Raw genomic sequence first — 55,642 nt, 5'->3', positions numbered from 1 at the left:
TCGTGGTCAAAACCGCATGAAAGATGCGCTTTGGCGCTTGCATATGTCAGTTCGATTTCCGTACGCATATCGACGCCACTCTTGGCACGTGTCCAGCGTCCGCTGATGGCATCGGGCAGGCCCAGGAAGCTCAGCGTGAGCGAAACCGGATAAACGCCAAGATCGAATGCGGCACCGCCGCCTAATGCCGGATTGAAAAAGCGGCTTTCCGGGTTCTCCTCGCGGAAATAGGAAAGATCGGCTTCAATACGCTTTACTGTTCCAATTCTTCCGGCCTTGATGTGCTCGCGCGCGGCATGAACTGCCGGGAGAAAGCGGCTCCACATAGCTTCCATGGCAAACACATTATGCGCTTGGCTTGCGGTTGCGATCTGGTTTGCACCATCAGCATCAAGCGTCAGCGGCTTTTCAGTCAGGCAGGCTTTGCCAGCGGCGATTGCCTGTAATGTCTGCGGGACATGCACGGCATTGGGCGTGGCAATGTAAACGGCATCGATATCAGCACTAATTAGAAATGCTGATGGATCGTCAAACGCCTTGTCTGCATCGACGCGGTTCTTAAAGCTTTCAGCACTATCGAGCGAACGAGAGCAAACCGCAGTCACGCGCATGTCAGCACTTGCCTGAATATCGGCTGCAAAGGCCCCGGCAATCGTGCCTGTTCCCCAGATGCCCCAGCGAAAATTTTTGCCGTCGCGCTGCGTGTTCGTCATGGTTTTACCGCCAACCCCTTCGCGATACCCTTGTCATTTGTCTGTTGTATATCGCATGATATGCGGGATTACGACCGGCTTTGCCTGCCGTTTCCCTCTTCATGTGATCAAGGTAAAAATATGAGTGGAATTGTTGTAGCCGTTGCACGTGACGCCGAGCATCGTTTCTCGAAACAGCTGGTTTCTGAGATCAGCATCATTGCAGGCCAGGGCGTTGAAGGCGACGCGCATAAAGGTGTGACGGTCAAGCATCGTTCGCGCGTGAAGGCTGATCCGACTCAGCCAAACCTGCGTCAGGTTCATCTTATTCCAGCAGAACTCTTCGATGAGCTGACTGCGAAAGGGTTCGACATTGCGCCAGCGCAACTGGGTGAAAACATCACCACGCGCGGGATCGATCTGCTCGCACTTCCAAAGTCGGCGCTTCTCAAAATCGGCAGTGATGTAGTTCTCGAAATCACGGGCCTGCGCAATCCATGTTCGCAGATTGAAAACTTCGAAAAAGGCCTTCTCGGCGCTGTTCTCGATAAAACCGACGACGGTGAACTGGTGCGTAAAGCGGGTATCATGTCGATCGTTATTGCGGGTGGCAATGTGCAGGCTGGTGACAATATCGAGGTCGAGCTGCCGCCACTGCCGCATGAGAAACTGGAGCGCGTCTGAGCATTTAAATCGGTTAGTTTTTTAGAAAAAGGCCTATCAAATTTGCGTCATATGCCCTAGATCATCCAACAATAGGATACAGACTGGCTTTGCTGGCGCTACATAGTGCGACAGCGACAGCTACGACAGTCCAGTCTGTCGGCTCTCTAATTCTGTATGACAAGCCAGTTGGCTGTGTTTCAAAAGGGCAAAAAATGGAAAAAGCAGATATCGGAATGGTCGGTCTCGGCGTCATGGGTTCGAACCTTGCGCTGAACATCGCCGAGAAGGGCTACACGGTAGCCGTCTATGACCGCGACGAGCCCGTCCTGAAAGCATTCATCGAAAAAGCTGGCGCGTTGCGTGACAAGATCATTCCTTGCGCCACCTTTGAAGAGCTGGCTGACAATATCCGCAAGCCACGTCCAATCATCTTCCTCATCAAGGCAGGCGCACCAGTTGACGCCGAAACCACCCGCCTCAAGGCTTTTCTTGAGAAGGGTGACATCATGATCGATGCTGGCAACTCTGACTATCGTGACACGGTTCGTCGTTTGAAGGCGCTGGGTCCAAACGATCCGACCTTCGTCGGCATGGGTGTATCGGGCGGTGCGGAAGGTGCGCGTCATGGTCCTTCGATGATGGTTGGCGGCACAGAGGAAGCCTATGAGCGCATCGCGCCAATCCTTCTGGCTGCGGCTGCAAAATATAAGGGCGAACCTTGCTGTGCGCTCGTTGGTCCGGATGGCGCAGGCCATTTCGTGAAGACCATTCACAACGGTATCGAGTATGCCGACATGCAGATGATTGCCGAAATTTACGGCATTCTGCGTGATGGCCTTGGCCTTTCGGCTCCGGCGATCGGTGATGTGTTTGAGAAGTGGAATGCGGGCCCGCTCAATTCCTACCTCATTGAAATCACAGCGAAAGTCTTGAAGGCAACCGATCCTGAAACCGGCAAGGCGATGGTCGATGTGATCCTCGATGAAGCTGGACAGAAGGGTACGGGTCGTTGGTCGGCTATCGAAGCGCAGATGCTCGGCGTTCCGGCAACTGGTATCGAAGCCGCAGTTGACGCGCGCTCTTTGTCGTCGCTCAAGACCGAGCGTCAGGCTGCTGAAAAGGTTTACAATCCGGCTTCGCGCGCGCTCGATATTGCCGATCAGGCACAGTTCCTTGCCGATCTTGAACAGGGTCTTCTGGCTGGCAAAATTGCAGCCTATGCTCAGGGCTTTGCCGTCATGTCGGCAGCGTCGAAAGAATATGGCTGGAACATTCCGCTCGCAACGACAGCACGTATCTGGCGCGAAGGCTGCATCATTCGTTCGCTGTTCCTTGACGACATTGCACAGGCCTTTGAAGGTCAGGAAATCGAAAACCTGCTGCTGGTTCCTGCTTTCGTTGAACGTATGGGCAAGGCGTCAAAGGGGCTTCGCAAGATCGTGGCGCAGGCAGCTCTTGCCGGTCTACCTCTTCCTGCGCTTGGTTCGGCATTGAGTTATTTCGACAGCTTCACGCAGTCGCGGGGCACTGCCAATGTTATTCAGGGTCAGCGCGATTTCTTCGGTTCGCACGGCTTCAAACGCATCGATAAGGAAGGTGACTTCCACGGACCTTGGGGTGATTAAGCGCTGAAAAGCTTTGGCTCTGATTGATGGAAAATCACATCAGCGCCATAATTTTGACACGCCATGAACACGAGTTTCATAAAAAAGCCGCCCGGTTGGGCGGCTTTCTTATTACTTTTTATCGACTAATCAGCCAGAACGAGCAGATCATGCGATGCAAAATGCACCGTCACTTTGTCGCCGCGCTGCGGCGGTGGCTGTGTTGGATCGTTGAACGTGTCGAATGACAGCTGGTTCTTGCCAAGTGCTACGCGCGTACGAATAACCGAGCCAAGGAAATGCACATCTTCGATGGTTGCATCGAGCGAGGTATCGTGGCTCTTGCGTGCTTCGAGGCTGACAGCTTCCGGGCGCAGAGCCAGCGTGATCTGCTTGCCCTTAGCATGATGACCGAGTTCGTCGTTAACTTTGATTGTGCGACCATCAAGATCGATGCTGTTTTGTCCCGGTTCGTTGACGGATGCTTCGAGCATGTTGAGTGTGCCGACGAAGGACGCAACAAAGCGCGAGGCAGGACGGTTATAGATATCAAACGGAGTGCCGATCTGATCCGCCCGACCTTCATGCATGACGACAATGCGGTCGGAGATCGACAGTGCTTCTTCCTGATCATGTGTCACGAAGACAGTCGTGATGCCCAGCTTCTGCTGGATCGCACGGATTTCCTGACGCAGTGAAATACGGATTTTCGCGTCGAGCGCTGAAAGCGGCTCATCAAGCAGAAGCACTTGCGGCTTGGTTGCGAGCGCACGCGCCAGTGCCACACGCTGCTGCTGACCACCAGACATCTGATAGGGATAGCGGTCCGCAAGATGCTCAAGCCGGATGAGGCTCAGCATTTCCTGAACTGTGGCATCGATTTCAGCTTTTGACTTGCCAGAAACACGAAGACCGAAGGCGACGTTCTGTGCAACAGTCATATTCGGGAAGAGCGCATAGGCCTGAAAAACCATGCCGATATTGCGCTGATTGGGCTTGAGGTCGACAACATCCTTGCCGTCGATTTCAATCGCACCGCTATCCGTTGTTTCAAAGCCTGCGATCATACGCAGAACGGTTGTCTTGCCACAGCCCGAAGGCCCGAGAAAGGAAACGAACTCACCTTTTTCGACGGCAAGATTGAAATCGTGGACGACGGTATTGGCGCCGAAGCTCTTTTTCAGGTGCTTGAGATTAAGAAAAGCCATGAATGTTACCCGGCGGTTGTCTTGAATTTGTTGAGGCGAGATACGAGCTGCAGCATGATGATGCTGACCCACGTAATGCCAAACGAAATGATCGCCAGCGCGGACGGCTCATAAGCGCGATTGGCGCCCACAAGCTGCAGATACGGGCCGAAAGCTGGACGATTGAGCAGCGATGCAAGCGTGAATTCGCCAATGACAATGGCAAAGGTAATGAACGCACCGCTCATAACACCCGACATGACATTCGGGAAAATCACCTTGAACATGATCCGTCCCCAGCCAGCGCCAAGGCTCTGTGCTGCTTCGGTGAGTGTGCGGACATCAATCGTGCGCATGGCAGTATCAACAGCGCGATACATGTAAGGCAGCGACAAGGTCATATAGCCGAACATAAGCAACAGATCAGTTGCACGCGTCGACGAGGTGAACGGCAACCATGATGATGAATTATAGATGCGCAAGTAACCGAACACGATGACGATGGCCGGAATCACAAGCGGCATCAAGGTGATGAACTCAATCACTGGCCGTAAGTGCGGCAGACGCAAACGCACCCAATAGGCTGTCGGTACCACCAGCAGCACACCGAATATGATCGTCAGAACGCCGAGCAGAATCGAATAACCAAAGGTTGCCTGGAAATTCGGATCGCTGAAAACAACCCGATACGCATCAAATGAATACTCGCCGCGACGCATGCGCAGAGAAAACTCGAAGGTGCCAATCAGTGGGACCAGGAAGTAGATCGCGCCGATAAGGAAAGCGATCCACGCACCGATCTTCTGAGCGTTGAATGCCTTTTTCATCGCTGCCACCTTTCGGCGCGCATACGCAGCCAGATGTAAAGGAGGTTGGAAAGCCCGGTTATAACGATCATGCCGAGCGCCAGCGCGTACCCAAGGTTCTGGTTATGCAGAACGTCGCCTCGAATCTGCGCATAGAGCAGGATCGGAACGATGTTGAGCGAAGAACCGGTCAGTGCATAGGCGGTCGCAATCGCACCGAAGGCATTGGCGAACAGAAGCAAGGTTGTGCCGAGAAGGCTCGGCCAGAGGATCGGGAATGCAACCATGCGCCAATATTGTAGATTGGTGGCACCCAGGATCGAAGATGCCTCGCGCCATTCCTTTTTAAGACCGTCGAGTGCTGGTGTCAGAATCAGCACCATCAACGGGATCTGGAAGAACAGATAGGTGATTGTCAGGCCGAAGAAGCTTAGGAGATTAAAGCCTGTCGAATAAAGATTGAAGCCGAACCATTCGCGCAGCAGGATAGTCACAAAGCCGGTGCGTCCGAGCGTGGCCAGAAAGGCAAAGGCCAGCGGAACGCCAGCGAAATTGGATGCAACGCCTGAGAAGGTCAGTACGGTCGGACGTAGCCAGCGCGGCAGATTGCCCAGCACTACGGCCCAAGCCAGAAAGAAGCCAATCAGCGCACCGCCAAGGGCGGAGGCGAGGCTTACTTTGATCGAAATCCAATAGGCACTCATAATCTGAGGCTGGAAAAGATCACGGACATTCTGCAGCGTGAAATTGCCATTTGGGTCCTGAAAGGCGCCGATGATCAGATACATCGTCGGCCATAACAGGAAGAGAATGGCAAACAGAAAGAAAGGCGCGACGCCAATCCACGATAGTGGCAATTGACGCTTACGCACCCCGCTGATTGGTGCGGTTGTTTCGGCTGATGAACTCATGCGTTCTTTCTTTAGAGCATAATCCCGAAAGCATACAGGTTTTCGGATGTGACTACGCGTGAAATTAAAAGACGAAGTATCTCTGTCGGCTAAGATTCTATCAGAGCACCGTGAACCCTAACGGGCATATGAAGGTTGCTCTAACAGCTTAAATTCGCTGCATAATGCCTGACTGTTCAGGAAACACTGCGACGACCATTTCTGGTCGTCGCAGGCATAAACAGGGCGAGATGAAATCGCTTACTGAACGTTGGCGCCGACGACGCTATCCCAGTTCTTGGTGATTTCTTCCTGAGCGGCTTCAATCTGTTCCAAGGTTGGGAAGATAGCCTTTTCATAGGAATCTGCCGGTGGCAGCTTGTCGAGCAGATCCTGTGGGATCTTGCCAGCCTTAGCCATCGCGTTGAAGCGGATCGGATGGCAGTAGCCCTTCAGATAGCCGAGCTGGCCTTCATCCGAATAGATGTGCTCCATCCAGAGCTTTGCAGCGTTTGGATGCGGTGCGTATGCGCTGATCGCCTGAACGTAAACGCCGGCAATGACGCCGCTCTTCGGAATCACGGTTTCGATTTCCGGGTTGCCCTTGAGCGTATCGCGGTCTGCGAGAGCGTTATAATCCCAACGGATAACGATTGGGGTCGAGCCCTGTGCGAGCGAAGCAGCCTTGCCGATAACAGGAACGAAGTTACCGTTGGCATTGAGTTCCTTGTAGAATTCAAGGCCCTTCTTGCCAGCTTCTACACCGGGCTCCGCGCCGCGTGCGATACCTGCAGCGTGAACGCCGAGAATGGCCTGCGCGGAAACGCGTGGATCACCGGCGAGTGCAACCGAATTGGCATAATCGCTCTTGAGCAGATCTTCCCAATCCTGTGGGACGTCCTTGACGATGTCCTTGTTCACTTCGAAAGCGAGAACGCCGTAATAATCGCCATACCAGTAGCCTTCAGCATCCTTGGCGCTATCTGGAATTTCGTCCCAGGTTGCAACCTTGTATGGCTGGATCAGGCCGTCTTTCTTGGCGGTGGTGCCGAAGGCAAAGCCGACGTCGATCACGTCAGGAGCCTGTGGGCCCTTATTGTCCTTGTTGGCCTTGATGGCTTCGATTTCGTCGCCCGAACCCGCATCTGGATTCAGTTCGTTGACCTTGAGGCCATACTTGTCTTTGAAGCTCTTGATGATTTCGCCATAACCGCACCAATCATGCGGAAGAGCGATGGTGGTCAGTTCGCCCTCGGCCTTCGCCGCAGCGATCAGTTCGGCCGATGGTTCAGCAGCTGCAATAGAAACCCCGCCAACGGCGATTGCTGTCGATAGCGACAGCAGGCGCGCAGTAAATGCAAGCATTGTTTGACTCCCCTGTTAAAGTCGGGCGAACGCTCCCGGTCGATTCCAGTGTTCGCGCACTCCCGATAGCCGCCCTAGATGACGGTTGGATGACAGTTTGCTTATTGTCACAAATTGTCAACGACAGAAAGTGAAACACGTTTTCAGGGACTTAGCAATTGATCCATAAGGGTTAACTGCATTTTTATGACAATAAATATGACAAAGGTTTCGTCACTGTCACAATTTAAAAAGACGCTTTTCCCAAAACGACAGGAGTTTGCCTGCGCGCGGCAAAGTGCACGCAGGAACAATTTAAACGAAAATTTATGAAATACTGACGAAGCAGATTCGGTTTCGTTTGAAACCGAATCTTGTTGCTTGCTTGCTCTATTCTAGTGCCCGCCGCCACCGCCTCCGGCTGCTTGTTTTGGTTTGCGCAACAGCACGGCACAGACTGCGAGTGTACAGAACATCATCGTCAGGATGAAGAACACATCGATGAATGACATCAATGTTGATTGTTGGCGCACCATGCCTGACATTTTGGCAATGGCGACAGTTGCGCCATCCATCCCAGCCGCATTGTACTTGGCAGTCAGGTTGGCGAGCATCTGTTCGGCTTCGGCATTGCCCCAGCGAACATGTTCGGCCAGCCGTTCATAATGCATATCGTTGCGGCGCATCAGGATCGTGTTGATGACAGCCAGACCGACAGCGCCGCCGAGATTTCGCGTGAGATTGAACAGGCCGGAGGCATTCTTCATGAGAGAAGGGGGCAACGTGCCAAGCGCAAGGTTGTTGATAGGGACCATGCAAAGCATGAGCGAACAGCCACGCAAAATCTGTGGAATCAGCAGCTCGTAGAAGTCCCAGTCCGCTGTAAGCCCGGTGACCATCCACGTCCCAGCCGCAAAGCCCAGGAAGCCGATCATCATCATCAAGCGCGGGTCCATGCGCGTGGACAGGAAACCGGCAAGGGGGGCCGTGAAGAACATGGCAAGGCCGCTGACGAACAACGCTTCACCGATCATCAGGGCGTCGTAGCCACGTATTTGGCTGAGATAAAGCGGATAAAGATAAGTAAGGCCATAGAGGCCGACACCCATTACGAATGAGAACAGCGAGCCAAAGGCAAAGTTGACGTTTTTAAAGGCTCTTAAATCTACAATGGGTTCTTCGGCTGTGAAGGCTCTGAAGAAGAAGAGAATACCGCCTACAACCATTACGCCGCTCAGAATGAAAATCGCTTCATCCTGCAGCCAGTCATTGCGAGGGCCTTCTTCCAGAACATACTCCATCGAGCCGAGAAACGCTGCCATACCTGCGAGGCCCCACCAGTCGAATTTGCTCAGGAGTGAGCTGTCGCCTTCGTCGAAATCGATGAGGTTCCATGCAGCGATTGTTACCAGAATGCCCGGGCCGACATTGACCAGAAACAGCCAGTGCCAGGAAAAAGCGTGGCTGAGATAACCGCCGATTGTCGGTCCGATTGTTGGCGCAAGTGTTGCGACAAGGCCAATCATCGGCGAAACGATGGAGCGCTTGGAGGGCGGGAAGATCGTGAAGGCGGCTGCAAACACGCTTGGGATCATACCGCCGCCGATGAAACCCTGAATGGCGCGATAGACGATCATCTGATCAATATTAGTCGCGGTCGCGCAGAGCATGGAGGCAAGCGTAAAACCAGCAGCGGATACCGTGAACAGAACGCGGGTTGAGACAAGGCGTCCGAGGAAGCCTGACAGCGGGATCATGATGACTTCCGCAATCAGATAGGATGTCTGAACCCAGGAGATTTCGTCAGAGCTGGCGCTGAGGCCTGCCTGAATTTCAGACAGCGATGCGGACACAATCTGAATATCCAGAATGGCCATGAACATGCCGAACACCATCGCAAGAAAGGCAATCGCTTTCTTGGGATCGATGCGATCATCTGCAGGAGCCATGGGCCCCATTGTGGTGTTTGCAGCCATGACGGCGCACTCCGAAAGGGAAGAGGAAGGCGGCGCGAAAGCTGTCGGCCGCGCCGCCGCATGTTCTAGTGATCAGCGTTCACGCTTTTGGAATGCGCTCCCAAAAGCTTTGTCGCGCGTGTCAGTTGGCCTTGTCTTCAGGTGCGGTGCGTGTGTCCACGTCAACCGTTACGCTGAGACCGGCGCGGATCTTGCCAGAATCGAGCGCGTCCTGAGGGATCGTGATACGAACCGGAACACGCTGAACGATCTTCGTGAAGTTGCCGGTGGCATTTTCAGGCGGCAACAGCGAGAACACGGCACCCGATGCAGGGGCTACGGATGCGACCTTGCCTTCAAAGTAAGGGCCGTCGATGGCATCGACATAGATACGTGCTGTTTCGCCAGTTTTGATGTGGCCGAGCTGCGTTTCCTTGAAGTTGGCATCAATATAGAGTGCATTCACAGGAACGAGCGCTGCGATCTTCTGTCCGGGCGAAACGAGGTCGCCCTTCTTGCCGGAAAGATTACCAACAACACCATCGAAAGGTGCGCGCAGTGTCGTAAAGCTGAGATCGCGGGCAGCCTTGTCGCGGGCGAGCTCCAGCGAACGAATGGTGCTTTCCTGCTCTTTATACTGTGCGTTCAGCACTTCGATATTGGCATTGGCCGAAGCGATCTGCGCATTCGAACCAGCAAGCTTTGCCTTCGCCTGATCGAGCGACGACTGCGCGTTGTCGAGTTCGGACTGCGCGGAGAAGCGCGTATCATGGAGCTTTTGAATGCGGACCATAGTGCTTTCGGCATTCTTCAGAACAGCCTGCGAGGCCTGTTCGTCTGCCTGCGCCTGCTGCAACGTCGCCTTTGAGGCATCGATCTGCGCGTTGATACGTGCAAGGGTCTGCTTCTGGGTGTCGAGCTTGGCTTCCGCATCGTCGAGCGCAATCTGGTAATCTCCGGCATCAAGCTGGAAGATCACATCACCAGCTTTGATATGCTGGTTGGCCACGACTGGGATGCTTTCAATATAGCCGGTGACTTTTGGTGCGATAGACGCAATGTCACCCTGCACGTAAGCGTCGTCCGTTGAAACCATGAAACGGCCAACAGTCCACCAGTTGTAACCGTACCAAAGTCCACCAGCGACGGCAGCAATGAGAACGACCGGCAGCACAACGCGCTTACCAATGCCCTTTTTCTTGCCGCCTTTTGCGGTATCAGGTGTGGCGCCAGGAGCAGCAGTATCCGGGGCTGTTTGCGGTGCTGGCCGTTCGCCCATGGGTTCTGCATTCACTCTGGACTGTTCTCCCTGAGCCGTAGGGGTCGGGAATGGACGGATATCAGCCGTATCAACAGACTTATGGGCGGACATTTGGAAACTTTCTGTATAACCGCTTCAACGAACCGCTTGGTTCGATGTTGACTTAGAGCAATAAGTTGACCATATCAAGTGACATCGAACCGTTTGGTTCGAGAAAATTATGAGTTTTGTACAATGAATCGTGAACACCGCATAGAACAGAGCGCTGCAGCTGCCTTGGATAGCGATGAGGTCGGCGCCTTTGCGGTCGAACCCGATGTGGAAGGCGGACGTACGCGCCTCGCTGCAGGTCAAGATCCAATAAAGCGCCAGCAGATTCTTGAGGGTGCGCAAAATGTATTTCTGCGGATGGGATTTGACGCTGCGAGCATGAACGACATCACGCGGGAAGCGGGTGTCTCCAAGGGAACGATTTACGTTTACTTCAATAGCAAAGAAGATCTGTTCGTCGCCTTGTGCGAACATTATCGAATGACGACTTTCAGCAAGATGGTCGCTAAAATCGACAAAGGCTTCTCGACCCGCGAAGAGCTTGCTGACTTTGGCGTTACTCTGGTTACGCTTATCACTTCGACGACCGCAATTCGTGCGCAGCGCATCATTCTGGGTGTCAGTGAACGCAAGCCTGAATTGTCGGCGCGCTTTTATGAACGTGGTCCTAAGCGCAGCCACTTAATCATGGCAGATTATCTTTCCAAAATGATCCAGTCAGGCGAACTGGAGCCGTTTGATCCGCTGGAAAAAGCTTATCAGCTTTCGGATCTTTTTCTCTCCGGCCTCTATCGGCCCCGCCTTTTTGGCGTATTGAGTGAGCCACCCTCACAGCAGACAATTGTTAAAAATGTCGAGTCTGCTCTCGACTTTTTCTTCAGGGCTTATGGCAAACGAAGCCCGGATGTTTCAAAATAGTACATCCGCCCTTTGAGTGAAGGATTAAACACACATTATCCTGTCGGTAACGTAGTTTTCATTTGCGGGAGCCATATTTAGGCACCGTTCTTGTGTGTAATACATAGCAATCAATTTATTGCGGGTTGCAACACGACCCATTTTTTATGTGACTTATAAGTGATTGAAGGCCCGAAGGAGTCGATTCGCCACTGGTATTTTGGTGGCACCAGATGAAGCCCTTTTTTCCTTTATTACCAAGGATATTATGCAATGACTCTCGACTTGATTCATTTTCCGAATTTTAAGAAGACCTTCTTTGGCACCTCGTTCCAGGGCGACACACTTGCGCTTCTAACGCGTATCCGTGACGAGATTGGGTGCAAGTATATTATGCACACATATCGCGGGCGCATGGGAGATTGTACAAAGGCAAATTCTTCCGATCTTACTGTGGTGATGACTTTTCCTTCGAGCTGGGCGACCCGATATTCAGCGAAGAATTACTTCATAATTGATCCTGTCTTTCAGGATGACGCTCCCTATTATCGAAATGATTCCAGCGGAATCGTTCGCGATCTCAAGGAAGATGCTGCAGCATGCCCCGATATCGCCGACATGCTGCAGGATGCTGAGAAACATGGGCTGGGAAATACATTTATAGCGGTCTCGGCACGCAATCCGAAGGGGGCTGTTGGCTGCACACTTTTCTGCTTTGAGCTTGGCGACCAAGCTACGCCGGAAGAATTTCTTCTTAAGATGCGCCCGCGTCTGTTGAGCGTTTCTGGTATTATTCATAACACGCTGTGCGGTTGTGATAATACGAAATCAGCAGCATCTCTTCTGACACCACGTGAAGTTGATTGCTTGCGCTGGGCGGCCAATGGCAAGACGGACGGAGAAATCGCTGAAATTCTCAGCATCGCTCGCTGGACGGTCGTAACCTATCTTCAGAACGCGAAGATCAAGCTCAATTGTTCCAATCGTACTTCCGCAGTGGCGACTGCGCTCTCTCTGGGCATCATTGAAATGCCGGAAGTTCAGCATTTAATGTGATGCCGCGCTTACATGAAAAACTACCATTACACCGGATGCGTGAAGCTTCCGGTGTAACTTTTCATCACCAGAGACGTTATTCTGGATTACAGCGGTTCCAGTTAATATTGAATCGTTGGAACCGCTGTAACTATTTGTTTTTACACATTTCCCAACGCAAAACCGGTTCCTACTTTTGCTGGAAATGCTTCAAGCAGTCTTCCGCATAGGTAGGCGTGCATTGTCGATCGCATCGATCAGGCGGGTCGTATTCTGTGCCGGATCGTCGTCCGGGTTCTCAAATACAATGTGGCTCAGTTCAACGCTTGCCGTTTTCCCCGACAGTGTCAGGCGGAAATAAGCGTAGACGCCCTTATTGCGAAACTCCATGTCGAGAACGATGGACGGATTTGTGAACCAGTCACAGTGAAACTCACCGCCATGCCCAAGTTCGAGCGTGCCGGGGAAAAAATGCAGCTCAGTTGCCGAGTGGACGATATCTGCAATGTTGGCGAACAATTCGCAGCGGATGAAAGCAATATAGTCAGCTGGATCAACCAGCCGAAGTTCAGCGACGACTTCGCGAATGTTTTCGGCAATGATTGCCTCGCGTTCGTTAGAGAATTGCAGGCTCTTCATCTTGCCACCGCCGATCCGGAAGAACAGGGATATAATATATTAGAATATCCTAAAGTCATCTCAAAACCTATCAATGTAATGCATGTCGAGCATTGATGACACGGACGAGTTCAGCGACAGCCTTATAGAATTCAGGAGCGATCATCTGGTCGACATTCACCTGTTTATAGAGCGCGCGTGCCAATTGTACATCCTCGAAAACCGGGATCGAATTTGCGGCAGCGACTTCTCTTATTTTCAGAGCGATCAGATCTTGTCCCTTCGCAACAACAATTGGAGCTGCATCCTCATTGGGCCGATAGCGTAGTGCTACAGAGAAATGGGTCGGATTTGCGACAATAAGCGTTGCCGTTGGTACGGCGTTGATCATGCGGCGGCGCGCGCGATCACGTCCAAGAGAGCGCTGACGCGCTTTTACAAGCGGATCGCCTTCTGATTGCTTGTGTTCATCTTTTACTTCCTGCTTGGTCATGCGCAATTCCTGCTTCCAGTGAATGCGCGACCAAGCGAGATCGAAAGCAGCAATAGCTGCAATTGCCAGCACATTGGCAACCAGAAGCCTGACCAGATTTTCACGCAGGAATTCTGGCAACGCGCTCGGATCGGTCGCAACGGCATCGGTGAAAAGATTGTTGCTCTTGAAGAAGACGAAGAAGACAATAATGCTGGCAGCGATGAATTTCGCCAGCGACTTCAGAAACTCCACCTGACCTGAACGCCCGAAAATACGCTGCCAGCCTTTCATCAGCGATATCCGGGACGCCTGGGGACGGATACGCTCTCCGACCATGCGTGGTGCGTTCTGAAAAGCCGAAGCTGCGATGCCCGCCAGTGGAATAATGATGAAGATCGGAACGAGCGCCATACCGACTGACAGTCCAAGAATGCCAAACAGATGGCTTGCATCCTCTGCGCTGTTGAGAGTCCAATCCTCTGGACGATCCATCAACTCACGCAAGAATACGGTGAGTTTTGTCGTCGCCGGAGCTGCAACAAAGACAGCGATGACGAGAAAGGACGCGATACCTGCAAGAATGGGCGTTTCGCGGGAAAAGGGCATATTGCCCTTATCGAGAGCGTCGCGGATTTTCTTCTCGCTGGCGTCCTCTGTTTTACTCTCTTTGTCGGTATCATCGGACATGTGTCACACGCGTTCTTAGTGCATGTCTTCCAAAAGCGGAAAGCAGTTTTGGAAGACATGCGTGAAAACAAAGAGTTAGAGAATTTTCAGGAAAAGAGGCAGGGGCTTATTCCGTGTCTTCGCCTGAATCGAGCGTGATGATTCCGCGCTCCGACAGATCAATCGCAATACGAGCGACAGCTCGCCGTGCGTCTGCGATGTTCTGGCTGGTGATGTTGCCCTGTTCGGCAGCCAGTTCGCTCTCTACCATGCGGCGTCCGCGCGTGGAAAGCGACGAAAGCACTGTTTCCTGGAGGGCCGCGTCTGCGCCACGCAAAGCCGTTGCGATCTGCTCGGTCTGTACTTCATCGAAGAGCAGAAGACGGGCACGCTGCGACAGACGTTCGATATCCTCAAAGTTGAAGAGCTTGGCCTTGATGCGGGAAATGTCGTCCTGGCTGAGATCTTTGAGGCTCGCCATAAGCTCTTCCATTTCCTGCCGGTCGAGCTGGTTGAAGATGTTGGCGATCTGGCCGTGATGGGCTTTGACCGGACCGGAGTCACTGCGTCCCAGAAGGTCACGACGAAGCACATCTTCAAGAAGATCAGCGGCAGCAGGGGCGACATTGCCGATGTGCAAGGAACGCTGCACCACGGCACTGCGTAGCTGTGGAGGCAACCCTACAAAAATGCGTGCTGCGAGGTCCGACGGAAGCTTGGAAACGATATAGGCAATGATCTGCGGGTGCTGATCAGCGAGATAGGCTTGCAGCCCTTCTATCGGCAATCTTGCAAGCCCTGCCCAGACGGATTCCTGAACAAGCTGCGGTTGAACGCGCTCTTCAAACACGGCATCAGCTTCGTCTTGCGGCAGTGCTTCGCGCAGAAGACCTTCGAAGCGCTGGGCTGCTTCCGACACAGGCGCACCTTCGGCAAAGGAGTCTTCGAACTGCTTTACAAGATGTTCGAAATCAAGCGGCGAAATGGGTTCAAGCGTTCGGGCATGACCGGCAAGCTTGCGCAAATCGTCCGCATTGAAATGCTTGAGGAGACGTGATGCGGATGGACGGCCAATGGCGACAAGGATAGCAGCCGCTTTTTGCGGACCGGAGAGTGTATCGATCAATCCGCTTACGCTGTCGTCGGAAGGCTTTTGCGTTTCATTGTCGGCCATGGTCGATCCGTTACTTACCGATGATTTCGGTCAGGCTGACGCCGAACCGCGAGGAATCGTCTTCGAGCACGATGACTTCACCGCGCGCAATCACACGTCCATTGACGACGATATCGACCGGATCACCGATTTGCTTGTCGAGCGTGATGACAGCACCACGACCGAGCTTCATGAGGTTTGCGACTGGCATGGTCGTGCCGCCTAGAACCACCTGAACATCGACCGGGATACCCATGATAAGCTCGAGATTGGGCTTTGAGGCACCAGCTTTGGCGCTGCGCGGCTTTTCTTCGCGCAATTCTTCAATCGCCTCTTCCAGCTCATGCTGCATGTTTTCGTCCTTGTTCTCGGTGCTCATGCCTGCCCCGCAATTTCAACGGTTGCCTTCTTGACCGCACGGCGCACGAAGACCGGCAAGGCGCTTTTTTCTTTTGGTGCAGGTTCGCTTGCGGGCGAAAACACCTTCTCATCGATACGTGCTGCAGTTTCCGTGACGGTTCGTGCCTGACGCATATCGCGCGTGAGTGCTTTACGCAGCCGGTTCAGCTCTTCGATTGCTTCGTCCATCTCGCGGCGCACACGGTTTGTCTCGGCTAGACGGGCTTCGAGCTTTAGTGTTTCGTCTGACAAGTCGGTGCGCTGGTTCTGCAACGACTTGGCAACGCGCTCCAAACCATTGGAGGCAGCAGCCACGCGCAGCGTCAGCAGTTTACCAAGCTTGATGGTTTCGTTGGTCTTGCGACCCACAATGATGAGCGCACCAAGCGAGCCGAGCGCCAGAAGCGTCGATAGAAGATTAGCCAGCAACAAGCTCATCGATGAGATCCTCTTCCTGATTGACCGGATCGCCAACCTTGACTGTAAAGTGAATGCCGGACTTGCCGAGCGTGCATTTGAAAAGCTGCTGATCGCCAGCGCGGAGCCGTACCTGCTCCATCGCATCGACAGGGAGTTTCAGCACCTGTCCGATTTCAAGCTTTGAGAGGGCATCCAGCGTCATGCTGCCCTGTTGAATGAATGTCTCAAGCTCAATGCGGGCGCGGCTGACTTCATTGCGCATCTTCTTGGACCAGGCAGGGTCTGCCTGGTTCATGGGACGGCGCAGGAAAGCAGCAACGGCATCCTGCATTGGCTTATGTGTGGCTCTGGGAAGAAGAAGATGCAGCGTGCCGGTCTTGCCCGCAGCAACAACATCGATACGGCAGATAAAGAGGCGTGAGCGCTCAAGGTCGTCACTATTAAATTCGGCTGTGTCCATGCATTCGCCGGGCGCAAAAAGCGATTGTCCGCCGCCCATAAACACCTGATCCAGTGCCGCCGACATATGCGATGTCAGCTGGTTGGATACCTTGCGTTCGAGCATGCCAAAGGGGCGTTCAAGGTCAAAACTACCGAGGTTGCCCTGCGCGCCGAACATGGTTTCGATGACTGAAAACACCAGGGTTGCGTCGGCAGTCAGATAAAGCTTGCAGCCCCAGCGATCGGCTTTGAGTGGCGCGATGATTGCAGCCTGATCGAGAATGGCATTGATCGCGGCGTCATCAGCCGTTTCTACCTGACCAGCTTCGGCATCAAACGCAGCGGCGCTTCCCTGCTTGAGACGGCCACAAAAATGAGACGATGCATCCTTGAAGACATGCGCAAGCGATTTGAGATCGTCACCGGAAAGTCCGGCCGCACGTAAAAGGTTTTCAGCGAGCACGTCGTTTTTGCGGTTTTGGTCCGGAGAAGTCATATCAGGCCGCCTGCTGGATCGGCGTGGTCGCCATGGTTTCCTGCTCAACCACGTCGATGCTTGGACGCTCATAGGCCGAAATGGTCTTGCGGCCATATTCAAGCGCGATCTGCGGCAGCGAACCATTCATGTAGGCAAGCAGCGTCTGTTTCACGACGGTATAGAGACGGTTTTGCTTGTCTCGGGTTGACTTGATCTTGGTGGCGATCGGACCCACGACACCGTAAGAGAAGAAGATACCGGCAAATGTTCCGACAAGTGCTGCACCGATCAGGTGACCAAGCACTTCCGGCGACTGATTGAGCGCGCCCATGGCCTTGATAACACCCAGAACTGCGGCAACGATGCCCAGCGCGGGCAACGCTTCCGAAATCGAAACCATCGCCTGATACGGTTTGAGCTTGTCACGCGAGAGCGTGTGGATTTCTTCATCCATAAGCGCTTCAATTTCATGGGGACGTACATTTCCGACAATGATAAGGCGGCAATAGTCACAGATGAAATGCACGAGGTCGTCGTTTTTCAGAACGCTCGGATAGGCCTGGAAGATCGCGGACTCTTTTGGGTTGTCGATATGGACTTCCACTTCATTGCGCGACTTTGCGCGCAATTCCCGCATCAGGCTGTAAAGCAGGCCCAGAACGTCGAGATAATCACGTTGCTTTGGTACAGCATTTGCGAAGGCTTCCATGCAGGCCTTGCCCGTATCCTTCACAAGCGAAAGGGGGTTGGCGACAAAGAATGTACCGAGTGCTGCGCCCAGAATAATGACGAATTCCCACGGCTGGATGAGCACGCTGACGTGCCCGCCCATGGCGATGAAACCGCCGAGCATGCAGCCCAGTGTGATGGCGAGGCCGATGAGAATACCCAAAGCGCATGACTCCCGTTGATTCGAAGTTACAGCGGCTCCAGTTAAAACCGAATCGTTGAAGCCGCTGTAACTATTTGTTTTTACGCACTATCCTACGCAAAACCGCTTCGCACTTTTTGCTGGAAATGCTGTATTTTTGCACCTTAAGGATTGCGCCTTGTGCGAAGCTTGCCATTTGAGACCGAGCAATTGACGCGGAAATGCATCAGCTTCGGACAAGCTTGATCGAGCATAACGTTCATGAAAAATTGCAGGGGGTTCTCGCATGGTCAACACGATGATGAGTTATCGGCTGATTGCGTCCGATATGACGCGGTCGTTGCAGCGCGTCTCGAAGGAGCCTGTGGTTGAGCGGGAAACCGCTTACTACAAAGAGAATATCGGCAAGGTTAAATCCATTGACGATTTCATGTCCGACACCCGGCTTTTCAATTACGCCATGAAGGCATTTGGCCTTGAAGACATGGCCTATGCGAAAGCTTTCGTACGCAAGATCCTCACCGAAGGTGTCAAAAGCGATGACGCCATGGCGAACAAGCTGACTGACAAGCGCTACAAAGAATTCGCAACAACCTTTGATTTTCAAGGCAAGGGCGACAAGGCGACAGAAGGCACTGCTGCACAGCAAGGGGTGATGGACAAGTATGTCCGTCAGACGCTTGAAACGGAAGCAGGCAGTCAGAATGAAGGCGTCCGTCTGGCGCTCTATTTTGAGCGCAAGGCATCTACCATCACCAATGCGTATGAAATCCTCGGCGACAAAGCGTTGCTTACGATGATGCAGACGACTTTCGGCTGGCCGTCAGCCATGTCGAACGCCGACATCGACAAGCAGGCCAAGATGATCGAGGCGAAAGTCGATTTCTCGAAAATGTCCGATCCCGACCATGTGTCGAAGCTGATTTCGCGCTTCACGGCCATGCATGAAATGAACAATCCAACGGCGAGCAGCCCAGCTTCCATTGCGTCACTGTTGCTGGGCGGAACATCGTCAGTTGGCATATCGGCCAACATCCTGACCACATTGCAAAACTTTAAGCCGGGCGGACGCTGATCGATGCAGAATAATTCCATCTATGTCGGGCTTTCTTCGCTCGTAACGCTTGAGCGACGGATGAACGCCATCGCTCATAATGTGGCGAATATCTCAACACCGGGGTTCCGTGGTGAAGGCACCAAGTTCGACACCATCGTTTCGAACAAGGCCAGCGAAGACATAAATTTTGCGACTGCTGGCAAAAGCTTCATCCGAACTGAAGCAGGCTCGATGCTAGAAACCGGCAATCCATTTGATGTCGCCGTCAAAGGCAACGTCTGGATGTCGGTGAACACGCCGCAAGGTCTGGTTTACACACGCGACGGGCGCATGAAAATGATGCCGACAGGCGAGCTGGTGTCTGTAACCGGAAACTCCATTCTGGATGTGGGTGGCGCGCCGATTGTGCTCAATCCCGATGGCGGTGCGCCTAAAATATCAAGCGACGGCGCAGTCTACCAGAATGGTGCACAGATTGGTGCCATCGGTCTGTTCTCAATTCCTGCTGATGCTGATCTCAGCTATGCTGGCAATTCTGGCGTCGTACCGAACAAGCCGGCACAGCCTGTCGTTGACGATATGAGCGCAGGCGTTGTGCAGGGCATGATTGAAGGCTCCAATGTTGATGGTATGACGGAAATGACACGTCTGATCAGCGTTAGCCGTGCTTTCGAGCAGGTCAACAATCTGCTTGGCCAGCAGGAAAACACAGTCGCTGAAGCCATCAGGACGCTAGGCTCCAAAAACGGATGATCTCTGACCTCCCGCTCACGCGGCTTGCCGCCTTTGCACGTCAGCAATCGATAGCGCCAAAGCCACTAACCGGCATTGGTGGCACGGTGAGTGATGTGTCGCGTTCGGCAATTGCTGTGCGCGGGTTGTCGCGTAATGCGCGTTTGGGTGATGCAGTGGCCATTCGTGCTGATGGAGGGCAAAGTCTGGCGGAAATCATCCGCGTGGCAGACCGTCAGGTGCTGGTGAAGCCTTTCGACGACCGCATTATTCCGTCTCTTGGCGCGGCTGTTTTCGAGGAAGGTCCGCTGCGCATTCGCCCGGCGCCGGAATGGCGTGGCCGGGTTATCAATGCGCTTGGCGAAGCAGTTGACGGAAAAGGCGCTCTTCAGCCCGGCACACGGCCGATGGCTTCCGAGAATCTGGCTCCAGCTGCATTGCGCCGCGCCCGCGTTGATCGGGGGCTTCGCACCGGCGTCAATGTGATTGATATTTTCACGCCGCTTTGTTTTGGACAACGTATCGGAATTTTTGCGGGCTCTGGTGTGGGTAAATCCACATTGCTGGCCATGATGACCCGTGCGGGCGATTTTGACACTGTGGTTCTGGCCCTGACCGGCGAGCGTGGTCGTGAAGTGCGCGAGATGCTTGAAGAGACCATGGCCGGGCATCTCAACAAGACTGTGACGGTGGTCGCCACTGGCGATGAAAGCCCGATGATGCGCCGCCTCGCACCCAATACGGCGACAGCGATAGCCGAATATTTTCGCGATCTTGGCCAGAACGTGCTGTTGATTGTGGATTCCGTTACCCGATTTGCACATGCGGCGCGCGAAGTGGCGATTGCCGCAGAAGAACCGCCTGTTTCGCGCGGTTATCCGCCAAGTGTTTTCAGCCAGCTTCCTCGCCTTCTTGAACGCGCCGGACCGGGCATCACCGAGGCAGGTGGAAGCATCACCGGCATCTATTCGGTGCTGGTCGATGGTGACGACCACAATGATCCGGTTTCGGATACCATTCGCGGCACATTGGATGGTCATATTGTTCTCGACCGTGCCATTGCTGCTCAGGGGCGTTTTCCAGCAGTGGATATTCCTGCGTCAGTATCGCGTCTGGCCAAGCACAACTGGACGCCGGAACAGCGCAAACTTGCAGGTCAATTGCGCAGCATGGTTGCACGTTTTGAAGAAACGCGCGATCTGCGCGCGATTGGTGCTTATCAAAAGGGCAATGACGGCCTGTTGGATCAGGCGGTCGATCTTGTTCCGCGTATTTATGATGCGCTGCAACAATCGCCCGAAACAGGTCTGTCGGAAGACCCTTATCACGACCTTGCCGCAGCGTTACGCGGAGAAAAACAGACATGAAGAACATGATGAAGGGTTCTCGCAACAGACGGGAAGAGGACATTCTCGCCGATCTCGCGGCGGAGGTCGAAGCCGCTACTGCAAGCGAAACCAAAAAGCCGCAAAGTCAGGTTGACCGCTATCTCAAGATTGCGGCGATCACGCTGGCTGTTGGCTGTGCGATGCTTCCTTTCATCACCTATCTGCAACGTGTTGATCTCAGCCCTGACAAGAAGGCTGATAGCAAGATTGTCGACCCGCTCGACCGTTCGGAACAAAAGACGGTGAGGAGCTTTCCTTCGTTCCGTCCCAACGATCAGGTCGCGCCGAATGAGAACATTGATACCACCACAACCGGTTCGGTTATGTCCAATGGCAAGGGATTGCCCGGAACAGGAGCTGGCAACGGTGGTGATGGGAATGGCGAAGGTCAATCGCTTCCAAAGCCGGTATTCGCTCTCCGCGAAGTGGTTGGCGGTATGGCGATGATCGAAGATACGTCAGGCTATTGGTTCGTCGAGAAAGGCTCGCTTCTGCCTGATGGCAGTCACCTCGTTTCAATCGGACGCGGTAATCAGGCTGGCACCTGGAAACTGACGACGTCGGCGGGCGATGTGATTGAGTTGCGTAAGTAATACCAAAGTTCATTGAGCAAGACTCATCGGACTTTGGTTGAGCCCGTGTGGCGATTGAACCTTTTCAAGGCGTGATGCGTCAACATCTTGAGCCGCCTTGGTATAAAGCGCAGGATAGGGCGTTTGCCGCGCGCGCTCCATCAAAAGCGGTAGTTTCTCTTTTCAGCTACGTCTTATGGTGTAAGCCACGCAAGCTTGACGCAAGTTCCGACCTTTAAGTTAACAAACTATAAAGGCGGGAAACTCCATGAGCTCCATTCATCTTTTCGATCTGGCTTCAAGGCAGGCGCAGTGGTTGTCGGTACGACAGGCCACCGTTGCAGGCAATGTTGCCAATGCGAATACGCCGGATTTCCGGGCGCGAGACGTTCAGCCTTTCGCTGATGTGCTGGACAAAACCCAGCTCACCATGGCTGCAACCAGTCCGCAGCATCTGGAAGTAGAGGCGAATGGCATTGCAGGCGCGCGGCTGCGTCCTGAAGACATCACTGAGCAAACCCATTCGGGCAATACGGTCGATGTTGAACGCGAAATGATGAAGGCTGGCGAGATTGCCCGCGAATATTCGCTCAACACGAGCATCGTCAAAGCGTTTCACCGCATGATGCTGTCTGTGGCGAAGGGGTAAGCTATGTCAGACGCATTGCAGAACAGCTTGAAGATTGCAGCATCGGGCTTGTCGGCACAGTCGACCCGTTTGCGCGTCGTTTCGGAAAATCTTGCCAATGCACAGGCGACAGCGAAGACGGCAGATGCCGATCCTTATCGTCGCAAGACTGTCTCCTTCCGTACGGAAGTCGAGCAGAGCACAGGCGCTGCCGAGGTTCGGGTTGCAGAAGTCGGCAAGGATACCTCTGCCTTTATCGAAGAATATGATCCAAGCCATCCCGCAGCGGATGCGCGTGGATATGTGAAATATCCCAACGTCAACATGGTCGTCGAAATGGCGGACATGCGTGAAGCCAACCGTTCTTATGAAGCCAATTTGCAGGTCGTCAAACAAGCGCGTGAGCTGATCTCGATGACCATCGACCTCCTGAGGAGCACTTAATGTACGACTCAATTATGAGTGTTTCGGCGCGCAATGCCCTATCGCGCCTTTCTGAAACAGTCGCCGAAAAGAGCGTTGGCTCCACTTCGGCGCCCCAGGCCATCCCGACCACTCCGGGTGCGTCCTTTGGTGAAGTCCTGTCGCAAATGACGGATTCGGTTGGTCAGAAGCTGCAGGCTGCTGAAGCCAATTCCATTCAGGGCATCAAGGGTGATGCTCCGCTGCGCGACGTGGTCAGCTCTGTCATGGAAGCCGAGCAGTCACTTCAGACGGCAATCGCGATCCGCGACAAGATCGTGCAGGCCTATCTCGAAATCAGCCGTATGCCGGTCTGAGTGCTCTCACTGAATAAGGACCTGCCATGAAAGCCCTGACGATAGCCGCCACCGGCATGAACGCCCAGCAGCTCAATCTGGAAGTGATTGCGAACAATATCGCGAACATCAATACAACGGGCTTTAAGCGCGCACGCGCTGAATTTTCTGATCTTCTGTATCAATCGGAACGCACCGCTGGCGTGCCCAATCAGGCCAATCAGGCAATCGTGCCCGAAGGCGCTTTGGTTGGGCTAGGTGTGCAGACTGCGGCTGTGCGCAATCTTCATATGCAGGGAAGCTTCAACCAGACTGGCAATCCATATGACGTGGCATTGACCGGACGCGGCTGGTTCCAGATTCAGAGCCCGACGGGTGAAACGCTTTACACACGCGCTGGCGCATTCAACAAGAATGCTGACGGCCAACTGGTTACGCTTGATGGTAATGCTGTAGAGCCAGCCATCACTATTCCGCCTGACGCTATTGAGGTGACGGTGACGGAAACCGGGCAGGTCTTTGCCAAGTTGCAGGATCAGGTCAATCAGGTCGATCTTGGCCAGTTGACGCTTGCAAACTTCACCAATGAAGCTGGCCTGGAGCCATTGGGTGGCAATCTTTACCGCGAAACAGAAGCGTCTGGCGGACCACTTGTCGGTGTTCCCGGTGATCCCGGTTATGGCGCGATCAAGCAGGGTTATCTCGAAGCATCCAATGTCGATCCGGTGAAAGAAATCACCGATCTGATCACGGCGCAGCGTGCTTATGAGATGAACTCCAAGGTCATTCAGGCTGCCGATGAAATGGCTGCGACCGTATCGAAAAACCTGCGCTAAAGCATTAGAAATGCTATCTTTTTTTGTTTTTACGCACATGCCAGTCCGAAAACTGGTTCCCACTTTTCGGGATGTGCTCCAACGGTGATGACGATGAGTTATACGAAGGCAATTTCCCGGAAAACAAGGCTGGCAATCACTGCCGGCCTTCTGCTGTTCGCAGTAACGGGCGCAAGTGTTGCCGACCGCATCGCCTTTGTCGTGCCTTCGGCAACCGTCTATCCCGGTCAGGTCGTGAGCGAAACCGCGCTTCTTGAAAAGCAGTTTTTCATCAGTGCACCGGCTGCGAGCCAATATGTCCTTTCACAAGACCAGGCTACGGGCAAAGTCGCACGTAAGACGCTGCTTCCGGGCAAGCCGATCCTCGTTTCTGCACTTGGCGAACCATCGCTGGTGAAGCGTGGCGTTCCTGCGCCGCTGGTGTTCACTTCAGGCACTTTGGTGATAACCGCAATGGGCACGCCACTTGAATCGGGTGCGGCAGGCGACTTCATTAAAATTCGCAATATAGACAGCGGCATCATCGTGTCTGGAACAGTGCTTGCCGATGGTCGCATTCAGGTGGGGATGCAGTGAGAAGAACGCGCGCAGCCCTCATCGCCCTTTTGGCCTTAGCACTCCAGCCCATCGCCGGGTTTGCTGACGAGTCTTCGAAAAACGCGCGTGAGTTTGGCAACGCCGTGGAAGCGGATGCAGACTGGCTCGGCTCTGGCGGTGATCCGTCGAAAATGGCTTATGCCGAACTTGGCAGGGGCAGTGCGGTTGCACGTCTCAAAGACATTGCGACCATTCAGGGCGTGCGTGAAAACCAGCTCGTCGGATATGGTCTTGTGATTGGTTTGAAAGGCAGCGGCGATAGTCTGCGCAATTCGCCTTTTACCGAGCAGTCCATGCGTGCCATGCTTGATAATCTTGGCATCAGCGCACCGCGCAATTCGACCCGCTCCAAAAACACCGCAGCCGTTATCGTGACTGCCAATCTGCCCGCATTTTCGGGCACTGGTTCGCGTATCGACGTGACTGTCTCCTCGCTTGGCGATGCGACTTCGCTACAGGGCGGTACTCTGGTCATGACGCCCCTGATGGGCGCGGACAATCAGATTTATGCGGTCGCACAGGGCAACATGATCGTTTCAGGCTTTTCGGCCGAGGGCGAAGCAGCAAGCATAACCCAAGGCGTTCCGACATCTGGCCGTATCCCGAATGGCGCGCTGGTCGAGCGTGAGGTTGCAGGCAATTTCGGTAAAGACAGCGAAATGGTTGTCGAACTGCGCGATCCTGATTTCACGACGGCTGTGCGCGCTGCCGATACGATCAATGTGTTCGCCAAGCGCCGCTATGGGCGTGGCGTAGCGATTGCCCGCGATGCCAAGACCATTCGGCTTCAGCGTCCGAAGAACGTGCCTGCCGCTCGCTTTCTGGCTGAGCTGGAAGGTCTGCCAATCACCACGGATGAAGTTGCGCGCGTCGTCGTGGACGAACGCACCGGCACAGTCGTTATCGGTGAGAAGGTGCGTATTTCCAAAGTGGCGATCAGCCATGGTAGCCTGACCGTAAGAGTGACCGAAACGCCGATGGTCGTTCAGCCTGAACCTTTCAGTTATGGCGAGACGGAAGTCGAACCGAATACCGATATCGCCGTTAATCAGGCCGATTCCAAGATTGGTATTCTGACGGGGGCTAATCTCGAAAACCTCGTGAAAGGCTTGAACCAGATTGGCGTGAAACCAAACGGCATCATCGCAATCTTGCAGGCGATCAAGACATCGGGTGCACTTCATGCAGAGCTGGTGGTGCAATGATCATGGCTAGCAACATCATCCGTTACGGTTCGGCTTTAGCGTTGCTGATTGGTGCAAGCTTCCCGGCTTTTGCACAACAGCCCCTTCCGCCCGTTCCGACACCGCAACAAGCCGCGACACCAGCACCAACAACTGCCGCGCAGCAGCTTGCGGCTTCTGCGCCGATTGGCAATCTCGACGAAATCCGCAAGTTTTGCGGCAATATTGATGATCAGGCGGCAGATGCGCGCTTTGCTTTGCAGACCAAGCAGCTCAACGATCTCAAGGCCGATGTGGAAGCGCGTATGCGTGCGCTGGAACACAAGCGCAAAGAATATGAGATGTGGTTGAAGCGTCGCGACGAGTTTGTCAGCAAGGCACAGGATTCACTTGTCGATATCATATCCAAGATGAAACCAGATGCTGCAGCGGCTCAGATGTCGCTTATCGGTGACGAAGCGGCTGCAGCTTTGATCCTCAAGCTCAATCCACGGGTGTCGAGTATCATTCTCAATGAAATGCCGCCTGAAAAGGCGGCCAAGCTTGCACGGGTCATTGTTGGTTCGCAGCGCACGGCTGCAACACCCCAAACCAACAGGGCTCAGAGCGCTCAGGCTGAAACCGGGAATACGGTGCAATGACGAGAAGCATGAACAAAGCGATCCTTGCAACAGCGATGCTGGCTCTGCTGGCAGGTTGTGCTACGAAGCCCGAAGAAATCGGCCGTGCGCCAGACTTGTCGCCAGTGGCTGCAAATCTCGGCATGAACAACAATCCGCAATATAGCGGTTATCCGATCCGTCCGAGCAAGGCGTCATATTCGCTGTGGGATCAGCGCTCGACCAACTTCTTCAAGGACCCGCGTGCGGCTGAACCTGGTGATGTGCTGACTGTTATCATCTCGATCAATGATCGGGCAAATATGGATAACAAGACCGACCGTGAGCGTGTATCCAAAGGCCTTTACGGTGGCGGCGCGTCGTTCGATACCAGCAGTCTTTCTGGCGCAGCTGGCGGGGGTGATATCGATGCATCGGTCAATACCCGTTCCAACAGTACATCCAAAGGCAAGGGCAAAATCGAACGCAGCGAAGACATTCGTTTGCAAGTCGCTGCCATCGTCACGGACACATTGCCCAACGGCAATATGATCATTCGAGGCTCACAGGAAGTCCGCGTAAACTATGAGTTGCGCGTATTGAATGTCGTGGGTGTTGTGCGTCCGCGCGACATTTCCGGAAACAATACAATTTCCTATGACAAAATCGCCGAAGCGCGCATTTCATACGGCGGGCGCGGGCGCCTGAGCGAGGTTCAGCAGCCGCCATATGGCCAGCAGATTCTCGATCAAATTTCTCCGTTCTAAAGTTGAGCAGGCATGAGCGATACAGCAATCGATAAAGACGGCAAAGCAAAGACCTCCATAGTGGGGCTGCTGGCTGCCGTCGCTGTGTTGACTGCAATTGCTGGCGGTGGCGGCTGGTATCTTGGCGGGGTAATTTCCGCCGAGCAGCAAGTCGCGGCCAAACCGACCACGAAAGATGACAAGCCGAAGCAGGGCGACTTTGAATCCCGCTCTATCGGTACAATTGTTCCGTTGCAGCCAATTGTCACCAATCTCGGCATCCCACAGACCACATGGGTCCGGCTTGAAGCTTCGCTTGTTGCGAAGCCGGGCCGCGAGATTCCAGCAGATATGGCCGCAAGTGTGGGGGATGATTTCATGAGCTTCCTGCGAAGCGTCAATCTCATGCAATTGCAGGGCGCGGCAGGGCTGGCTTATTTGCGTGCCGATCTTGAAGAGAGGGCGCGGATGCGTTCGGAAGGCGCGGTGGACCGCGTTTTCATTTCGACGCTGGTAGTAGAATGAAAAAGATTTTTGCGCTTACTGGCCTGCTGACGCTGGCATTTATTTCTGCCGCTCATTCACAGGCGTTGTCGCTGGATAATCTTCTGCCTGCCGGTAGTGGGGCTGCCAGCGGACAGATCGTTCAGCTGTTTGGTCTTTTGACTGTACTGTCGGTAGCGCCGGGCTTGTTGATCATGGTCACAAGCTTCACGCGCTTTGCAATCGCGTTCTCGCTTTTACGTTCGGGATTGGGTTTGCAGACTGCGCCTGCCAGTATGGTCATGATTTCGCTGGCACTATTCATGACGTTCTACGTCATGGCGCCGGTGTTTGATCGTGCGTGGAACAATGGCGTGCAGCCACTGATGCGCAACGAGATTACGCAAGAGGTGGCTTTCCGAGAAATCTCCACGCCTTTCCGCGAATTTATGATGCGCGAAGTGCGCGACAAGGATTTGCGCCTGTTTGAAGACCTTGCCGATCCGGCATTCCGTACGGGAGAAGATGGCATTGTCGATTTCCGCGTGCTGGTGCCCGCCTTCATGATCTCGGAATTGCGTCGCGGTTTTGAAATTGGCTTTCTGATCGTCCTGCCATTTCTGGTGATCGATCTTGTGGTTGCCACACTCACCATGTCGATGGGCATGATGATGTTGCCGCCGACGGTGATATCCCTGCCGTTCAAGATATTGTTCTTCGTGCTGATCGATGGCTGGAATATTCTGGTCGGAAGCCTGATACGATCATTCTCGTGAATGCTGCCCCGAGGCAAAGGATGTTTCACGGCTCTAAATCAAGGGCTTGTTAAGCATCCTGACGAGGTGTCACTCCCGAAAATGGTGGTTCGTTAAAAACGATCGCATTATATTAATATATTCTTAACAATTGGGTTATAGTGCTAGCATCCATAGTAGGTCCCACGCGTTATGTGGTGACAGGCATGATGCCGCTCTCCTATGCCGGTAATTTTCAATCCGGCCTGTCCCTCAGTTTGTTTTCCCAAGGGGCAATACAATGGCTAGCATTCTTACCAACTCTTCAGCTCTCACCGCTCTTCAGACCCTTTCCTCGACCAACAAGTCGCTGGAAACCACGCAGAACCGTATTTCGACCGGCCTGCGCATCGGTGAAGCTTCAGACAATGCATCGTATTGGTCGATTGCGACCTCGATGAAGTCCGACAACAAGGCCAATTCGGCTGTTCAGGACGCTCTCGGCCTCGGCGCCGGCAAGGTTGACACTGCATACACTGCAATCAACGACATCAAAGACCAGGTTGACAAGATGAAGTCGCTTCTGGTTAGCGCTCAGGGCGCCAGCCAGGAAGACCAGAAGAAGGTCGCAACTGAAATCAAGGCAATCCAGTCGCAGATCAAGTCGTCGGCAAGCAATGCGAACTACGCTGGTTCGAACCTGCTCGTAAACGATGCTGCTGCAACTTCGGATCTTAAGGTTGTTGCATCTTACAACCGTACCGGCACCACTGTAACGATCGACACTGTTGACGTTGCTGCTGCTGACGTACAGGTTTTCGCTGACGCTGCAGGCACCGGCGGTATCGCTGGCGATCTCGTTGCCGATGCATTCTTCGATCCAGCGACTGCAAAGCTTGACGACGCTGCAATCAAGACGGCTCTGGAAAAGGTTGAAACTGCTCTGGACAAGCTCACCACTGGTGCAGCTTCGCTCGGTGCTGCAAAGGCACGTATCGACACCCAGAAGAGCTTCATCTCCAAGCTCAGCGACTCGGTTGAAAAGGGCGTTGGTACGCTCGTTGACGCCGACATGAACAAGGAATCGGCTCGTCTGTCGGCTCTGCAGGTTCAGCAGCAGCTTGGCGTTCAGGCTCTCTCGATCGCTAACTCGTCGAGCCAGTCGATCCTGTCGCTGTTCCGCGGCTAATAACTTAGCTGATACGGCTTATATTTGGAGGGCGCGGGATTCATTCCGCGCCCTTCTTCTTTTTTAAAATGTCCCCGTCATCCAAGCCGACACTTTCGCGCAAGCTTCGCGATCTATTTTGCTCGCATCAGGATGGCGGTGGTATTGATGCAGCAGAATTTCCAGCAATTACTCGAACAGCTTAAGGCAACGCTCGGCAAGCTTGGCGCGCGAAAACTTATAGCGCTCGGACTTGTCGGAGCCGCATTGATGGGCGCAATCCTCTACACCAGCGTTTATCTGAGCCGCCCCTCCTATGAAACGCTCTATGTCGGTCTTTCACGCGATGACGTAAATCGCATGGGTCTGGCGCTTGGCGAAGCTGGTATTGCTTTCGACGTTAAATCCGATGGTTCGTCGATCCTTGTCCCTGTCGGCAAGGCCGAGCAAGCACGCATGTACTTGGCTGAAAAAGGTTTGCCGACCTCAAACAATGCCGGTTACGAGCTGTTCGACAATATGGGTTCGCTTGGCCTGACGTCATTCATGCAGGAAATCACCCATGTTCGCGCGCTTGAAGGCGAAATTGCCCGTACCATTCAGGCAATTCGCGGCGTGAAGGCAGCGCGCGTTCATATTGTTCTGGCAGAAAAAGGCTCTTTCCGTCGTGGCGATCAGAAGCCTTCGGCTTCTGTTGTCATTCGTGCGGAAGGTGGCTTTGCAGCTGAATCTGCGCAATCGATCCGCCAGTTGGTTGCAGCTGCTGTTCCTTCGCTTGATGCGTCTTCTGTGACCGTTCTCGATACCAATGGTCGCCTGTTGGCATCCGCTGGTGAAGCCGCCAATGGCGCTGCACTTATGACCGCGTCGCTTGAGCAGCAGGTGGCTGCGAATGTGGATGAAAGCATCCGTAAGGCGCTTGCGCCCTATCTTGGTATCGGTCATTTCCAGAGCAGCGTTCAGGCGTCACTCGATACAGACCGCCGCCAGACCAACGAGACAAGCTTTGATCCTGAATCGCGCGTCGAGCGTTCCGTGCGCGTGGTTCGGGAAAGCGGCGATTCCCGCAATTCCCGCAATGACAACGCAACGGGTGTTGAGCAGAATATTCCGCAGGAAGAAATTCAGAGCCGTAATGGCGATAGCTCCACGGAAAAGACCGACCGTCGCGAAGAGCTGACCAATTACGAAATGAATACCAAGACGGTGTCGACGGTCAGCGATGGCTATGCCGTCAAGCGCTTGTCGATTGCTGTGGTCATTGATCAGGCACGTTTGCTTGAAACCGCCGGTACGACCCCGCCGCCTGCCGATTTTGTTGACCAGCAGATTCTCAAGATTCGTGATCTCGTTGCCACCGCCGCCGGTCTGAACGCGGACCGTGGCGATGTTATCAATGTGACTGCTGTCAATTTCCTCAATCCGGCAGGCGCAGATATGGATCCGGTTTCGACACCTTGGTCTGAACAGCTGATGCGACAGAGCGGTTCCTATGTGAATGCACTGGCAATTCTCGCCGCTGTTGCTCTTCTGATCTGGTTCGGCGTGCGTCCGCTGCTGCGCGAGCAGAATGCCAAATCGGCAGGAACCGAAGTCGCACTGCGTGAGGCTGGTGAAACTGGCGTGCCAAACTTTGTTGGCGATACGCAACAGGCAATCGCAGGTGAGGGTGCTAAGGCCGTGATTGGTGGGCCGGAAGCCTATGCCGACCAGATGAAGACCAGTCTTAGCGATCTGCGCCAGCGGATGCGCATGCCGGCCAAGCTGCGTCTCGAACAGATGATCGAGATGGATGAGGAGCGTGTAGCCGCCGTTCTCAAACAATGGATCCATGAAACTGCCGTCAAGCAGGAGGCCGCATCGACGCAGCGGTCCGTCATGCCGGAGCTTGAGGCAGCCTGATTATGAGCACGCTCGCCCTCAGCCGTTATCTTCCCGATTTTTCAACGCATCCAATTCCTGATGATGCAGTTGAGATCATTGCGGCACCCGCACATCCCCTGCCGCTCGCTGAACATCCTAAACGGGCAGATGCGCAAGACGCGTCAGCGGAAGAAAAGGCGGCATTTGCCGAGCAGGCAGAAGTTGCTCGCATTATCGCCGTTGAGGAAGAGAAGCGGATAGCATTCGAGGCCGGTCGCGAAGATGGCCACAAGGAAGCCGAGGCTTTATATGAGGCCGAGAAAGCAAGGCTTTTGCGTGAGCACGAAGCCGAAATTGAAGCGTTGCGCGCCAGTTTCTCCCGCGAGCAGGCAATTTTGCTGGCGGGCGCATTGACCGAGGCCTTGGGCGGGCTGGAGCAGAACCTTTCCGCACAGATTGCCGATGTTCTCGCGCCACTTCTTGCCGCCAAGCTGGAACGGGACGCCGTTTCCGGTTTCGCGCAGCGTATCAGCACACTTGCTCTTGAAGGGGAAGCACCGGAAATCGCTGGGCCGCTGCATCTTCTTGAGCCATTACGGGAGCATGCCGATCTCCTGCCAGCTGGATGCCGGTTTACTGAAACTGTATCCGGCGAACTTTCATTTTCCTTTGGTGAACGCGTGCTTGAAACGCGCGTTTCGCCGGTTCTGGAAGAATTAAGGGCTGCTGCCAGATGAGTATTGATCCAGAAACCAAGCGCGAAATCATTATTGTTCGTCGGGGCAGGCGCGATGAAGACGACGGTCATCATGGTGGTGTCTGGAAGATCGCTTATGCTGACTTCATGACCGCTATGATGGCGTTTTTTCTCGTCATGTGGCTCATCAATGCCGCAAATGAGGAAAGCAAGGCTGCTGTTGTCAGTTACTTCAATCCTGTCAAGCTGATGGACCGGCATTCGAGCCCAAAGGGCGTACAGGATATTGACGAGAAAAATGGCAAGGTTCGCTTCGAGAGCGACCAGCAGATAGAGAATAGCACCAAGGTCATCAATGACAACGCGGCCTCTCCGCCTATTGAGCAGGAAGAAAGCCGCATGTTCCGTGAGCCTTATGCGGTTCTGTCAGAACTCGCGCATGAGACAGGCGTCTTGCAAAATCAGTCCACGAAAGGCGATGGCGGCAGTTCTCAGGCTGGCACGCAGACCGGGGCTGATGGCGGTGACGCTTATCGCGATCCTTTCAGCCCGGACTACTGGTCGAGCAAGGCTGCAGAAGAGTTGACGCAACCGGAAGCAGCACCTGCCACACCGCCACAGCAGACCGCAGACGCGAAGACCGAGGCAAAACCAGAAGCGGCTGAAAAGCCTGCTGAAAGTCAGGAGCAGCTTATTTCGGATCTGAAGAAAGCTGCAGACGGTGGCACTGTGACCGATGGCGGAAGGGCTGCGAAAGCCGAACCGATGCCAGATGTGACGGTTGTCCCTGTTGATGGCGGCGTGATGATCCAGCTGACCGACAAAGTCGATTTCGGCATGTTCACAATAGGTTCTGCCAAGCCCGACGCACGTGTTGTGCAGATGCTCGAGCGCATCGCGCAGGTTATCTCGCGCCAGTCGGGCGAAGTCATCATCAGCGGTCATACCGACGCGCGTCCATTCAAGAGCGCAACCTATGACAACTGGCGTCTGTCTTCGGCGCGCGCGCAAATGGCCTATTACATGCTGGTCCGTGGCGGACTTGATGAGAAGCGCGTGTTGCGCGTTGAAGGCTATGCCGAGCGTCAGCCGAAGAACGCCGCCGATCCGAACGCCGCCGAAAACCGTCGCATCGACATCTTCCTCAAGTCCAACCCATGAAGAAACTGGTAACGCGCTCTTTGCTGGCACTTGTTGCGAGCCTGCCGCTGGCAAGCGGGGGAGCGGTTTCCTATGCTCAGACACCTGCAGTGGACGCGCCAAGCAGTCTGCCGGTTCTCGAGCCGTACAAGCTGGTTCGTTCGCTGCGCATGTTGCAGGACCAGCTGGTCTCGGGAAAGCCCGAAGCAGTGGTCATGCTCAACAGGCTTCTCATTTTCGTTAGTTCCGATATGGAGCGTGCTCCCAAGGAACTTTGGGAAAAGCCTGAGAATATTTACGCGGCGATTATCTATCTGTTCAATGGCGGCAATCCGGAAGCTGTGCGCAAGGTGCTGGCTGGCCTGGATGGCGGGACAGTGCCGCAAGAGCTGGTCAAAGGCGCATTGGCTTACGCTTCGGGCCAGAACATCGAAGTCGTGAAGTTGTTTTCGGTTCCGTTGTCGCAACAGCTTCCGGCTGAGCTGCGATCCTCCATCATTCTGGTTACCGCAAGCCAGATGACAGCCTTCGATCCTGCCACTGCACTGCTGCGTCTTGATCAGGTTCGGCTTGAGAGCCCGGGGACGCTTTTTGAAGAAGCTGCAATCCGTCGCTCCATGCCAATTGCAGCCAAACTGGGCGATGCTGACAAAATACGCATGCTGTCACGCAATTATCTGCAACGCTTTCCCCGTTCGCCCTATATGCGCGATTTCATGAAGCAGTTTGTGGATGCCGCATTGAAGCTCAATGACCGAATTGGCAATGCCGAACTGGTAAAGCTGATAGGCACCGCCGATCCCGTTATGCAATATTCGCTATATTTGCAGATTGCGCGCGGTGCTTTGGTTAATGGCCAGACTGAACGCGCCCGTTTCATGTCGGGTGAGGCACGTAAACTTGCTGATCATCTGAAGACTGATCCAAGCCGTGCCAATCTCTATGCGGCTGCAAGCGATGTTGCTTCAGATTCCGCCGGAGACGCCTTGCGGGAATTGTCGCAGATTTCACCGGATCGACTGCAGGAGCGCGACAGGAAGCTTTTGCAAGCGGCCGAGGCTGTCGGGTCAGTCGTGACGCGTACGCCTGCCAGCACAGCGGATAAGGCAAAGCCGGTCAAAACTGAGACTGACATTCCGGCAATGCCGATTGCGGATGCCGAGGAAGAGCCAGCGCCGACTGTAGCAGCTCAGGAAGTTGCGCCGGCGGTTGGCTGGAAGCCTTCCCAGCCTGCAAAGCCCGACGATGATTTGCAGAAGACCATGGATGACGCGCGGCGCAAGCTTGCAGAAATTGATGCCTTGCTAGGAAAGACCATTCAATGAGCGTAGATGTTTTGCTCAACACGGCGGGAAGATTAGGGTCGCTCGTCAAGGGAACCGGTGCGCAACAGGGCGCTGTGACGAAACTGAATGGCGAAAATCAGGAACAATCCGAGCCCGCAAAATTGTTCGGCGCACTTCTCGAAAAGCCTCAGAACAAGCTGTCGCCAGACGGCGAACAGCGGGATGACGATACGCAGTCTGATGATAGCGATAAGACGGACCGTGAAACTTCGGCTCAATCCCCTGTCCAATCTTCAGTTTATGGCGCATCGCAGACCTTGCTAGCACTGGCGGCAGGGTTGAATACGACAACAGGAGACAAACAAGCTGCGGCAGGCAACGATCCTGCCAGGCTTGATGCAAATATGTCAGCACTGGCAGATGTGGCGGAGGCTGACCCGGCAACGGCTGTCGCTAACGTTGGCGATATGGAAACGTCTGTAACGGAGCCAAAGAAGGATCAGCCAAAGAGGGATCACAAGGACAGCGTTCAGGCAAGCAAGAACAACCCGGCTTCTGTTGATCCCAAGAACGCTGCAAAAGCTGAAAATGTTGTCAGTCACAATCCGGCTGCTGCAACAACAGGGAAGCAGGCTGAGAGTGGAGCGGAAGGTTCTTCTGCATTGCCTAAGCCCGATCTATCAGCTCAGTCGAACCAAGCTGCAGAACCAGACCGTCCCAATGTGCAGCCGCAGCAACAAGCTGGGAGGTCGTCTTCCGCGGTTGACGTTAAGTCTCCTATGCCGACTGCTTCAACGGCAGCAGCACGCATTGCGGATATTCAGATTGTGTCCGAGCGCAGCTTCGGTGCGGTTAAGACTTTGCAGATCAGGCTTGATCCCGTGGAGCTTGGTGCTGTGACTGCGCGAATTCGTTTGGTCGCTGATAATAGTGTCGAAGTGCATCTCGTCGCTGACAAAGCCCATGGAGCGGAAGCACTGGCAGCGGATCGTTCGATGATTGAAAAGGCGCTGAAAGCTGCAGGGATTGCAGACGATGCGAAAATCTCGGTGACGGTCACGGAACGCGGAGCAGTCAGTGCAGTTCAGCATAATGCTGCAAGCCAGAGTGCAGGGCATCAGCAGGCAGGCACTCAGCAGCAAGGGCAGCAATCTCCCGACATGCAGAACGGCTCGGATGGCCGAGGCAATGCGCAGGGACAGTCGCAGGCGCAGTTCATGGGCGGAGAGGGCAGACAGAATGGCGAATCCGGTCAGGCAGAGCGCAGCCAAATGGGCACTCGTGTTTCTGGTGAAGCCAGTGAGCGTGAAGTTTCTGGCGGTCTTGGCGGCCGTAATCGCGGCCTGGTCGTTTAGTTTAGCAACAGCTAAAGCGGAGAATATTTGTGAACGGGAAATGCACCGCGCGTCTGCCCGTTATGACGTGCCGCTCGGTATTCTCTATGCCGTCGGTTTGACAGAGACGGGGCGGAAAAACTCGCTTCAGCCCTATGCGATGAACATCGAAGGACGAGCTGAGTTTTTTCCATCTCAAGCCGCCGCATTAAAGCGCTTCACTCAAGTACACGCCGAAGGTGCAAAGCTGATTGATCTGGGCTGTATGCAGATTAATCACTACTATCATTCGCGCGAATTTCCGTCCGTCGGCGCGATGCTGCAGCCGAGCCTCAATGTCGATTACGCTGCACGTTTTTTGAAGCGTCTCCGCGAGCGGGAAGGCAACTGGACGATGGCTGTTGCACGCTACCATGCAGGTCCAAATAATGACCCCGCACAGAAGCGATATGTGTGTCGCGTAATGACAAACATGATCGTTTCGGGCTTCGGAAATTGGACGCCACAGGCAAAAAGCTTTTGCGCTGGCTGATTGTGAATCCACGAAAAATGCCGGTTGTAGCGGTAACTGCTATACACGCGTCTTCATGCTGTGCAATCTGTGGTTGCTTAAAGGTATATCAGCTATTTAAGAGGATAAATTTTTAAGTGCTTGTAAAGAATCGTAAAACTTCGTGAGCTTGTTAACCAATCGTTAAGGTTTTCGGACGAAGAGTGCACATCCGATGCAATCATCGCGATTCCCATCAAATTAGATAATACTAAAATGCCTCCCAATTTATTGCGGGCAACTTTTTGTCATTGCCGCTGACTCCTCCTGCCCGTTACTTCTGTCTTGCTTGGGTTAACATATTGATTCGGAAGGCGGGCCGATGATCGTAGTCGTAGATGAGCGGAATATTGTGACTGAGGGGTACTCCTCTTGGTTCAGCCGAGAAGGCATCACGACAACCGGCTTCACACCAGATGATTTCAATGAGTGGGTCGAGAGCGTCCCCCATCAGGATATTATGGCGGTCGAAGCTTTCCTGATCGGCGAATGTGAAGCTCAAAACGGTCTTCCAGCCCGAATTCGTGAACGCTGCAAGGCTCCGGTTATTGCTGTGAATGACCGCCCATCACTGGAACACACTCTGGAGCTTTTTCAATCCGGAGTTGATGACGTGGTCCGCAAACCGGTCCATGTCCGCGAGATACTTGCACGCATTAATGCTATTCGTCGCCGTACCGGCGCAGCTGGTTCGTCCGGCAATGATGGAACAGCGCTCGGTCCGATCCGCGTTTTCTCCGATGGTCGTGATCCACAGATAAATGGTGTGGATTTTCCACTGCCTCGTCGCGAGCGCCGTATTCTTGAATATCTAATTGCAAACCGTGGTCGTCGCCTTAACAAGGCGCAGATTTTCAGTGCAATTTACGGCATTTTCGACAGCGAAGTCGAAGAGAATGTGGTCGAAAGCCATATTAGCAAGCTCCGCAAAAAATTGCGTGAAAAGCTTGGTTTTGATCCTGTTGATTCAAAACGTTTTCTTGGATACTCAATCAATATCGATTGAGATTCGTGTCCTGTCTACCGAGCTTTCAAAAGCTCAAATCCAGTAATTCGCGGTTTTTAAAGGTGGTTCGTTCCGGACGCCCCTGAAACTGATTGAGTCCTCAGTAAAAGCGTAAAAATCCTAACGGCTACAGTTTCACGCAAGCGTGGCCCGATAGCTTGTCTGCGGATTCTCAAATTCTCAGGAGTTGCCAATGAGCCTCTACGGTATGATGCGGACCGGCGTTTCGGGTATGAACGCGCAGGCTAACCGCTTGTCTGCGGTCGCGGATAACATCGCAAATGCGAGCACGGTCGGTTACAAGCGCGCTGATGCGCAGTTCTCGTCTCTCGTTCTGCCCAACACCGCAGGCCAATATAATTCTGGCAGCGTAGAAACCAATATCCGCTACGGCATTTCTGATCAGGGCGGCATTCGTCCGACTTCCTCAGCTACCGACCTCGCTATCGATGGCAACGGCTATTTTGTAGTCAGCGATGCTGACGGCACGCCTTACCTCACGCGCGCAGGCTCATTTGTGCCGGATCAGTATGGCAATCTCGTCAATACATCTGGCTACTATCTGATGGGCTATCCAGCGGACGCGAACGGCCAGGTTAATACGGTCGCCAATAGCTTCGACGGTCTGGAACGTGTGAACGTCAAGCAGTCCGATCTGGTTGCGACGCCTAGTACATCGGGTAATTTTACCGTCAACCTGCCTTCGACTGATGAAGTGCCTGCTACCGGCGAGTTCAATCACAAAACATCGCTGATCGCTTATGACAATCTCGGCGGCAAGATCACGCTGGATGTCTATTTCACAAAGACCGGCGACAACACCTGGGACGTTTCGATCAAGAATGCTGCGGATGGCGTTGAAGTCGGCACAACCACTCTGAATTTTGACGGAACGAACGGCAAGCTGCTTTCCGGCGGCGACGTTGCTGTCGATCTCACGGCCTATAACGGCCAGTCATTGGATCTTAACCTCGGTTCGTCCAAGCAGCTCGCCAAGGACTATACGATCAGCGAAGCCGTTATCAACGGTCAGGCACCTTCGTCCATCAAGGGCGTTGATATTGGCAAAGACGGCTCGGTCGTAGCGCTTTATGAGAACGGCGCGCAGAAGCTGCTCTATCGTGTTCCGCTTGGAACAGTTGCCAGCCCGGATCGCATGTCGGTTATGAGCGGCAACGTGTTCTCGCCGAGTGCTGAATCCGGCAACATTCAGCTTGGCTTCCCTGAGGGCGGCGGCATGGGCAAGATTTCGTCCGGCGCGCTGGAAGAATCCAACGCTGATATTGCGCAGGAGCTGACCGACATGATCGAAGCTCAGCGCAGTTACACCGCCAATTCGAAGGTCTTCCAGACCGGCTCCGAATTGATGGACGTGCTGGTGAACCTGAAAAGATAAACTGAAACAATTCCGGGGATGGTGGGGACCTCCATCCCCGGAATTTCGATTTTAGAGCGCATCCCGAACAGTGCGAAACAGTTTTCGGGATGCGCGTTAAAACAAAATGTTGAGACGGGCCGATCTGAGCCACTCAGATTGAAACACGCTCTAAGTAACTGGACCGTTCTCGCAACAAGCGCGGTTCTATGTAGGATGGGGATAAGATGTCGCTTAGTTCTGCTCTTCTGACGGCCAAAAGCTCGCTTGCGGCAACGTCCAAGCAGACGTCAGTCGTCTCTCGCAATATTGCGGGGGTCAATGATCCGGATTATTCGCGGCGTACCGCTTCGCTGGCTTCGGGGCCCTATGGTTCGCTTTATGTGAATATAAGCCGGTCCGCCGATGAAGCGTTGTTCAACCGCTTTATTCAGTCCAACAGCACGGCATCCTCTTCTTCTATTCTTGCAGGCGGGCTTGACCGCCTTTCATCGCTTTATTCTGCGGACAATTATTCCGGTTCGCCTTCTGCCTTGATTGGCGATCTGCGCGATGCACTTCAGACCTTTGCTGCATCACCGTCCAATTCGGCACTTGGCGATAGCGTCGTATCGACTGCGCAGGCGTTGGCCAATGCATTGAATAGTGGCACAAAACAGGTTCAGTCGCTGCGTACCGATGCAGATAATGAAATCGCGGATTCAGTCGCCAATATCAACGATGTGTTGGCCAAGTTCGAAAAGGTCAATCAGCAGATCGTCAGCGGTACGCGTGCAGGCAGTGATGTCTCTGATTTTCTTGATCAGCGCGATTCCCTGCTCAAGCAGTTATCCGGCGAAATCGGCATAACAACGATGACGCGCGGCGACAATGACATGGTCATTTTCGCAGAAAACGGCGTGACACTGTTTGAAACCTCAGCACGTAAGATCAGCTTCCAGTCGTCGAACGGTCTGGCTGTCGGCGTGGCTGGCAACGCTGTTCTGGTCGATGGCGTGCCGCTTACGCACGACACATTCGATCAGCCCTACGGTACAGGCCGCCTGAGCGGCCTCCTGCAGTTACGCGACCAGATTGCCCCGCAATACCAGATGCAGCTTGATGAGATCGCACGCGGTCTGGTGACAATGTTTGCCGAAAGCGATCAGACAGGTGCAGGGCCAGATCAGACCGGCCTGTTCAGTTGGGAAGGCTCTCCAGCTGTGCCCGGCGCGGGTGTTTCAGCTGGCATTGCTGGCACGCTCAAAGTGTCGTCAGCATTTGTCGCATCAGAAGGCGGCAGTTCGCTTCTCTTGCGTGATGGCGGTGCGAACGGTGCCAATTACAAATATAATACGACTGGTGCGGCTGGCTTTAGTGATCGTCTGCGCGATTTGAATCAGGCCTTCTCGGAGCCGCTGACTTTCGCCTCGTCTGCTGGGCTCAACTCCAATGCAAGCCTTATTGATTATAGCGCCTCATCGATCAGCTGGCTGGAAGGCAAGCGAAAGACGGCAAACGCTAATTTCTCCTATAATCAGACAGTTGCTGTGCAGGCCGATCAGGCTCTTTCCAATGCCAATGGTGTCGATATCAACACTGAAATGGCGCTGCTGCTTGATCTTGAACATTCCTATCAGGCATCGAGCCGGGTGTTGACGACGGTCAACGCCATGCTTGACGAACTTATCAGAGCGGTGTGAGGCTTATGAAAGCGCAATCGATTTCGACTTATGGTGCAGCTTCAGCTCTCAAGGTCCTCGTGGCAAAGACCAAGGCTGAGCTTGGCAAAGCCCAGCAGGAAGCGACTACCGGGATGGTGTTCGATGTCGGCCTGTCGCTCGGCTCCAAGTCTGGCCAGACTATATCCTTGCGCAAGGAATATGATCGTCTGACTGTTCTGACAGATATGAACAAGCTGCTGCAGCAGCGGATGACGACGACGCAAACCGCCACCAGCACCATTATCGAGAACACGCAGGATTTTCTTGGCGACCTGACAGGTGCAAACAGCACTGTTGAAAGCGCTGAGACGGCCGCAAAATCTGCAAAGTCTCTGTTGGATTCCGTCACTGGCCTGCTCAATACGAGTTACAATGGCGAGTATATTTTCTCCGGTGTGAACACCGATGTGAAGCCGATTGCCGACTACACCGAAGGCAGTGCCGCTCAGACAGCGGTGCGCCAGGCGTTCGAAGACCATTTCGGTTTCAGCATGAACGATCCGCAGGTTGCCAATATTACCGGCGATGAAATGAAAGCCTTTCTGGAAGGCGATTTTGCCGAGCAGTTCAATGATGCCAACTGGGACGCCAACTGGTCGAATGCGTCTGACACAGTCATCAAGAGCCGCATTTCACCAAGTGAAACGGCCTCAACATCGATTTCAGCCAACGCAGACGGATTCCGCAAGACAATTATGTCGGCGGTGATGGTTTCTGAATTTGCGGCGATTGGTCTTAACAACTCTGCGTTCCAGGCGCTCACGACACAGGCCATGCAGACCACGACGCAGGCGGTCACTCAAACCACTTCGGAGCAGACGACGCTTGGTCTTGCGCAACAACGGACAAATGCAGCGACAACACGCATCGCAGCTCAGCAGAAGATCCTTAATGAATCGGTTCTCGATCTTGAGTCGGTTGATCCATATGAGGCTGCAACGCGCGTCAATGCGCTCATGTCACAGATTGAGACTTCTTATGCGCTGACAGTTCAGCTGCAGAATATGAGCCTACTCAACTATTTGAAATAGTTAGACTATTAGAGCGTTTTGCCTCTTTTTGGCACTACATAAGGATGCTCTAAACAATTGAATCGGCGCATCGCGCTTTCCAAAAATCGATTCCGATTTAGGGGGTGATGCTGTGGGGCGCTTACCCGCCCCGAAGTTGAACATCACGCACCGGGCAGCATGAGGCGGCTTGTATGCGTGGTGCCGGAGAACGGAGACTACATGTACCAGCTGCGCTACGAAGACGTCATGAATGATGATATGGCGAGCGCCAAGGAACGCGAGCGGATGCTTTTTGACCGTTCGATCGAGATGCTTGCCGCTGCCAAGGCCAATGGGGCCGGATCGCGCGAAGGCATAGACGCTGCCTATTTCACGACCAAGCTCTGGACCACGATCATCGATGATCTTGGATCAGAAGAGAATGTGCTTCCCAAGGAACTCAAGGCGGCCATTATTTCGGTGGGAATATTCATTCTCAAAGAGATGGAACGCATTCGGCAGGGCGAAAGCAGTGATTACGATACCTTGATCGAAATCACCCAGTCCATCCGGGATGGCCTGTGACATGACGAATAATAACAAGTCGACCCATGGTAATTCGGCCAGTGACAAGTCGGCAATCCGTCTTTCGCTGCGTGCGGGTGAGAAGATCTATATCAACGGCGCGGTGCTGAAAACGGATAGGAAAGTATCGCTTGAGCTGTTGAACGATGCGACTTTTCTACTGGAAAACCATGTTTTGCAGCCTGATGAGACGACATCGCCACTGCGCCAGCTTTATTTTGCTGCACAGATGATCCTGATTGAGCCAGCTCTGAGAGAACAGGCTCGCAATACGTTTGCGCAGATGCTGAGAGGCATGTTTGCGGCATTCAAGGATGCGGAAATCCTCAATGCCCTCAAGCTTGTTGATGAGCTGGTGCATAATGGGCGTGTTTTTGAAGCACTGAAGACAATTCGTGCGCAATATCAGCGCGAGGCCGAGCTGATGGGCGAATCCGCCCCGCCCGTGCCTGCAAAACAATCCGAACAGCCTACGGAGGCAAGTCTATGACCACCACATCGACAGTCGGTGCGAACAATACGGCCAACACAGCCAATTCATCGAGTGGCAACGCCGCAGCTGCCAAGGCCAGCGTCGATTACAATTCCTTCCTGAAGCTTTTGGTGACACAGATGCAGAATCAGGACCCGACGCAGCCTATGGATGCGACGCAATATGTCTCGCAGCTGGCCACCTTCTCCAATGTGGAGCAGGCAGTGCAGATGAACAGCAAGCTTGAAACGCTGATTGCCAATTCATCTTTGTCGCAAGCTGAAGGCTGGATCGGCCGCACATTGACAAGCGCTGACGGCACAGTCTCCGGCGTTGTCAAATCCGTGACTATTCAGTCGTCGGGCATGCTTGCCGAACTGGAAGACGGCAAGACGATGCTGATCGGCCAAGGCGTCAAGATCAGCTAAGGGAAACGGTTTTGAACGAAGCTGATGCGCTCGACATCGTCAATTCGGCGGTTTGGACCGTGCTTATGGCCAGCGGTCCGGCTGTGCTTGCAGCTATGCTTGCGGGCATCGGTATTGCGCTGTTTCAGGCTTTGACACAGATCCAGGAAATGACGCTGACTTTCGTGCCGAAAATCATCGTCATTTTTGTGGTACTTGCTTTTACCGCGCCGTTTGTCGGAGCGCAGATCAACTCTTTTACGCTGCTTGCCTATTCGCGCATCGAAAAAGGGTTTTAGAACCATATTCCAGAGGAGGCTGCTGTTTCCCTGACGTAGCCCTCGCGCAAGCTTCGCCGTTTATGTTCCGTCGGACAATAGGAGACGGACGTGCAGCAGGCAGCGGCTAAGCCATTAAAAAAGAGTGGAATTCTGACAGGCAGCGACTTGGGTCTTGCTGCCGGCATTATCATTATTCTCACCGTGCTTTTCCTGCCTGTGCCAGCTGTCGTTCTGGATATTGGTCTCGCTTTCTCGATTGCCTTTTCCGTCCTTATCCTCATGGTTTCGCTGTGGATTCAGCGTCCGCTTGATTTCTCGGCTTTCCCGACCGTGTTGCTGATCGCAACCATGATGCGTCTGTCTCTCAATATTGCGACGACGCGCGTGATTCTTACGCACGGCAATGAAGGCTATCTGGCCGCAGGTCATGTGATTCACGGCTTCTCGCAGTTCGTGATGGGTGGCGATTTCGTCATCGGCCTTGTCGTCTTCTCGATCCTCATCATCGTCAACTTCCTTGTCATTACCAAGGGTGCAACGCGTATCGCTGAAGTGGGCGCCCGCTTCACGCTTGACGCCATTCCCGGCAAGCAGATGGCAATCGATGCCGACCTCTCGTCTGGTCTGATTGATGAAAAACAGGCACAGCATCGTCGTCGTGAACTGGAAGAAGAAAGCTCATTTTTCGGTTCGATGGACGGTGCGTCAAAATTCGTACGCGGTGATGCGATTGCCGGTCTGATTATCACGGCGGTCAATATCTTCGGCGGGATTATCATTGGTGTAACCCGCCACGGCATGGATATTTCCGAAGCGGCAGACGTTTTCACCAAGCTCTCGGTTGGTGACGGTCTGGTTACACAGATTCCAGCGCTGATCGTATCGCTCGCCGCAGGCCTTCTGGTTTCCAAGGGTGGTACGCGCGGTTCGGCAGACGAGGCGATCTTCGGTCAGCTTGGTGCCTATCCAAAAGCACTGCTGATAGCGTCTTTCCTGATGTTTGTTTTGGGCATCATGCCTGGGCTTCCGGCATTTCCATTCTTCCTGTTGGGCAGCGCAATGGCATTTGTGGGGATTGCGGTTCCGCGCAAACAAGCCAAGGAACGTAATGCGCAAGCTGCGGAAGCTGAGTCAAAGCAGCGCGACGCCGATGAGCAGGAGCGCAATTCCGTCAAGGCCTCGCTTGAAACCACACAGATCGAGCTTTGCCTTGGCAAGCAACTCTCGGCGCGTCTCATCGCATCGCAGCAGGAGCTGGCACATCGCGTGGCGAAGATGCGCAAGAAGTTCGCCCAGGAATACGGTTTCGTCATCCCCGAGATCAAGGTAACTGACGATATTTCGTTGCCGCCAAAGAGCTATCGTATCAAAATTCACGGTACTGCGGTTGCAAGCCATGAACTTCGGGTCGGTGAAATTCTCGTCGTATTGGGCGAACGCCCGATTCCGTCTATTCCCGGTGAAGAAGTTCGCGAGCCAGCCTTTGGCATGCGTGCCTATTCGGTGCCGGAAACATTTGCGTCAGACCTGCGTCGCGATGGCTACATGACTGTCGATAATCTGTCGGTTTTGCTGACACATTTGAGCGAGATTGTGCGCAACAATCTGGCACAGCTCTTGTCCTATAAAGACATGCGGATTCTGCTTGATCGTCTCGGGCCGGAGTATCGCAAGCTTCTTGAGGATATCTGCCCGGCAAATATCTCCTATTCAGGGCTTCAGGCTGTTTTAAAGCTGCTGCTCGCGGAACGTGTTTCAATCCGCAACCTGCATCTGATTCTTGAATCAATTGCCGAGATCGCACCTTTGGTCCGCCGCCCTGAAATGATTGTCGAACACGTTCGCATGCGTATGGCGCAGCAGATATGCGGTGATCTATCAGATAATGGCGTGCTCAATGTGTTGCGTCTTGGCAACCGCTGGGATCTGGTCTTCCATCAGAGCCTCAAGCGAGACAACAAGGGCGAAATCGTCGAGTTCGATATCGACCCGCGTCAGCTAGAGCAGTTTGGTACCGAAGCCACGGTCGCCATACGCAAGCATTTCGATAGCGGCGAACGTTTTGTGCTGGTGTCATCTCCCGAAGCGCGCCCATATATCCGCATGATTATCGAGCGCCTGTTCGCGACTTTGCCTGTTCTGTCGCATGTCGAGATCGCACGTGGTGTCGAAGTGAAATCGCTCGGCGCGATTTCCTGACGGGGAGGGGACCCGTTGCCCATTACGCAACTGCCGATCAACGAACTCGTCTTCGCAGCCATGCTGGCATTCTGCCGTGTTGGCGCGTGTTTGATGCTGATGCCGGGCATTTCGAGCGGGCGGATACCGTTGCAGGTGCGGTTGTTCATTGCGCTCGCCTGTTCATTCGCTGTGCTGCCATTGGTGATTGAAACCATCACACCCAGCCTTGATGGCACACATCCGCTGGCGATGTTTCGCCTCATGCTGAGCGAGATGTTTATTGGTGCGGTGATTGGAATTCTGGCACATATTTATTTCTGGGCCCTGCAATTCATGGCCAATATGATGGCGATGGCAGTGGGCTATTCCGGTACGCCAGCGGATGCGATTACTGAACCGGAGCCGCAGGCAACGCTCGCAACCATTGTTACTTTCAGTGCGCTGTTTCTGTTTTTCGTCACAGACATGCATCTGGAGATTTTGCGGGCGCTGCTGAGTTCCTACACAGCTATACCCGTTGAAGGTCATTTCAGACCCGATGCAGCGATGATCGATATCAGCGATGCCCTTTCGGGTGCATTTTTGGCAACCTTGCGTATTGCAGCGCCGTTTATTGTCTTCGCGATTCTGGTCAATTTCGCCATTGGACTGATCAACAAGCTGACGCCGACGATTCCTATCTATTTTGTGTCGATGCCATTTGTGCTGGGCGGCGGATTGCTAGTCGTCTATTTCATTTTACCGGAACTGCTGCGTTTCTTTATCGGCGAAACATCAACGCAGATGCGCAATCTGTTCTGAGGAATTCATGGCTCAAACCAATGCCCGTAATCTTAAAAAGCTGATTGCATTGCAGAAGTTGGGTGCTGCCCGGCTCGAAGCATCTCTTGCCGTAACGAACAATCGCAAGACAGCACTTGATGAAGAGCGGGAAGCGCTTATCGCCATGCAGGATCGGCGATACGATGGCAGTTCATTCACGGTCGATCCAGCACTTCTTATCAAGCGCCTGGGTGGGAATGCCTCAGAAAGCGAGAGCATTGAACAGCAGCTCGAATCACAACGCAGCGGCCTCTTAAAAGAACAACGTCGGGTAGAACTTTTGGAAGACCGGCTGGAAACGGTACGAAATGATACCGAAAGACGCGAGCTCGCAAGCCTCATTGAAGAGTTTATCAGCCGAAAAACATCCACGGCGTGATCGATAGAATCTTCGATAGAACTGAATATTATATAACGGTACCAATTACTTACAAGAAATCTGGTGAGCTTATCTGAACGACATTGATCTTGTGCCGGTCATAAAACTGAAGCTGATTCGTACCGCAAGCTTCAGTCAAGTTTGGCAAACTATGGTGCAATCAAGAGATGAAGAAGGACGAGTTGTATGGCGATCAATCCGCCGTCAGATCTGGTGATGGACGTGGCGCGGGCGGCTGATCCGCAAGCCTATCGCCTGGCGGCGGAACGTCTGAAGTCGATATCGACAAGCGCGGGTCCAATGGGCGCTGACGCGGATACGGGGTTGCCGCGGAATTTTGTGAGCTTTTCTGAAAGTCTTGGTTCAGGGGTTAGTATCAATCCCGACAGCCAGAATACGACCAATTCAGCCTATCGAAAGTTTGAAGCATTCATGCTGCAATCTTTTGTCCAGTCGATGTTTACCAGCGATACAACGGCCACTTTTGGCAAGGGTATTGCAGGGGAATATTGGAAATCGATGATGGCTGAGGCCATGGCTAATAAAATGGCAGATACGGGCGGCGTAGGCATCGCCCGTATGCTTGAAGCGCAAGCAGCGATGAAGCAGCGAGCGGAGAATTCGGCAACTTTGGCTTTGGGAGACGTCGTTAACGATCTGGGACAGGGAATGAGCACGGATACGGTGTCGAAGGATATCGTTCACGGATTTGAACGTCAGCTCATTCAGAAGCAACTGGAAAACAATGAAAGTGGAGAACGCGCTCAAGGCTGATCCAGAGCATCTACTGCAAAACTGCCCTCGCGGTTTTGCGGAGCATAATGCGACGGACCACAGATAGAGCGGTTAGGTGACTACAGCATAATTCCTTAAACTTGTATCAGTTTAAGGTAAAATTATGCTGTAAATATAGAGTGTTAGAGCGATCTTTGTGCGCCCAAGAAGGCGCACGGCGCTCTAGGCTTTTGCTGAATTCGATCTAGCCAGCGAATGAGAACGCGACTCGCTGATACATACAATTGAGGAAACCCGAACATGACTGACACAAGCTCCGAAATCAGCCTGCTCCCGCAAGCTCCGGAAGCAGCACTGGATGTAAATCCAGCACAGGAACTGGAGCAGCAGCCGGTACTTAAACCAGTTGTGCGGGCTATTCAGCGTCTTGAGGACGTCATTGATACGGAAACACGTCTTTTGCTTGAAGGCGGGCATCCAGACCTTGCAGACATCAACTCGCGCAAGAGCCGCGGCCTTTATGACTTCAACAAGGCAATCAAAAAGGCTGCAAGCCTTGCCGAACCTGCCACGATGAAGGGATTGCAGCCATTACTTGATAGCCTCAAGCAGAAGCTGGAGAAAAATTGCGAAGCGCTGCAATTGCACCTGCGTGCGGTTGGTGAACTCGCAGATCTTATCCGTGGCGCGCTGGAAACGCAGGACGCAGACGGCACCTACAGCATGCAAAGCGCGAGGCTCGGTCACGCCAGATGATCCGCATAATTGCAATCGGCCTCTGGATATGTGCGGTAGCCCTCGGTTCGCTGTTCTTTGCCGTGCGCCAGAACGATGCCCCTTCGGGTGAGGTGCAAGCGAATGGAGGCGCGTTTGGCGGGCTCGATTACGTCAAGACCGACGTGATGAGTGTGCCGATCATCTCCAATGGCAGCGTTGCAGGCTATGTCGTGGCGCAGTTGGTCTATACGGTCGATTCGAACATTCGCAAAAAGCTCACCGTGCCGCTTGAGTATTTCATCAGCGACGAGATTTTCCGTAAGTTCTACGGCAGTTACTCAGATACCAAAGAAGTTGAGAAAGTGAACTTCGAAGCCGTGCGGGCATCGGTCATCACCGATTTGAACGCGCGCTTCCCAGAACCGGTGATCAAGGATTTGCTGGTCGAACAGTTCAATTACATTTCGGCGGAAGAGATTCGCGCCATGAATATGCGCGGTGGTGCTTCGGCGGAAATCGCAGGCAAGCAGGCTGCCGCTGCGTCATCTCATAGCGAATAGTATTTTCCTGCCAGCTGGCTCAAACGTTCTTCATCAAGTGTTGGGATGGACGCGTCGGTGATAAATTGGACGCCGATTTCGCGTTTTTCGCGCCAGACCATTTGAGCCAGAAGTGCGCGCGCATAGAAGTCGTCAAACAGCCAGAAGCGTTCGGGGAGGTTTGGAACGTCAGTTATCCTTAGTCTCGCGCCGTGCGGAGCTATGTCACTGAACTGGCATTCGATGATGAAGCGCCCGTCAAGATCGATAATCTTTCCTGATCGCAGCCGCGTGCGCTGTCGCTCTTCCCTACGTCGCTCGTGAGATGGCTTGTTGCGCACCATAAAATTTTGCCTGCTATATTTCCCCTTGAAGGCAAATATAGCAGGCTTGGCTTTAGTAAGCGTTACCTAACTTCAATGCTCACCGCATTTTTCACAACGGCCACGCAATTCCAGCGTTGTTTTGCGTGATTTGAAGCCACTCTGGACGCTCCAGGCGCTGACAAGATTTTCGATGGCCGGATCAGAAAACTCCGTCACCTGTCCGCATTGTTCGCAAATGGCAAAAGCAATAAGGCCGTGCTGGTGGCATTGCGGATGTGCACAGGCTACGAAGGCATTCAGGCTTTCGAGGCGGTGCACCATCCCGTAATCAAGAAGCTTTTCCAACGCGCGATAAACCTGCAACGGAGCGCGAAAGCCATCGTCGCGGAGCTGGTCGAGAATCGTATAGGCACTCAGTGGCCCATCCGCCTTGGATAACACATCGAAAACCAGTGTCTGATTACGGGTCAGATCATGCGATGGTTGAGTGTGTGCGTGATGATGGTCGTGGTGATTGCTCATTGTCCAGCGGTCCGTTTCGGTGAAGCCTCTCTCCTATTTAATGGCAGGAGGCTTAAAATGAAAATAGCCAGTGCGGCCACGACGATTGATGGGCCCGATGGCGTGTCGAATTCAACGGAACCATATAGTCCGCCAATAACGCCAATGGCGCCGATGACAGATGCCATGACAGCCATTTGCTCAGGCGTTGAAGCAAACCGGCGAGCTGTCGCGGCGGGAATAATGAGAAGCGACGTTATCAGCAGAATACCGACGATTTTCATCGAAATGGCAATAACAATTGCCAGCAACAACATGAAGATGATGCGCGACAAGGCAGGATTCAAGCCTTCAGCACGAGCGATATCTTCGCTGACGGTAGCTGCAAGCAGTGGACGCCACAACCATGCAAGCACGGCGAGCACAAGTATTCCGCCGCCATAGATAAAAGCGATGTCGAGACGCGAAACTGCGAGCAGATCGCCAAACAGGAATGACAGCAGGTCGACACGCACCCATGTCATAAAGGCGACGATGACCAGTCCGAGGGACAATGTTGCGTGCGAAAGAATACCCAACAGCGAATCCGCCGAAAGCGAATGCTTTTTTTGCAGCAGCAAAAGGATGGCTGAAATGGCTACGGCTACGGCAAAAACACCGATCATCAGATTGATATCGAGTATCAGCGCTAAGGCTACACCCAGCAATGCCGAATGGGCCATGGTGTCACCGAAATAGGCCATCCGCCTCCACACGATGAAGCAGCCAAGCGGGCCGGTGGTCAGTGCCAGGCCTACTCCGGCAATCAAAGCGCGGGTGAAAAAATCGTCAAGCATGGGGTTTGCCTTCCTCATGATGGTGATGATGTTCACCGTCATGGTGATGACCATCTTCGGCGTGGCAGTGATCTGTTACTGTGCCATCGGCGTGCATAACACGACCATCAGGCAGATGTGTGTGATCGTGATGATGTTCATAAACGGCGAGAGGCCCGACTGCGCGGCTCCCGAACAGGCGCAAATATTCCGGACTGGCAGTCACATCGCGCGGCGTTCCGCTGCAGCAGACATGACCATTGAGGCAGATGACGCGGTCGGTCGCCGCCATAACAAGATGCAGATCGTGGGAGATCAGCAGAACACCGCAGCCCGTGTCATCACGTAATTTGGCAATCAGCTCGTAAAGGGCTGCTTCACCGGAAAAATCGACACCCTGGACTGGCTCATCTAGCACCATGATATCGGGCTTGCGTGCGAGCGCACGCGCCATCAACGCTCGCTGAAATTCGCCACCGGACAGATTGGTAATCTCTGCTTTCAGAAGATGCGTGATTCCGACAGCATCCAGCGCACGCACAATATCGGCTTTGGGTAGGGGGCCGGTCAGTGTCATCAAGCGCTCAACAGAGAGCGGCATGGTGCGGTCAATATTGATCTTTTGCGGCACATATCCAATCCGCAAGTCCTTTAGATGACGGATTTCACCCTCATCAGGCTTGAGAATATGCAGTGCCATTTTGGCCGTCGTGCTTTTGCCCGCGCCGTTGGGACCGATCAATGTGACGATCTCGCCGCGGTGGATCGTCAGGTCAACATTGCGCACAAGCCACCGCCCGTCGCGATAAACGCCGGCACCTTTCAATTCGATCAATGGTTCCCGCTTTGCATGTGCGGGGAGGGCGGTCTTACGGGCCATATAAAATGAGCTTTCGCTGCCTTTGTGAGAGCATCAGCGCTTGATCTTGAAGGACAAGCGGCGTTCTCGGAATTCTTGTCTCAATATCTGTGAACGATATGCCGATTCGTGTTCATTTGCGTTGCCCGGATAAGCACTGTGAACAATTCTCCAAAAAACTGGTTGTGTCTCCTTATCGCAGACGTTATAGCATAACGCAAATGATGTAATAGAATAACATATCACTTGTATATGTTGTTCGCTTTTGCTGACCTTCAAGAGAGACCCATGAAACACTTACGATCCGTGCTGTTGGCATCCGCATTTATGGCTGTTTTGGGCGGGGCGGCTTCTGCCGCCGAGCGCAGCGGCGTCGTGGTTTCGATCAAGCCGCTCCATTCGCTTGTTTCTGCCGTGATGCAAGGGGTGGGCGAGCCAAAGCTGATCGTTCAGAGTGCAGGGTCGGAACATTCTTACAGCCTCAAACCATCTGATGCCCAAGCCATTGAGCATGCGAAGGTCATCTTCTGGGCAGGGCCTTCTATGGAAACCTTTCTCGACAAACCGTTCGATACCCTTGGTGAGGGTGCGAAAGTTGTAGCGTTGGGCGAAGCCGATGGATTGACGAAGCTCAAGTTCCGCGAAGGTGGTCCATTCGAAGCGGATGATCACAGCGATGAAGGTCATGAGCACGAAAAACATGGTGAGGCGGGTCACGATCACAGTGCCGAAACTGGCTCTCGCGATGCCCATGGCCACGCAAACGAAGCCGTTGAAAAGGCCGAAGAACACCACCATCATGCAGAATTCGACCTGCATTTTTGGCTCGACCCGCAGAATGGTAAGGTTCTCGTTGGAGACATCGCCAAGGTCTTGAGCGAAAACGACCCTGAAAATGCAGCGCAGTACGAAAAAAACGCTGCTGATTATGCCGAAAAGCTGGATGCGTTGACCAAGGATATTGAGGGTGAACTTCAGCCGGTAAAAGATAAGCCCTTCATCGTTTTCCACGATGCTTATCAGTATTTTGAAAACCGCTTCGATGTGAAGGCCGCAGGTTCCATCACCGTCAGCCCTGAGAAAGCGCCGGGTGCAGGCCGTATCAAGGACATCCACGAGAAGATCAAATCGCTGGGTGCGGTATGCGTGTTCTCCGAACCACAATTTGAACCAAAGCTGGTCAATACGGTTATCGACGGAACCGAGGCCAAAACGGGTGTGCTTGATCCACTCGGTTCAGAATTGAAGGATGGTCCAGACCTTTATCCTCAGCTCATCCGGAATCTCGCCGATTCATTAAAGAACTGTCTGTCGAAGTAGCACTGGTCGCTCCCTTGTTCTGGGACCCCACCCAGAAGCGACCAGTTGTGGTGCCGGGCTGTCTCTTTAGACGGTTCGGCACATTCGACAAACACGGGGCATGTTACTCCTATGTTTATATGCCTATCTAAATTAAGCACTGGGCCAGATTTTTGCAGTGTGGTTACCGTAACATATCAGTTCCGGTTAGGCCGTTAATTCAATGCAGAATCTTCAAAGGGTGGCTTTGCCGCCTCTTTCTAGCCAAATGAATGTAATGATATAACATTAATAGCCAGCGACGCTGCGCTAGCAGCTTTTGTTCAACCGCCAGCAAAGGAGATGCCATGAAAAGGCTTCCAGTCACCGTTCTTTCGGGCTTTCTCGGAGCAGGAAAAACCACGCTCCTCAATCACGTGCTCAACAATCGCGAAAATCGGCGTGTTGCGGTTATCGTCAACGATATGAGTGAAATTAATATTGATGCTGCCTTGGTACGAGAGGGCGGTGCCGACCTGTCGCGTACGGAAGAGCAGCTCGTTGAAATGACCAATGGCTGCATCTGCTGCACGCTGCGCGATGATCTTCTGAAAGAAGTGGCGCAACTGGCATCGCAGGATCGGTTTGATTACCTGCTTATAGAATCAACCGGTATTTCAGAGCCTCTGCCTGTTGCAGCTACATTTGAGTTTCGTGACGAGAAAGGGGAAAGCCTTTCCGATCTTGCTCGTCTCGACACCATGGTTACGGTGGTGGATGCCGCCAATCTTCTGAAAGACTATTCGTCCAGCGACTTTCTGCGCGACCGTGGCGAGTCGCTCGGAGAAGAGGATGAGCGGACACTGGTTGATCTGTTGGTCGAGCAAATTGAATTTGCGGATGTGGTAGTGCTCAACAAGGTTTCCACTTCGAGCGCGGAAGAACGCGATCTAGCGCGTAAAGTGATCAAATCACTCAATCCAGATGCAAGAATAGAGGAAGTCGATTTCGGGCAAGTCTCGCTTGATTCGATTCTCAACACGCGCCTTTTCGATTTCAACCGCGCCCACGAACATCCCCTTTGGTATAAAGAACTCCACGGTTTCCACGAGCACGTGCCGGAAACAGAAGAATATGGTGTGCATTCATTTGTGTATCGTGCCCGCCGTCCGTTCGATCCAGCGCGGTTCCAAAGTTTTATTGATCGAAGCTGGCCGGGTGTGGTTCGCGCAAAGGGGTTTTTCTGGTTGGCAACACGTCCTGATTACGTGGGGGAATTGAGCCAGGCGGGTGCATTGGTCCGCACCAACAAGCGCGGTCGCTGGTGGTCGGCTGTGCCCCGCAGCTATTGGCCAGCAGATCCGGAATGGCATCAGGCGATGCAGCCCTATCTTGATGCTGAATGGGGAGACCGGCGGCAGGAAATTGTATTTATCGGAGTTGGTCCGATGGATAAGGTAAATATGATTGCCGAACTTGATGCCTGTCTGGTGCCTGAGCAGCTGTTCATGCCGCAAAATTGGCAAAAATTGACCGACCCGTTCCCCTATTGGTCGTCTGTAGCGTAACCGACGCCTTATATTAGCGCATCGGTGTAAAAAATCGGAATCGGTTTTTGTAAAGAACGATGCGTAGAATCAAAGAGTTAGAGCGTCCTTTGTGCATCCGAAAGGACGCACGGTACTCTAAGGCGCTAAGATGCTGACGCATCAAGCCTAGAAAATATTCAGTCGCCACATGTGCTTAACCAATATCCGATGAGTCCCCCTCATCGGATATTGGTATTATTCAGCCGACAGTGCGGTAATTTCAGACATCCTGCTGTCGGCGAGGGTGCGGTGATCGAGCACGTTGGCGATCGCTTCGCGCACGTCCAGCATCATGTGTCGCACTTCGCATTCGGTTTCATCGCAATCGTCGCAAGGCTGATAGTCAGTTTTGCTGGCGCAGGCGATAGGCGCAAGCGCTCCGTCCAGTGCTCGAATAATATTGCCGATATGGATTTCACTCGCAGGGCGGGCCAGACAAAATCCGCCGCCTTTGCCTTTGCGGCTCAATACAAAGCCTGCGTTTCGCAATTCGATGAAAATATTATCGAGAAACTTACGCGGGATATGATGCCTTTCGGCGATCTCGCTTGCTGAAGCCAGTTGACCGTCCGATATGCCGGCCAGGTGCACCATGGCTTTCAGGCCGTATTTGCCTTTTTTGGTTAGCATGGCATCCCTGCTGCAATGTCCAACGGACGGCCTAATTTCCTTAATCATCGTATTATAAATAAGAATTAGGGAGTTACGGCTCTCCCGGCAAGTTACTTTCACGTCGCACTATGTTGGTAACGTTGTTTTTAGTGCCAGTGCGAGGGCACCTTGGAGGCTGTCGCCGCTGGGGGCCTTATAAAACTCCCTATAAGGAAAGAATGGCAGTGCAGCATAGGATGACGCCAAACCACCGGTGATGCTGAACCGTTGAAGTTTTTCGATCTGCAAATTCTCTAATGCCTTGCGGATCATTTCACAGGCTTCGGTCAAGATTTTTAAGCTGAGCGAGTCGCTCCGCGCCGCAAATTCAAAAAGCATTGGCGCAAAGGCGGCATAGTCAGCAGCGCTGGCCGTCCTGGAGAAAACCGTGATGTTACGAGGATTGCTGTCGAATCTCTCGAGAACGGCATGCGACAAGTCTGAGTGATGTGCGAACCCGTCAACTGCAAGCAGCACATTTTCCAACAGTTTACGACCGAGCCAAGCACCACCGGCATGATCGCTTAATATAAAGCCACGCCCGCCAACAATGCGGATCGCGTCGTCGGTGCGTCTAACAAAGGCGGATCCGGTGCCCAGAATCGCAATCGCGGCATCTCCATCCCCCATTGCCCCTTGCAAAGCAGAGAGTGTGTCCGAAACGATATGGCTCTTTTTGAAAGGCAGGCGCTTATATATAGGAGTGTGATCGGCGAGAGAGTTAGCGCCAGCCAGGCCCAGCACGGCGTTAGCTGCTCCATATATAGAAGAGGCCAAGCTGGCATCCTTACGAGCTTGTTCTGCGGCCTCGCATATATGAACTATGCTGCTCTCTGAATCCGCACCTATATTCGCCGGCCCCGAGATGCCTTCTCCCAGCACTTTGCCGTTTTGATCCGCAATGACTGCCCGGCATCCTGTGCCACCGCCATCGATCCCGAAGTGATATTTGATCGTCATTTCTGTCATTTCATTGTCGCAAAGAAAGGAATCGGCAGACCGGAACGGTTGAAACTCTATTAAAATGCACCATATCCCCTGTGGAAAGAAAGTTTGGCTATTTTGTTATTTTAGCGTTGACAGTTTTGTTTAGTGGGACGTATATAGCGACACAACGAGGGCGGCGGCGTCGCAAGCGACAGGCTGATGCGTCCTTGGAGTTGACATA

At 53.5% G+C, this 55,642-nt stretch carries 61 protein-coding genes (1 of these 61 cut by a window edge); 41 read left to right on the top strand and 20 right to left on the bottom strand.

Annotated elements, in window-relative coordinates; all coding sequences use genetic code 11:
- A protein-coding gene (locus tag QBD00_RS09620; protein ID WP_318579313.1) for a Gfo/Idh/MocA family oxidoreductase crosses the window boundary here: on the bottom strand, window positions 1-713 show its 5' portion. 343 nt of this gene lie to the left of the window's left edge; 713 of the gene's 1,056 nt are visible here — the first part of the coding sequence; the start codon lies at window positions 711-713; its stop codon lies off the left edge, out of view.
- Between the two features lie 120 nt (window positions 714-833).
- On the opposite strand from QBD00_RS09620, the gene QBD00_RS09615 reads away from it, so the two are divergent.
- Together QBD00_RS09615 and gndA are read left to right on the top strand one after the other, a co-directional pair.
- On the top strand, window positions 834-1,376 hold the full coding sequence (locus QBD00_RS09615) for an MOSC domain-containing protein (RefSeq protein WP_264231989.1): 543 nt from the start codon (window positions 834-836) through the stop codon (window positions 1,374-1,376).
- Window positions 1,377-1,570: 194 nt separating this feature from the next.
- A complete protein-coding gene (gene gndA, locus QBD00_RS09610; RefSeq protein WP_151092978.1) occupies window positions 1,571-2,983 on the top strand; it encodes an NADP-dependent phosphogluconate dehydrogenase in 1,413 nt (470 codons plus the stop codon).
- 125 nt (window positions 2,984-3,108) lie between these two features.
- Here gndA and QBD00_RS09605 read toward each other — a convergent pair whose 3' ends face one another.
- From QBD00_RS09605 to QBD00_RS09580, 6 genes are all read right to left on the bottom strand, one after another.
- Window positions 3,109-4,170 carry an ABC transporter ATP-binding protein gene (locus QBD00_RS09605; RefSeq protein WP_151092976.1) on the bottom strand — a complete coding sequence of 354 codons (1,062 nt, stop codon included), beginning with the start codon at window positions 4,168-4,170 and terminating at the stop codon, window positions 3,109-3,111.
- A gap of 5 nt (window positions 4,171-4,175) precedes the next feature.
- A complete protein-coding gene (locus tag QBD00_RS09600) occupies window positions 4,176-4,976 on the bottom strand; it encodes an ABC transporter permease (RefSeq protein WP_151092974.1) in 801 nt (266 codons plus the stop codon).
- Window positions 4,973-5,866 carry an ABC transporter permease gene (locus tag QBD00_RS09595; RefSeq protein ID WP_151092972.1) on the bottom strand — a complete coding sequence of 298 codons (894 nt, stop codon included), beginning with the start codon at window positions 5,864-5,866 and terminating at the stop codon, window positions 4,973-4,975. The genes QBD00_RS09600 and QBD00_RS09595 overlap by 4 nt, the downstream gene beginning before the upstream one ends.
- 240 nt (window positions 5,867-6,106) lie before the next feature.
- A complete protein-coding gene (locus QBD00_RS09590; protein WP_191792958.1) occupies window positions 6,107-7,210 on the bottom strand; it encodes an ABC transporter substrate-binding protein in 1,104 nt (367 codons plus the stop codon).
- 374 nt (window positions 7,211-7,584) lie between these two features.
- On the bottom strand, window positions 7,585-9,165 hold the full coding sequence (locus tag QBD00_RS09585) for a DHA2 family efflux MFS transporter permease subunit (RefSeq protein ID WP_151092968.1): 1,581 nt from the start codon (window positions 9,163-9,165) through the stop codon (window positions 7,585-7,587).
- A gap of 121 nt (window positions 9,166-9,286) precedes the next feature.
- Entirely contained in the window at window positions 9,287-10,516 is a 1,230-nt protein-coding gene (locus QBD00_RS09580; RefSeq protein WP_151092966.1) for an HlyD family secretion protein, read from the bottom strand.
- 123 nt (window positions 10,517-10,639) lie between these two features.
- Between QBD00_RS09580 and QBD00_RS09575 the strand changes: the two genes are divergently transcribed.
- Window positions 10,640-11,374 (top strand): TetR/AcrR family transcriptional regulator, encoded by a 735-nt coding sequence (locus QBD00_RS09575; RefSeq protein WP_151092964.1) that lies wholly within the window; start codon window positions 10,640-10,642, stop codon window positions 11,372-11,374.
- A gap of 252 nt (window positions 11,375-11,626) precedes the next feature.
- Window positions 11,627-12,409 (top strand): LuxR family transcriptional regulator, encoded by a 783-nt coding sequence (locus QBD00_RS09570; RefSeq protein WP_318579312.1) that lies wholly within the window; start codon window positions 11,627-11,629, stop codon window positions 12,407-12,409.
- 189 nt (window positions 12,410-12,598) lie between these two features.
- Here the strand turns inward: QBD00_RS09570 and QBD00_RS09565 are convergent, their stop codons facing one another.
- The 7 genes from QBD00_RS09565 to motA all read right to left on the bottom strand — a co-directional run bounded on the left by QBD00_RS09565 (window position 12,599) and on the right by motA (window position 17,930).
- The gene (locus QBD00_RS09565) at window positions 12,599-13,027 is read right to left on the bottom strand and encodes a hypothetical protein (protein ID WP_264231984.1); all 429 of its coding nucleotides are present in this window, start codon (window positions 13,025-13,027) and stop codon (window positions 12,599-12,601) included.
- A 70-nt stretch (window positions 13,028-13,097) separates the two neighbouring features.
- Window positions 13,098-14,168, bottom strand: a complete 1,071-nt coding sequence (gene flhB / locus QBD00_RS09560; RefSeq protein WP_151092958.1) for a flagellar type III secretion system protein FlhB — start codon at window positions 14,166-14,168, stop codon at window positions 13,098-13,100.
- A 106-nt stretch (window positions 14,169-14,274) separates the two neighbouring features.
- Entirely contained in the window at window positions 14,275-15,321 is a 1,047-nt protein-coding gene (locus QBD00_RS09555; RefSeq protein ID WP_151092956.1) for a flagellar motor switch protein FliG, read from the bottom strand.
- Window positions 15,322-15,331: 10 nt separating this feature from the next.
- Complete coding sequence (fliN, locus tag QBD00_RS09550) at window positions 15,332-15,679, bottom strand: flagellar motor switch protein FliN (RefSeq protein ID WP_094579455.1); 348 nt, start codon at window positions 15,677-15,679, stop codon at window positions 15,332-15,334.
- The gene (locus QBD00_RS09545) at window positions 15,676-16,137 is read right to left on the bottom strand and encodes a BAB2_0123 family type IV secretion system effector (RefSeq protein ID WP_318579311.1); all 462 of its coding nucleotides are present in this window, start codon (window positions 16,135-16,137) and stop codon (window positions 15,676-15,678) included. The genes fliN and QBD00_RS09545 overlap by 4 nt, the downstream gene beginning before the upstream one ends.
- The gene (locus QBD00_RS09540; protein ID WP_318579310.1) at window positions 16,118-17,056 is read right to left on the bottom strand and encodes a FliM/FliN family flagellar motor switch protein; all 939 of its coding nucleotides are present in this window, start codon (window positions 17,054-17,056) and stop codon (window positions 16,118-16,120) included. Before QBD00_RS09540 ends, QBD00_RS09545 begins: the two co-directional genes overlap by 20 nt.
- A 1-nt stretch (window position 17,057) precedes the next feature.
- Window positions 17,058-17,930 (bottom strand): flagellar motor stator protein MotA, encoded by an 873-nt coding sequence (gene motA / locus QBD00_RS09535; protein WP_095445427.1) that lies wholly within the window; start codon window positions 17,928-17,930, stop codon window positions 17,058-17,060.
- A gap of 265 nt (window positions 17,931-18,195) precedes the next feature.
- Between motA and QBD00_RS09530 the strand changes: the two genes are divergently transcribed.
- The 35 genes from QBD00_RS09530 (at window position 18,196) to QBD00_RS09360 (ending at window position 48,476) form a co-directional block, all read left to right on the top strand.
- On the top strand, window positions 18,196-18,984 hold the full coding sequence (locus QBD00_RS09530; protein ID WP_318579309.1) for a DUF1217 domain-containing protein: 789 nt from the start codon (window positions 18,196-18,198) through the stop codon (window positions 18,982-18,984).
- A 3-nt stretch (window positions 18,985-18,987) separates the two neighbouring features.
- Complete coding sequence (gene flgF / locus QBD00_RS09525) at window positions 18,988-19,719, top strand: flagellar basal-body rod protein FlgF (protein ID WP_151092948.1); 732 nt, start codon at window positions 18,988-18,990, stop codon at window positions 19,717-19,719.
- The gene (fliI, locus tag QBD00_RS09520; protein WP_318579308.1) at window positions 19,716-21,065 is read left to right on the top strand and encodes a flagellar protein export ATPase FliI; all 1,350 of its coding nucleotides are present in this window, start codon (window positions 19,716-19,718) and stop codon (window positions 21,063-21,065) included. The genes flgF and fliI overlap by 4 nt, the downstream gene beginning before the upstream one ends.
- A gap of 5 nt (window positions 21,066-21,070) precedes the next feature.
- A complete protein-coding gene (locus tag QBD00_RS09515) occupies window positions 21,071-21,679 on the top strand; it encodes a hypothetical protein (RefSeq protein ID WP_151093198.1) in 609 nt (202 codons plus the stop codon).
- Between the two features lie 247 nt (window positions 21,680-21,926).
- Window positions 21,927-22,307, top strand: a complete 381-nt coding sequence (gene flgB, locus QBD00_RS09510) for a flagellar basal body rod protein FlgB (protein ID WP_151092944.1) — start codon at window positions 21,927-21,929, stop codon at window positions 22,305-22,307.
- 3 nt (window positions 22,308-22,310) lie between these two features.
- Window positions 22,311-22,730: a flagellar basal body rod protein FlgC gene (gene flgC / locus QBD00_RS09505; protein ID WP_094579463.1), complete on the top strand. Its 420-nt coding sequence runs from the start codon at window positions 22,311-22,313 to the stop codon at window positions 22,728-22,730.
- Window positions 22,730-23,065, top strand: a complete 336-nt coding sequence (locus QBD00_RS09500) for a flagellar hook-basal body complex protein FliE (RefSeq protein ID WP_007877059.1) — start codon at window positions 22,730-22,732, stop codon at window positions 23,063-23,065. Before flgC ends, QBD00_RS09500 begins: the two co-directional genes overlap by 1 nt.
- 26 nt (window positions 23,066-23,091) lie before the next feature.
- A complete protein-coding gene (flgG, locus tag QBD00_RS09495) occupies window positions 23,092-23,880 on the top strand; it encodes a flagellar basal-body rod protein FlgG (RefSeq protein WP_095445434.1) in 789 nt (262 codons plus the stop codon).
- A gap of 93 nt (window positions 23,881-23,973) precedes the next feature.
- Entirely contained in the window at window positions 23,974-24,456 is a 483-nt protein-coding gene (flgA, locus tag QBD00_RS09490; protein WP_318579307.1) for a flagellar basal body P-ring formation chaperone FlgA, read from the top strand.
- Window positions 24,453-25,682, top strand: a complete 1,230-nt coding sequence (locus tag QBD00_RS09485; RefSeq protein ID WP_318579306.1) for a flagellar basal body P-ring protein FlgI — start codon at window positions 24,453-24,455, stop codon at window positions 25,680-25,682. The genes flgA and QBD00_RS09485 overlap by 4 nt, the downstream gene beginning before the upstream one ends.
- Window positions 25,679-26,302 (top strand): MotE family protein, encoded by a 624-nt coding sequence (locus QBD00_RS09480; protein ID WP_318579305.1) that lies wholly within the window; start codon window positions 25,679-25,681, stop codon window positions 26,300-26,302. The genes QBD00_RS09485 and QBD00_RS09480 overlap by 4 nt, the downstream gene beginning before the upstream one ends.
- Window positions 26,299-27,027 carry a flagellar basal body L-ring protein FlgH gene (gene flgH / locus QBD00_RS09475; RefSeq protein WP_095445437.1) on the top strand — a complete coding sequence of 243 codons (729 nt, stop codon included), beginning with the start codon at window positions 26,299-26,301 and terminating at the stop codon, window positions 27,025-27,027. The genes QBD00_RS09480 and flgH overlap by 4 nt, the downstream gene beginning before the upstream one ends.
- A 12-nt stretch (window positions 27,028-27,039) precedes the next feature.
- The gene (locus tag QBD00_RS09470) at window positions 27,040-27,531 is read left to right on the top strand and encodes a flagellar basal body-associated FliL family protein (protein WP_095445438.1); all 492 of its coding nucleotides are present in this window, start codon (window positions 27,040-27,042) and stop codon (window positions 27,529-27,531) included.
- Window positions 27,528-28,265, top strand: a complete 738-nt coding sequence (gene fliP / locus QBD00_RS09465) for a flagellar type III secretion system pore protein FliP (protein ID WP_151092936.1) — start codon at window positions 27,528-27,530, stop codon at window positions 28,263-28,265. The genes QBD00_RS09470 and fliP overlap by 4 nt, the downstream gene beginning before the upstream one ends.
- 259 nt (window positions 28,266-28,524) lie before the next feature.
- The gene (locus QBD00_RS09460; protein WP_151092934.1) at window positions 28,525-29,412 is read left to right on the top strand and encodes a flagellin; all 888 of its coding nucleotides are present in this window, start codon (window positions 28,525-28,527) and stop codon (window positions 29,410-29,412) included.
- Window positions 29,413-29,544: 132 nt separating this feature from the next.
- Window positions 29,545-31,293: a flagellar basal-body MS-ring/collar protein FliF gene (gene fliF / locus QBD00_RS09455; RefSeq protein WP_318579304.1), complete on the top strand. Its 1,749-nt coding sequence runs from the start codon at window positions 29,545-29,547 to the stop codon at window positions 31,291-31,293.
- 2 nt (window positions 31,294-31,295) lie between these two features.
- Window positions 31,296-31,991 (top strand): hypothetical protein, encoded by a 696-nt coding sequence (locus QBD00_RS09450; RefSeq protein WP_264231973.1) that lies wholly within the window; start codon window positions 31,296-31,298, stop codon window positions 31,989-31,991.
- Window positions 31,988-33,112, top strand: coding sequence for a flagellar motor protein MotB (locus QBD00_RS09445; RefSeq protein WP_318579303.1), 1,125 nt, complete (start codon window positions 31,988-31,990; stop codon window positions 33,110-33,112). The genes QBD00_RS09450 and QBD00_RS09445 overlap by 4 nt, the downstream gene beginning before the upstream one ends.
- Entirely contained in the window at window positions 33,109-34,416 is a 1,308-nt protein-coding gene (locus QBD00_RS09440; RefSeq protein WP_191792963.1) for a chemotaxis protein, read from the top strand. The genes QBD00_RS09445 and QBD00_RS09440 overlap by 4 nt, the downstream gene beginning before the upstream one ends.
- Window positions 34,413-35,732 (top strand): flagellar hook-length control protein FliK, encoded by a 1,320-nt coding sequence (locus tag QBD00_RS09435; RefSeq protein WP_318579302.1) that lies wholly within the window; start codon window positions 34,413-34,415, stop codon window positions 35,730-35,732. Before QBD00_RS09440 ends, QBD00_RS09435 begins: the two co-directional genes overlap by 4 nt.
- Window positions 35,733-35,772: 40 nt before the next feature.
- Window positions 35,773-36,243: a transglycosylase SLT domain-containing protein gene (locus QBD00_RS09430; protein WP_235901818.1), complete on the top strand. Its 471-nt coding sequence runs from the start codon at window positions 35,773-35,775 to the stop codon at window positions 36,241-36,243.
- A gap of 340 nt (window positions 36,244-36,583) precedes the next feature.
- Window positions 36,584-37,267, top strand: a complete 684-nt coding sequence (ftcR, locus tag QBD00_RS09425; RefSeq protein WP_151092923.1) for a flagellar transcriptional regulator FtcR — start codon at window positions 36,584-36,586, stop codon at window positions 37,265-37,267.
- Window positions 37,268-37,460: 193 nt separating this feature from the next.
- Window positions 37,461-38,663 (top strand): flagellar hook protein FlgE, encoded by a 1,203-nt coding sequence (locus QBD00_RS09420; protein WP_264231968.1) that lies wholly within the window; start codon window positions 37,461-37,463, stop codon window positions 38,661-38,663.
- A gap of 206 nt (window positions 38,664-38,869) precedes the next feature.
- Entirely contained in the window at window positions 38,870-40,324 is a 1,455-nt protein-coding gene (gene flgK / locus QBD00_RS09415) for a flagellar hook-associated protein FlgK (RefSeq protein WP_318579301.1), read from the top strand.
- Between the two features lie 5 nt (window positions 40,325-40,329).
- Window positions 40,330-41,376: a flagellar hook-associated family protein gene (locus QBD00_RS09410; RefSeq protein ID WP_151092915.1), complete on the top strand. Its 1,047-nt coding sequence runs from the start codon at window positions 40,330-40,332 to the stop codon at window positions 41,374-41,376.
- 201 nt (window positions 41,377-41,577) lie between these two features.
- Window positions 41,578-41,922 (top strand): flagellar biosynthesis regulator FlaF, encoded by a 345-nt coding sequence (flaF, locus tag QBD00_RS09405; RefSeq protein WP_151092913.1) that lies wholly within the window; start codon window positions 41,578-41,580, stop codon window positions 41,920-41,922.
- 1 nt (window position 41,923) lies between these two features.
- A complete protein-coding gene (gene flbT / locus QBD00_RS09400; RefSeq protein WP_318579300.1) occupies window positions 41,924-42,412 on the top strand; it encodes a flagellar biosynthesis repressor FlbT in 489 nt (162 codons plus the stop codon).
- Entirely contained in the window at window positions 42,409-42,822 is a 414-nt protein-coding gene (gene flgD / locus QBD00_RS09395) for a flagellar hook assembly protein FlgD (RefSeq protein WP_095445451.1), read from the top strand. The genes flbT and flgD overlap by 4 nt, the downstream gene beginning before the upstream one ends.
- An 11-nt stretch (window positions 42,823-42,833) precedes the next feature.
- Window positions 42,834-43,100, top strand: a complete 267-nt coding sequence (gene fliQ, locus QBD00_RS09390; RefSeq protein WP_024895881.1) for a flagellar biosynthesis protein FliQ — start codon at window positions 42,834-42,836, stop codon at window positions 43,098-43,100.
- A 90-nt stretch (window positions 43,101-43,190) separates the two neighbouring features.
- Window positions 43,191-45,281 (top strand): flagellar biosynthesis protein FlhA, encoded by a 2,091-nt coding sequence (gene flhA / locus QBD00_RS09385; RefSeq protein ID WP_318579299.1) that lies wholly within the window; start codon window positions 43,191-43,193, stop codon window positions 45,279-45,281.
- 15 nt (window positions 45,282-45,296) lie between these two features.
- A complete protein-coding gene (gene fliR, locus QBD00_RS09380) occupies window positions 45,297-46,064 on the top strand; it encodes a flagellar biosynthetic protein FliR (RefSeq protein WP_111787528.1) in 768 nt (255 codons plus the stop codon).
- A gap of 7 nt (window positions 46,065-46,071) precedes the next feature.
- The gene (locus QBD00_RS09375) at window positions 46,072-46,464 is read left to right on the top strand and encodes a hypothetical protein (protein WP_151092907.1); all 393 of its coding nucleotides are present in this window, start codon (window positions 46,072-46,074) and stop codon (window positions 46,462-46,464) included.
- A 186-nt stretch (window positions 46,465-46,650) separates the two neighbouring features.
- On the top strand, window positions 46,651-47,238 hold the full coding sequence (locus QBD00_RS09370; RefSeq protein WP_151092905.1) for a rod-binding protein: 588 nt from the start codon (window positions 46,651-46,653) through the stop codon (window positions 47,236-47,238).
- A gap of 261 nt (window positions 47,239-47,499) precedes the next feature.
- Window positions 47,500-47,955: a flagellar protein FlgN gene (locus tag QBD00_RS09365; RefSeq protein ID WP_151092903.1), complete on the top strand. Its 456-nt coding sequence runs from the start codon at window positions 47,500-47,502 to the stop codon at window positions 47,953-47,955.
- Window positions 47,952-48,476 carry a hypothetical protein gene (locus tag QBD00_RS09360; protein ID WP_191792969.1) on the top strand — a complete coding sequence of 175 codons (525 nt, stop codon included), beginning with the start codon at window positions 47,952-47,954 and terminating at the stop codon, window positions 48,474-48,476. Before QBD00_RS09365 ends, QBD00_RS09360 begins: the two co-directional genes overlap by 4 nt.
- Here QBD00_RS09360 and QBD00_RS09355 read toward each other — a convergent pair.
- From QBD00_RS09355 to QBD00_RS09340, 4 genes are all read right to left on the bottom strand, one after another.
- Window positions 48,464-48,799: a PilZ domain-containing protein gene (locus QBD00_RS09355; protein ID WP_151092899.1), complete on the bottom strand. Its 336-nt coding sequence runs from the start codon at window positions 48,797-48,799 to the stop codon at window positions 48,464-48,466. The genes QBD00_RS09360 and QBD00_RS09355 overlap by 13 nt on opposite strands.
- A gap of 72 nt (window positions 48,800-48,871) precedes the next feature.
- Window positions 48,872-49,303 (bottom strand): Fur family transcriptional regulator, encoded by a 432-nt coding sequence (locus QBD00_RS09350; protein WP_111787532.1) that lies wholly within the window; start codon window positions 49,301-49,303, stop codon window positions 48,872-48,874.
- Window positions 49,300-50,160 carry a zinc ABC transporter permease subunit ZnuB gene (gene znuB, locus QBD00_RS09345; RefSeq protein WP_412535006.1) on the bottom strand — a complete coding sequence of 287 codons (861 nt, stop codon included), beginning with the start codon at window positions 50,158-50,160 and terminating at the stop codon, window positions 49,300-49,302. The genes QBD00_RS09350 and znuB overlap by 4 nt, the downstream gene beginning before the upstream one ends.
- A complete protein-coding gene (locus QBD00_RS09340) occupies window positions 50,111-50,977 on the bottom strand; it encodes a metal ABC transporter ATP-binding protein (RefSeq protein ID WP_151092895.1) in 867 nt (288 codons plus the stop codon). Before QBD00_RS09340 ends, znuB begins: the two co-directional genes overlap by 50 nt.
- Before the next feature lie 267 nt (window positions 50,978-51,244).
- Between QBD00_RS09340 and znuA the strand changes: the two genes are divergently transcribed.
- Both znuA and zigA read left to right on the top strand, forming a co-directional pair.
- Entirely contained in the window at window positions 51,245-52,276 is a 1,032-nt protein-coding gene (gene znuA, locus QBD00_RS09335; RefSeq protein ID WP_318579298.1) for a zinc ABC transporter substrate-binding protein ZnuA, read from the top strand.
- A gap of 326 nt (window positions 52,277-52,602) precedes the next feature.
- The gene (gene zigA / locus QBD00_RS09330; protein WP_318579297.1) at window positions 52,603-53,802 is read left to right on the top strand and encodes a zinc metallochaperone GTPase ZigA; all 1,200 of its coding nucleotides are present in this window, start codon (window positions 52,603-52,605) and stop codon (window positions 53,800-53,802) included.
- 216 nt (window positions 53,803-54,018) lie between these two features.
- On the opposite strand, the gene QBD00_RS09325 is transcribed toward zigA, so the two are convergent.
- A complete protein-coding gene (locus tag QBD00_RS09325; protein WP_151092889.1) occupies window positions 54,019-54,453 on the bottom strand; it encodes an RrF2 family transcriptional regulator in 435 nt (144 codons plus the stop codon).
- A gap of 108 nt (window positions 54,454-54,561) precedes the next feature.
- Window positions 54,562-55,443, bottom strand: a complete 882-nt coding sequence (locus QBD00_RS09320) for a BadF/BadG/BcrA/BcrD ATPase family protein (protein ID WP_318579296.1) — start codon at window positions 55,441-55,443, stop codon at window positions 54,562-54,564.
- Window positions 55,444-55,642 lie beyond the last annotated feature (199 nt).

The organism is Ochrobactrum sp. AN78, from assembly GCF_029909885.1.
Lineage (GTDB): Bacteria > Pseudomonadota > Alphaproteobacteria > Rhizobiales > Rhizobiaceae > Brucella > Brucella quorumnocens.
The sequence above is the reverse complement of the archived record's forward strand: the minus strand, read 5'-3'. Positions and strand labels throughout refer to the sequence as shown.

What these genes read in the sequence shown, in the direction of transcription:
- QBD00_RS09440 (WP_191792963.1), top strand. Translation starts at nt 33,109, where the DNA reads ATGAAGAAACTGGTAACGCGCTCTTTGCTGGCACTTGTTGCGAGCCTG.
- QBD00_RS09555 (WP_151092956.1), bottom strand. Translation starts at nt 15,321, where the DNA reads ATGGCCGACAATGAAACGCAAAAGCCTTCCGACGACAGCGTAAGCGGA.
- QBD00_RS09470 (WP_095445438.1), top strand. Translation starts at nt 27,040, where the DNA reads ATGAGCGATACAGCAATCGATAAAGACGGCAAAGCAAAGACCTCCATA.
- QBD00_RS09605 (WP_151092976.1), bottom strand. Translation starts at nt 4,170, where the DNA reads ATGGCTTTTCTTAATCTCAAGCACCTGAAAAAGAGCTTCGGCGCCAAT.
- QBD00_RS09325 (WP_151092889.1), bottom strand. Translation starts at nt 54,453, where the DNA reads ATGCTAACCAAAAAAGGCAAATACGGCCTGAAAGCCATGGTGCACCTG.
- QBD00_RS09540 (WP_318579310.1), bottom strand. Translation starts at nt 17,056, where the DNA reads ATGACTTCTCCGGACCAAAACCGCAAAAACGACGTGCTCGCTGAAAAC.
- flgH (WP_095445437.1), top strand. Translation starts at nt 26,299, where the DNA reads ATGACGAGAAGCATGAACAAAGCGATCCTTGCAACAGCGATGCTGGCT.
- QBD00_RS09450 (WP_264231973.1), top strand. Translation starts at nt 31,296, where the DNA reads ATGAGCACGCTCGCCCTCAGCCGTTATCTTCCCGATTTTTCAACGCAT.
- QBD00_RS09460 (WP_151092934.1), top strand. Translation starts at nt 28,525, where the DNA reads ATGGCTAGCATTCTTACCAACTCTTCAGCTCTCACCGCTCTTCAGACC.
- QBD00_RS09320 (WP_318579296.1), bottom strand. Translation starts at nt 55,443, where the DNA reads ATGACAGAAATGACGATCAAATATCACTTCGGGATCGATGGCGGTGGC.
- QBD00_RS09430 (WP_235901818.1), top strand. Translation starts at nt 35,773, where the DNA reads ATGCACCGCGCGTCTGCCCGTTATGACGTGCCGCTCGGTATTCTCTAT.
- znuB (WP_412535006.1), bottom strand. Translation starts at nt 50,160, where the DNA reads ATGACGGTGAACATCATCACCATCATGAGGAAGGCAAACCCCATGCTT.
- QBD00_RS09545 (WP_318579311.1), bottom strand. Translation starts at nt 16,137, where the DNA reads ATGAGCTTGTTGCTGGCTAATCTTCTATCGACGCTTCTGGCGCTCGGC.
- QBD00_RS09355 (WP_151092899.1), bottom strand. Translation starts at nt 48,799, where the DNA reads ATGGTGCGCAACAAGCCATCTCACGAGCGACGTAGGGAAGAGCGACAG.
- QBD00_RS09365 (WP_151092903.1), top strand. Translation starts at nt 47,500, where the DNA reads ATGACTGACACAAGCTCCGAAATCAGCCTGCTCCCGCAAGCTCCGGAA.
- QBD00_RS09615 (WP_264231989.1), top strand. Translation starts at nt 834, where the DNA reads ATGAGTGGAATTGTTGTAGCCGTTGCACGTGACGCCGAGCATCGTTTC.
- QBD00_RS09410 (WP_151092915.1), top strand. Translation starts at nt 40,330, where the DNA reads ATGAAAGCGCAATCGATTTCGACTTATGGTGCAGCTTCAGCTCTCAAG.
- QBD00_RS09580 (WP_151092966.1), bottom strand. Translation starts at nt 10,516, where the DNA reads ATGTCCGCCCATAAGTCTGTTGATACGGCTGATATCCGTCCATTCCCG.
- fliI (WP_318579308.1), top strand. Translation starts at nt 19,716, where the DNA reads ATGATCTCTGACCTCCCGCTCACGCGGCTTGCCGCCTTTGCACGTCAG.
- flgA (WP_318579307.1), top strand. Translation starts at nt 23,974, where the DNA reads ATGAGTTATACGAAGGCAATTTCCCGGAAAACAAGGCTGGCAATCACT.
- QBD00_RS09340 (WP_151092895.1), bottom strand. Translation starts at nt 50,977, where the DNA reads ATGGCCCGTAAGACCGCCCTCCCCGCACATGCAAAGCGGGAACCATTG.
- flgC (WP_094579463.1), top strand. Translation starts at nt 22,311, where the DNA reads ATGTCAGACGCATTGCAGAACAGCTTGAAGATTGCAGCATCGGGCTTG.
- QBD00_RS09360 (WP_191792969.1), top strand. Translation starts at nt 47,952, where the DNA reads ATGATCCGCATAATTGCAATCGGCCTCTGGATATGTGCGGTAGCCCTC.
- QBD00_RS09570 (WP_318579312.1), top strand. Translation starts at nt 11,627, where the DNA reads ATGACTCTCGACTTGATTCATTTTCCGAATTTTAAGAAGACCTTCTTT.
- flgG (WP_095445434.1), top strand. Translation starts at nt 23,092, where the DNA reads ATGAAAGCCCTGACGATAGCCGCCACCGGCATGAACGCCCAGCAGCTC.
- znuA (WP_318579298.1), top strand. Translation starts at nt 51,245, where the DNA reads ATGAAACACTTACGATCCGTGCTGTTGGCATCCGCATTTATGGCTGTT.
- flgK (WP_318579301.1), top strand. Translation starts at nt 38,870, where the DNA reads ATGTCGCTTAGTTCTGCTCTTCTGACGGCCAAAAGCTCGCTTGCGGCA.
- QBD00_RS09595 (WP_151092972.1), bottom strand. Translation starts at nt 5,866, where the DNA reads ATGAGTTCATCAGCCGAAACAACCGCACCAATCAGCGGGGTGCGTAAG.
- flbT (WP_318579300.1), top strand. Translation starts at nt 41,924, where the DNA reads ATGACGAATAATAACAAGTCGACCCATGGTAATTCGGCCAGTGACAAG.
- fliP (WP_151092936.1), top strand. Translation starts at nt 27,528, where the DNA reads ATGAAAAAGATTTTTGCGCTTACTGGCCTGCTGACGCTGGCATTTATT.
- flgD (WP_095445451.1), top strand. Translation starts at nt 42,409, where the DNA reads ATGACCACCACATCGACAGTCGGTGCGAACAATACGGCCAACACAGCC.
- QBD00_RS09375 (WP_151092907.1), top strand. Translation starts at nt 46,072, where the DNA reads ATGGCTCAAACCAATGCCCGTAATCTTAAAAAGCTGATTGCATTGCAG.
- QBD00_RS09370 (WP_151092905.1), top strand. Translation starts at nt 46,651, where the DNA reads ATGGCGATCAATCCGCCGTCAGATCTGGTGATGGACGTGGCGCGGGCG.
- QBD00_RS09565 (WP_264231984.1), bottom strand. Translation starts at nt 13,027, where the DNA reads ATGAAGAGCCTGCAATTCTCTAACGAACGCGAGGCAATCATTGCCGAA.
- QBD00_RS09480 (WP_318579305.1), top strand. Translation starts at nt 25,679, where the DNA reads ATGATCATGGCTAGCAACATCATCCGTTACGGTTCGGCTTTAGCGTTG.
- QBD00_RS09590 (WP_191792958.1), bottom strand. Translation starts at nt 7,210, where the DNA reads ATGCTTGCATTTACTGCGCGCCTGCTGTCGCTATCGACAGCAATCGCC.
- flaF (WP_151092913.1), top strand. Translation starts at nt 41,578, where the DNA reads ATGTACCAGCTGCGCTACGAAGACGTCATGAATGATGATATGGCGAGC.
- QBD00_RS09435 (WP_318579302.1), top strand. Translation starts at nt 34,413, where the DNA reads ATGAGCGTAGATGTTTTGCTCAACACGGCGGGAAGATTAGGGTCGCTC.
- flhB (WP_151092958.1), bottom strand. Translation starts at nt 14,168, where the DNA reads ATGTCCGATGATACCGACAAAGAGAGTAAAACAGAGGACGCCAGCGAG.
- QBD00_RS09575 (WP_151092964.1), top strand. Translation starts at nt 10,640, where the DNA reads ATGAATCGTGAACACCGCATAGAACAGAGCGCTGCAGCTGCCTTGGAT.
- fliF (WP_318579304.1), top strand. Translation starts at nt 29,545, where the DNA reads ATGGCGGTGGTATTGATGCAGCAGAATTTCCAGCAATTACTCGAACAG.
- gndA (WP_151092978.1), top strand. Translation starts at nt 1,571, where the DNA reads ATGGAAAAAGCAGATATCGGAATGGTCGGTCTCGGCGTCATGGGTTCG.
- QBD00_RS09530 (WP_318579309.1), top strand. Translation starts at nt 18,196, where the DNA reads ATGGTCAACACGATGATGAGTTATCGGCTGATTGCGTCCGATATGACG.
- flgF (WP_151092948.1), top strand. Translation starts at nt 18,988, where the DNA reads ATGCAGAATAATTCCATCTATGTCGGGCTTTCTTCGCTCGTAACGCTT.
- QBD00_RS09500 (WP_007877059.1), top strand. Translation starts at nt 22,730, where the DNA reads ATGTACGACTCAATTATGAGTGTTTCGGCGCGCAATGCCCTATCGCGC.
- ftcR (WP_151092923.1), top strand. Translation starts at nt 36,584, where the DNA reads ATGATCGTAGTCGTAGATGAGCGGAATATTGTGACTGAGGGGTACTCC.
- QBD00_RS09445 (WP_318579303.1), top strand. Translation starts at nt 31,988, where the DNA reads ATGAGTATTGATCCAGAAACCAAGCGCGAAATCATTATTGTTCGTCGG.
- QBD00_RS09420 (WP_264231968.1), top strand. Translation starts at nt 37,461, where the DNA reads ATGAGCCTCTACGGTATGATGCGGACCGGCGTTTCGGGTATGAACGCG.
- fliN (WP_094579455.1), bottom strand. Translation starts at nt 15,679, where the DNA reads ATGAGCACCGAGAACAAGGACGAAAACATGCAGCATGAGCTGGAAGAG.
- flgB (WP_151092944.1), top strand. Translation starts at nt 21,927, where the DNA reads ATGAGCTCCATTCATCTTTTCGATCTGGCTTCAAGGCAGGCGCAGTGG.
- QBD00_RS09585 (WP_151092968.1), bottom strand. Translation starts at nt 9,165, where the DNA reads ATGGCTGCAAACACCACAATGGGGCCCATGGCTCCTGCAGATGATCGC.
- QBD00_RS09515 (WP_151093198.1), top strand. Translation starts at nt 21,071, where the DNA reads ATGATGAAGGGTTCTCGCAACAGACGGGAAGAGGACATTCTCGCCGAT.
- QBD00_RS09350 (WP_111787532.1), bottom strand. Translation starts at nt 49,303, where the DNA reads ATGAGCAATCACCACGACCATCATCACGCACACACTCAACCATCGCAT.
- QBD00_RS09600 (WP_151092974.1), bottom strand. Translation starts at nt 4,976, where the DNA reads ATGAAAAAGGCATTCAACGCTCAGAAGATCGGTGCGTGGATCGCTTTC.
- zigA (WP_318579297.1), top strand. Translation starts at nt 52,603, where the DNA reads ATGAAAAGGCTTCCAGTCACCGTTCTTTCGGGCTTTCTCGGAGCAGGA.